Origin of the sequence: Mycolicibacterium cosmeticum (assembly GCF_000613185.1) — a bacterium.
Classification (GTDB): Bacteria; Actinomycetota; Actinomycetes; order Mycobacteriales; family Mycobacteriaceae; genus Mycobacterium; species Mycobacterium cosmeticum.
Window position 1 is genome coordinate 959323 of record NZ_CCBB010000003.1, and the last position, 55107, is coordinate 1014429.

58 protein-coding genes (2 of these 58 cut by a window edge) are annotated in these 55107 nt (G+C 69.9%); 33 read left to right on the top strand and 25 right to left on the bottom strand.

The features are described 5' to 3' along the window. On the top strand, positions 1-646 hold the 3' portion of the coding sequence (locus BN977_RS23765) for a type IV toxin-antitoxin system AbiEi family antitoxin (RefSeq protein ID WP_036401998.1). 239 nt of this gene lie to the left of the window's left edge; 646 of the gene's 885 nt are visible here — the last part of the coding sequence; its start codon lies off the left edge, out of view; its stop codon occupies positions 644-646. A 67-nt stretch (positions 647-713) separates the two neighbouring features. Here the strand turns inward: BN977_RS23765 and BN977_RS23770 are convergent, their stop codons facing one another. Next, entirely contained in the window at positions 714-1193 is a 480-nt protein-coding gene (locus BN977_RS23770) for a gamma-glutamylcyclotransferase family protein (protein WP_024453799.1), read from the bottom strand. Positions 1194-1347: 154 nt separating this feature from the next. On the opposite strand from BN977_RS23770, the gene BN977_RS23775 reads away from it, so the two are divergent. The 3 genes from BN977_RS23775 (at position 1348) to BN977_RS23785 (ending at position 5424) form a co-directional block, all read left to right on the top strand. After that, entirely contained in the window at positions 1348-2763 is a 1416-nt protein-coding gene (locus BN977_RS23775) for an NAD(P)H-quinone dehydrogenase (protein WP_036402001.1), read from the top strand. A gap of 73 nt (positions 2764-2836) precedes the next feature. Next, positions 2837-4576, top strand: coding sequence for a glycerol-3-phosphate dehydrogenase/oxidase (locus BN977_RS23780; protein ID WP_036402003.1), 1740 nt, complete (start codon positions 2837-2839; stop codon positions 4574-4576). 2 nt (positions 4577-4578) lie between these two features. Continuing rightward, the gene (locus tag BN977_RS23785; RefSeq protein WP_234709660.1) at positions 4579-5424 is read left to right on the top strand and encodes a pseudouridine synthase; all 846 of its coding nucleotides are present in this window, start codon (positions 4579-4581) and stop codon (positions 5422-5424) included. 54 nt (positions 5425-5478) lie between these two features. Here the strand turns inward: BN977_RS23785 and BN977_RS23790 are convergent, their stop codons facing one another. Further along, positions 5479-6246 carry an FkbM family methyltransferase gene (locus BN977_RS23790; RefSeq protein ID WP_131590195.1) on the bottom strand — a complete coding sequence of 256 codons (768 nt, stop codon included), beginning with the start codon at positions 6244-6246 and terminating at the stop codon, positions 5479-5481. Between the two features lie 275 nt (positions 6247-6521). Here BN977_RS23790 and BN977_RS23795 point away from each other — a divergent pair, with 275 nt between their 5' ends. After that, a complete protein-coding gene (locus BN977_RS23795) occupies positions 6522-7292 on the top strand; it encodes an SDR family NAD(P)-dependent oxidoreductase (RefSeq protein ID WP_036402007.1) in 771 nt (256 codons plus the stop codon). 10 nt (positions 7293-7302) lie between these two features. Here BN977_RS23795 and BN977_RS23800 read toward each other — a convergent pair whose 3' ends face one another. Then, positions 7303-7986, bottom strand: a complete 684-nt coding sequence (locus BN977_RS23800) for a TetR family transcriptional regulator (RefSeq protein ID WP_036402009.1) — start codon at positions 7984-7986, stop codon at positions 7303-7305. A 156-nt stretch (positions 7987-8142) separates the two neighbouring features. On the opposite strand from BN977_RS23800, the gene BN977_RS23805 reads away from it, so the two are divergent. Together BN977_RS23805 and BN977_RS23810 are read left to right on the top strand one after the other, a co-directional pair. Then, positions 8143-9210: a ferredoxin reductase gene (locus tag BN977_RS23805; protein ID WP_036402011.1), complete on the top strand. Its 1068-nt coding sequence runs from the start codon at positions 8143-8145 to the stop codon at positions 9208-9210. A gap of 34 nt (positions 9211-9244) precedes the next feature. Next, complete coding sequence (locus tag BN977_RS23810; RefSeq protein ID WP_051561856.1) at positions 9245-10354, top strand: fatty acid desaturase family protein; 1110 nt, start codon at positions 9245-9247, stop codon at positions 10352-10354. On the opposite strand, the gene nei2 is transcribed toward BN977_RS23810, so the two are convergent. Genes nei2 through BN977_RS23835 form a run of 5 tightly spaced genes read right to left on the bottom strand, consistent with a single transcriptional unit; the run spans position 10355 to position 17732 of the window. Continuing rightward, a complete protein-coding gene (gene nei2, locus BN977_RS23815) occupies positions 10355-11110 on the bottom strand; it encodes an endonuclease VIII Nei2 (RefSeq protein ID WP_036402012.1) in 756 nt (251 codons plus the stop codon). Between the two features lie 7 nt (positions 11111-11117). Beyond that, positions 11118-11600 carry a DUF2834 domain-containing protein gene (locus tag BN977_RS23820; protein ID WP_036402014.1) on the bottom strand — a complete coding sequence of 161 codons (483 nt, stop codon included), beginning with the start codon at positions 11598-11600 and terminating at the stop codon, positions 11118-11120. Between the two features lie 57 nt (positions 11601-11657). Further along, positions 11658-16181 carry an ATP-dependent helicase gene (locus tag BN977_RS23825; RefSeq protein ID WP_036402017.1) on the bottom strand — a complete coding sequence of 1508 codons (4524 nt, stop codon included), beginning with the start codon at positions 16179-16181 and terminating at the stop codon, positions 11658-11660. Positions 16182-16237: 56 nt separating this feature from the next. After that, complete coding sequence (locus BN977_RS23830) at positions 16238-16888, bottom strand: TetR/AcrR family transcriptional regulator (RefSeq protein ID WP_024453787.1); 651 nt, start codon at positions 16886-16888, stop codon at positions 16238-16240. A 46-nt stretch (positions 16889-16934) separates the two neighbouring features. Continuing rightward, the gene (locus BN977_RS23835; protein ID WP_036402020.1) at positions 16935-17732 is read right to left on the bottom strand and encodes an SDR family oxidoreductase; all 798 of its coding nucleotides are present in this window, start codon (positions 17730-17732) and stop codon (positions 16935-16937) included. Positions 17733-18001: 269 nt separating this feature from the next. On the opposite strand from BN977_RS23835, the gene BN977_RS23840 reads away from it, so the two are divergent. Beyond that, entirely contained in the window at positions 18002-19333 is a 1332-nt protein-coding gene (locus BN977_RS23840) for an HNH endonuclease signature motif containing protein (RefSeq protein WP_036402023.1), read from the top strand. Between the two features lie 65 nt (positions 19334-19398). On the opposite strand, the gene htpG is transcribed toward BN977_RS23840, so the two are convergent. Genes htpG through hglS form a run of 3 tightly spaced genes read right to left on the bottom strand, consistent with a single transcriptional unit; the run spans position 19399 to position 24080 of the window. Further along, positions 19399-21321 (bottom strand): molecular chaperone HtpG, encoded by a 1923-nt coding sequence (gene htpG, locus BN977_RS23845; protein WP_036402026.1) that lies wholly within the window; start codon positions 21319-21321, stop codon positions 19399-19401. A 24-nt stretch (positions 21322-21345) separates the two neighbouring features. After that, complete coding sequence (gene amaB / locus BN977_RS23850) at positions 21346-22875, bottom strand: L-piperidine-6-carboxylate dehydrogenase (protein ID WP_036402029.1); 1530 nt, start codon at positions 22873-22875, stop codon at positions 21346-21348. Then, positions 22872-24080 carry a 2-oxoadipate dioxygenase/decarboxylase gene (hglS, locus tag BN977_RS23855; RefSeq protein WP_036402032.1) on the bottom strand — a complete coding sequence of 403 codons (1209 nt, stop codon included), beginning with the start codon at positions 24078-24080 and terminating at the stop codon, positions 22872-22874. Before hglS ends, amaB begins: the two co-directional genes overlap by 4 nt. Positions 24081-24110: 30 nt before the next feature. Between hglS and BN977_RS23860 the strand changes: the two genes are divergently transcribed. Both BN977_RS23860 and lat read left to right on the top strand, forming a co-directional pair. Beyond that, positions 24111-24569, top strand: coding sequence for an Lrp/AsnC family transcriptional regulator (locus tag BN977_RS23860; protein WP_024454708.1), 459 nt, complete (start codon positions 24111-24113; stop codon positions 24567-24569). A 53-nt stretch (positions 24570-24622) separates the two neighbouring features. Further along, positions 24623-25969, top strand: a complete 1347-nt coding sequence (lat, locus tag BN977_RS23865) for an L-lysine 6-transaminase (RefSeq protein ID WP_036402034.1) — start codon at positions 24623-24625, stop codon at positions 25967-25969. Here the strand turns inward: lat and BN977_RS23870 are convergent. After that, positions 25966-27183, bottom strand: a complete 1218-nt coding sequence (locus BN977_RS23870) for a citrate synthase (protein WP_036402036.1) — start codon at positions 27181-27183, stop codon at positions 25966-25968. The genes lat and BN977_RS23870 overlap by 4 nt on opposite strands. Before the next feature lie 95 nt (positions 27184-27278). Between BN977_RS23870 and BN977_RS23875 the strand changes: the two genes are divergently transcribed. Next, complete coding sequence (locus BN977_RS23875; protein WP_036402038.1) at positions 27279-28427, top strand: citrate/2-methylcitrate synthase; 1149 nt, start codon at positions 27279-27281, stop codon at positions 28425-28427. On the opposite strand, the gene BN977_RS23880 is transcribed toward BN977_RS23875, so the two are convergent. From BN977_RS23880 to BN977_RS23890, 3 genes are read right to left on the bottom strand one after another with little or no spacing between them, the layout of a single operon-like run. Then, the gene (locus tag BN977_RS23880; RefSeq protein WP_036402040.1) at positions 28410-28943 is read right to left on the bottom strand and encodes a restriction endonuclease; all 534 of its coding nucleotides are present in this window, start codon (positions 28941-28943) and stop codon (positions 28410-28412) included. The two genes, BN977_RS23875 and BN977_RS23880, sit on opposite strands and share 18 nt — an antisense overlap. A gap of 9 nt (positions 28944-28952) precedes the next feature. Continuing rightward, the gene (locus BN977_RS23885) at positions 28953-31556 is read right to left on the bottom strand and encodes a molybdopterin-dependent oxidoreductase (protein WP_036402043.1); all 2604 of its coding nucleotides are present in this window, start codon (positions 31554-31556) and stop codon (positions 28953-28955) included. Beyond that, complete coding sequence (locus BN977_RS23890; RefSeq protein ID WP_036402046.1) at positions 31553-32353, bottom strand: FAD binding domain-containing protein; 801 nt, start codon at positions 32351-32353, stop codon at positions 31553-31555. Before BN977_RS23890 ends, BN977_RS23885 begins: the two co-directional genes overlap by 4 nt. 126 nt (positions 32354-32479) lie before the next feature. Between BN977_RS23890 and BN977_RS23895 the strand changes: the two genes are divergently transcribed. The 5 genes from BN977_RS23895 to usfY all read left to right on the top strand — a co-directional run bounded on the left by BN977_RS23895 (position 32480) and on the right by usfY (position 34655). Further along, the gene (locus BN977_RS23895; protein WP_036402048.1) at positions 32480-32908 is read left to right on the top strand and encodes an SRPBCC domain-containing protein; all 429 of its coding nucleotides are present in this window, start codon (positions 32480-32482) and stop codon (positions 32906-32908) included. Next, positions 32905-33225 carry an ArsR/SmtB family transcription factor gene (locus tag BN977_RS23900; protein WP_036402050.1) on the top strand — a complete coding sequence of 107 codons (321 nt, stop codon included), beginning with the start codon at positions 32905-32907 and terminating at the stop codon, positions 33223-33225. Before BN977_RS23895 ends, BN977_RS23900 begins: the two co-directional genes overlap by 4 nt. Before the next feature lie 58 nt (positions 33226-33283). Then, positions 33284-33625 (top strand): hypothetical protein, encoded by a 342-nt coding sequence (locus BN977_RS23905; protein WP_227456357.1) that lies wholly within the window; start codon positions 33284-33286, stop codon positions 33623-33625. After that, positions 33622-34245, top strand: coding sequence for a flavodoxin family protein (locus tag BN977_RS23910; RefSeq protein WP_407661207.1), 624 nt, complete (start codon positions 33622-33624; stop codon positions 34243-34245). Before BN977_RS23905 ends, BN977_RS23910 begins: the two co-directional genes overlap by 4 nt. A gap of 101 nt (positions 34246-34346) precedes the next feature. After that, the gene (usfY, locus tag BN977_RS23915; RefSeq protein WP_024454719.1) at positions 34347-34655 is read left to right on the top strand and encodes a protein UsfY; all 309 of its coding nucleotides are present in this window, start codon (positions 34347-34349) and stop codon (positions 34653-34655) included. A gap of 68 nt (positions 34656-34723) precedes the next feature. Here the strand turns inward: usfY and mbp1 are convergent, their stop codons facing one another. Continuing rightward, a complete protein-coding gene (mbp1, locus tag BN977_RS23920; protein ID WP_024454720.1) occupies positions 34724-34966 on the bottom strand; it encodes a microaggregate-binding protein 1 in 243 nt (80 codons plus the stop codon). A gap of 189 nt (positions 34967-35155) precedes the next feature. Between mbp1 and BN977_RS23925 the strand changes: the two genes are divergently transcribed. From BN977_RS23925 to BN977_RS23945, 6 genes are all read left to right on the top strand, one after another. Continuing rightward, complete coding sequence (locus BN977_RS23925; RefSeq protein ID WP_024454721.1) at positions 35156-35383, top strand: hypothetical protein; 228 nt, start codon at positions 35156-35158, stop codon at positions 35381-35383. 19 nt (positions 35384-35402) lie between these two features. Then, positions 35403-35558 carry a DUF6131 family protein gene (locus BN977_RS32520; protein WP_109790277.1) on the top strand — a complete coding sequence of 52 codons (156 nt, stop codon included), beginning with the start codon at positions 35403-35405 and terminating at the stop codon, positions 35556-35558. A gap of 32 nt (positions 35559-35590) precedes the next feature. Continuing rightward, the gene (locus BN977_RS23930) at positions 35591-36094 is read left to right on the top strand and encodes a DUF6328 family protein (RefSeq protein WP_024454722.1); all 504 of its coding nucleotides are present in this window, start codon (positions 35591-35593) and stop codon (positions 36092-36094) included. Between the two features lie 73 nt (positions 36095-36167). Further along, positions 36168-36407 (top strand): hypothetical protein, encoded by a 240-nt coding sequence (locus tag BN977_RS23935; RefSeq protein ID WP_024454723.1) that lies wholly within the window; start codon positions 36168-36170, stop codon positions 36405-36407. A 47-nt stretch (positions 36408-36454) separates the two neighbouring features. Further along, positions 36455-37438, top strand: coding sequence for a TIGR03557 family F420-dependent LLM class oxidoreductase (locus tag BN977_RS23940; RefSeq protein ID WP_024454724.1), 984 nt, complete (start codon positions 36455-36457; stop codon positions 37436-37438). Further along, a complete protein-coding gene (locus BN977_RS23945) occupies positions 37435-37665 on the top strand; it encodes a CDGSH iron-sulfur domain-containing protein (RefSeq protein WP_024454725.1) in 231 nt (76 codons plus the stop codon). Before BN977_RS23940 ends, BN977_RS23945 begins: the two co-directional genes overlap by 4 nt. Here the strand turns inward: BN977_RS23945 and BN977_RS23950 are convergent. From BN977_RS23950 to BN977_RS23985, 8 genes are read right to left on the bottom strand one after another with little or no spacing between them, the layout of a single operon-like run. Beyond that, complete coding sequence (locus BN977_RS23950) at positions 37642-38640, bottom strand: iron-containing redox enzyme family protein (RefSeq protein WP_036402053.1); 999 nt, start codon at positions 38638-38640, stop codon at positions 37642-37644. The two genes, BN977_RS23945 and BN977_RS23950, sit on opposite strands and share 24 nt — an antisense overlap. A 2-nt stretch (positions 38641-38642) precedes the next feature. Continuing rightward, complete coding sequence (locus BN977_RS23955) at positions 38643-39416, bottom strand: DoxX family membrane protein (protein ID WP_036402054.1); 774 nt, start codon at positions 39414-39416, stop codon at positions 38643-38645. 40 nt (positions 39417-39456) lie between these two features. Then, a complete protein-coding gene (locus BN977_RS23960) occupies positions 39457-39780 on the bottom strand; it encodes a hypothetical protein (protein WP_024454728.1) in 324 nt (107 codons plus the stop codon). Then, complete coding sequence (locus BN977_RS23965; RefSeq protein WP_024454729.1) at positions 39767-40144, bottom strand: PRC-barrel domain-containing protein; 378 nt, start codon at positions 40142-40144, stop codon at positions 39767-39769. The genes BN977_RS23960 and BN977_RS23965 overlap by 14 nt, the downstream gene beginning before the upstream one ends. Then, entirely contained in the window at positions 40141-41370 is a 1230-nt protein-coding gene (locus BN977_RS23970; RefSeq protein WP_024454730.1) for an Nramp family divalent metal transporter, read from the bottom strand. Before BN977_RS23970 ends, BN977_RS23965 begins: the two co-directional genes overlap by 4 nt. Continuing rightward, on the bottom strand, positions 41370-41834 hold the full coding sequence (locus BN977_RS23975) for a hypothetical protein (protein ID WP_024454731.1): 465 nt from the start codon (positions 41832-41834) through the stop codon (positions 41370-41372). Before BN977_RS23975 ends, BN977_RS23970 begins: the two co-directional genes overlap by 1 nt. A 9-nt stretch (positions 41835-41843) precedes the next feature. Then, complete coding sequence (locus BN977_RS23980) at positions 41844-42689, bottom strand: SDR family oxidoreductase (protein WP_036402057.1); 846 nt, start codon at positions 42687-42689, stop codon at positions 41844-41846. Between the two features lie 8 nt (positions 42690-42697). Further along, positions 42698-42898 (bottom strand): Rv3202a family protein, encoded by a 201-nt coding sequence (locus BN977_RS23985; protein WP_036402059.1) that lies wholly within the window; start codon positions 42896-42898, stop codon positions 42698-42700. Positions 42899-42977: 79 nt separating this feature from the next. Between BN977_RS23985 and BN977_RS23990 the strand changes: the two genes are divergently transcribed. Next, entirely contained in the window at positions 42978-43961 is a 984-nt protein-coding gene (locus tag BN977_RS23990; protein WP_036402060.1) for a glycosyltransferase, read from the top strand. A gap of 58 nt (positions 43962-44019) precedes the next feature. Then, on the top strand, positions 44020-45246 hold the full coding sequence (locus BN977_RS23995) for a glycosyltransferase (protein ID WP_036402061.1): 1227 nt from the start codon (positions 44020-44022) through the stop codon (positions 45244-45246). Here BN977_RS23995 and BN977_RS24000 read toward each other — a convergent pair. Further along, positions 45180-46130: a glycosyltransferase family 2 protein gene (locus BN977_RS24000; RefSeq protein ID WP_084172663.1), complete on the bottom strand. Its 951-nt coding sequence runs from the start codon at positions 46128-46130 to the stop codon at positions 45180-45182. The genes BN977_RS23995 and BN977_RS24000 overlap by 67 nt on opposite strands. A gap of 37 nt (positions 46131-46167) precedes the next feature. On the opposite strand from BN977_RS24000, the gene BN977_RS24005 reads away from it, so the two are divergent. The 9 genes in view from BN977_RS24005 to BN977_RS24045 are tightly spaced (at most 18 nt apart) and all read left to right on the top strand, a layout consistent with a single transcriptional unit that may run on beyond the window. Then, positions 46168-47136 (top strand): UDP-glucuronic acid decarboxylase family protein, encoded by a 969-nt coding sequence (locus BN977_RS24005; RefSeq protein WP_024454737.1) that lies wholly within the window; start codon positions 46168-46170, stop codon positions 47134-47136. Positions 47137-47151: 15 nt separating this feature from the next. Continuing rightward, entirely contained in the window at positions 47152-48777 is a 1626-nt protein-coding gene (locus BN977_RS24010) for a carbamoyltransferase family protein (protein ID WP_024454738.1), read from the top strand. Then, positions 48774-50282, top strand: coding sequence for an HAD-IIIA family hydrolase (locus tag BN977_RS24015; RefSeq protein WP_024454739.1), 1509 nt, complete (start codon positions 48774-48776; stop codon positions 50280-50282). Before BN977_RS24010 ends, BN977_RS24015 begins: the two co-directional genes overlap by 4 nt. Next, complete coding sequence (locus tag BN977_RS24020; RefSeq protein ID WP_036402063.1) at positions 50279-51346, top strand: glycosyltransferase family 9 protein; 1068 nt, start codon at positions 50279-50281, stop codon at positions 51344-51346. Before BN977_RS24015 ends, BN977_RS24020 begins: the two co-directional genes overlap by 4 nt. After that, entirely contained in the window at positions 51306-51875 is a 570-nt protein-coding gene (locus BN977_RS24025; RefSeq protein WP_024454741.1) for a D-sedoheptulose-7-phosphate isomerase, read from the top strand. The genes BN977_RS24020 and BN977_RS24025 overlap by 41 nt, the downstream gene beginning before the upstream one ends. Further along, the gene (locus tag BN977_RS24030) at positions 51868-53274 is read left to right on the top strand and encodes a PfkB family carbohydrate kinase (protein WP_234709661.1); all 1407 of its coding nucleotides are present in this window, start codon (positions 51868-51870) and stop codon (positions 53272-53274) included. The genes BN977_RS24025 and BN977_RS24030 overlap by 8 nt, the downstream gene beginning before the upstream one ends. A gap of 18 nt (positions 53275-53292) precedes the next feature. Then, entirely contained in the window at positions 53293-53988 is a 696-nt protein-coding gene (locus BN977_RS24035; RefSeq protein ID WP_024454743.1) for an SDR family oxidoreductase, read from the top strand. Continuing rightward, the gene (locus BN977_RS24040; protein ID WP_227456358.1) at positions 53979-54929 is read left to right on the top strand and encodes a glycosyltransferase family 9 protein; all 951 of its coding nucleotides are present in this window, start codon (positions 53979-53981) and stop codon (positions 54927-54929) included. Before BN977_RS24035 ends, BN977_RS24040 begins: the two co-directional genes overlap by 10 nt. Continuing rightward, positions 54926-55107 carry the 5' end (the start) of a UDP-glucose dehydrogenase family protein gene (locus BN977_RS24045; protein ID WP_036402065.1) on the top strand. The gene runs 1111 nt beyond the window's last position, so only the first 182 of its 1293 coding nucleotides appear in the window; its start codon is at positions 54926-54928; the stop codon falls past the right edge of the window. The genes BN977_RS24040 and BN977_RS24045 overlap by 4 nt, the downstream gene beginning before the upstream one ends.

Here is a 55107-nt window from a genome sequence, read left to right on the forward strand (position 1 = left end):
CGGGTTTGACACCGAGGACCCAGCGGAGCTGCATGTGCTCAGCCCGCCGGGTACCCACCTGCGATCCGCGGACGGCTTGGTGGTGCACCGCCGCGACGATGCCCCGTTGCGCATGGTCGCCGAACGGCTGACCACGGCACCGAATTGGACGGCCGTGGAGGTCGCCCGCGCCCTGCGCCGGCCCCGTGCCCTCGCGACGCTCGACGCTGCCCTGCGCAGCGGCAGTTGCGACCGGGGCGGGTTGCGTCGGGCCGCGCGCGAACAGTGGGGTCGGCGTGGCATCGTCGCTGTTCGTGACCTCATCGAGTTCGCCGACCCGCTGTCCGAGTCCCCGATGGAGAGCGAGGCCCGGTTGGTGATGCGCGACGGTGGACTACCGGCACCAGTGCTGCAGTACGAGGTTGTCGATGGAAATCGGGAGTTGCGCCGGCTGGATTTCGCCTGGCCATTCGCGGGCGTGGCTGCTGAGTACGACGGCGAGGCGGCGCACGGCGGACCCGATGCGATGCGTCGCGACCGGCGCCGGCAGGCGGCGCTGCAGGATATCGGGTGGACCGTCATACCGATGTTGGCAGAGGATGTCCGGCGCCAACCGGCGGCGCTTGTCGCACGGATCGAACGTCAACTGCTGCGACGGGCGGCGTGAGCGTCCGCAGAATGCCAACAATCGCGGCGCGTCGGCGTGCAGACACGGCCGCTCGCCAAGGAAAGCGTTACGTGCCGGGGCCGGGGCCGACGTTGGCGGCGGGGCGGGTGCGCAGGTCGTGGACGTATTCGGGGGGCGCGCCGGCGATCTCGGCGGCGTCGGCCATCACCCCGAGATAACGCGCCGACGGCAGGCCGCCCTCCCAGGCGTCCACCACGTAGAGCCAGGCCAGCACCGGATCGGTGGTGGTGTCCGAGGACAGCCGGTCCACCCGGCAACGGATCTTCTTGTGGAAGCCGAGCTCCGAACCCTCCCACCGGTCGAGGTTCGCCTCGTCCTCCTTGGTCATGTCGTAGAGCACCACGAAGACCTTCTCGTCGGGATCCTCGACCAGGGTCGCCAGCGCGCCCTCCCAGCCGATGTCCTCGCCGCCGAAGGTCAGGCGCCACCCGTGCAGCCAGCCGGTGCCGGCCACCGGAGAATGCGGGGCGCGCTGCAGCATCTGCTCCGGATGCATGTTCGACCCGTAAGCGGCGTAGAGCGGCACGGGCCAACTTTAGGCGGTCCGGCGGGCGGGAGCGAAGCGACCCGGGGGATTGGCACGGCGGGCTGGGGGTACCTCCCGCTTGCGGGGGAGAGCGAAGCGACCCGGGGGATTGGCACATGTGGGCTCGGCCGCACTCACCCACTACGTTAATGGCGTGCCCACCCGCATCGTGATCATCGGCGGCGGACCCGCCGGCTACGAAGCAGCCCTGGTCGCCGCGTCCCGCGGCGCCGACGTCGCGCAGGTCACCGTCGTCGACAGCGACGGTATCGGCGGCGCCTGCGTGCTGTTCGACTGCGTGCCGTCCAAGACGTTCATCGCCTCGACCGGCGTACGCACCGAGTTGCGCCGCGCCAACGGCCTCGGCTTCGACATCGCCATCGAGGACGCCAAGATCTCGCTGGCCCAGATCCACAACCGGGTCAAGACCCTGGCCCGGTCGCAGTCGGCCGATATCGGTGCGACCCTGCTGAACGCCGGCGTCAACGTGGTCAAGGGCCGCGGCGAACTCGTCGACAGCGTGCCCGGCATGGCTCACCACCGCGTCAAGGTGACCACCGGGGACGGCAAGGTCGGCGTGCTCAAAGCCGATGTGGTGCTCATCGCCACCGGAGCCACCCCGCGGGTGCTGCCGGGCGCGGTCCCCGACGGCGAGCGCATCCTGAACTGGCGCCAGCTCTACGACCTGACCGAGCTGCCCGAACATCTGGTGATCGTCGGGTCGGGGGTCACCGGCGCGGAATTCTGCAGCGCGTACACCGAGCTCGGGGTAAAGGTCACCGTGGTGGCCAGCCGCGACCAGATCCTGCCGCACGAGGACTCCGACGCCGCCGCGGTGCTCGAGGAAGCGTTCTCCGAGCGCGGGGTGTCGCTGGTCAAGAACGGCCGCGCCGAGTCGGTGGTCCGCACCGACGCCGGGATCAAGGTCACCCTGGCCGACGGTCGCACCGTCGAGGGCAGCCACGCCCTGATGACCGTCGGTTCGGTGCCCAACACCGGCGGCCTCGGCCTGGAGAACGCCGGTATCGAACTCGGGCCGGGGAACTACCTCACCGTGGATCGGGTGTCGCGCACCAAGGCACCGGGCATCTACGCCGCCGGCGACTGCACCGGCCTGCTGCCGCTGGCCTCGGTGGCCGCCATGCAGGGCCGCATCGCGATGTATCACGCCCTCGGCGAGGGGGTGAACCCCATCCGGTTGCGCACCGTCGCGTCGGCCACCTTCACCCGGCCCGAGATCGCCGCCGTCGGGGTGCCGCAGACCAAGATCGACGACGGCACCGTGCCCGCGCGGACGTTGATGCTGCCGCTGACGACCAACGCCCGCGCCAAGATGTCGTTGCTGCGCCGTGGTTTCGTCAAGATCTTCTGCCGGCCGGCGACCGGCGTGGTCATCGGCGGTGTGGTGGTCGCCCCCATCGCGTCGGAGTTGATCCTGCCGATCGCGCTGGCGGTGCAGAACCGGATCTCGGTGGGCGACCTGGCCCAGACGCTGTCGGTGTACCCGTCGTTGTCCGGGTCCATCGTGGAAGCGGCGCGCCGGCTGATGGCGCACGACGATCTCGACTAGCGACCTGGACTAAAGGCGAGTTCGGCACCGCGGCACGGCGCATCGCCGGGTCCGGCAACGTAGGCTCGGAATCGTGACTGACCCGATCTCAGGCAATGGTCAAGCTCAGCTCGGGCCCGACCAGCGTGCGACGGCCTGGCAGCGGCTGGGCAGTGAACAGTTCGACGTCGTGGTCATCGGTGGCGGTGTGGTCGGCTCCGGTGCGGCACTGGACGCCGCGACGCGCGGACTGAGGGTCGCCCTGGTCGAAGCCCGCGACTTCGCCTCCGGAACCTCGAGCCGCAGTTCCAAGATGTTCCACGGTGGCCTGCGCTACCTCGAGCAGTTGGAGTTCGGCCTGGTTCGCGAGGCGCTGCACGAGCGCGAGCTGTCGCTGACGACGCTGGCCCCGCATCTGGTGAAACCGTTGCCCTTCCTGTTCCCGTTGACCAAACGGTTGTGGGAGCGGCCCTACATCGCCGCAGGCATCTTCCTCTACGACCAGCTGGGCGGCGCGAAATCCGTTCCGGCACAGAAACATCTGCTCAAGGCCGGCGCGTTGCGGCTGGCTCCCGGGCTCAAGCGCAGTTCACTCATCGGCGGTATCCGCTACTACGACACCGTGGTCGACGACGCCCGGCACACCATGACGGTGGCGCGCACGGCCGCCCATTACGGCGCGGTGGTACGGACTTCGACGCAGGTGGTGGCGCTGCTGCGGGAGGGCGACCGGGTCACCGGGGTGAAGGTGCGCGACTCCGAGAACGGCGCGGTGACCGAGGTGCGCGGGCATGTCGTGGTCAACGCCACCGGGGTGTGGACCGACGAGATCCAGGCCCTGGCCAAGGAGCGCGGCCGGTTCCGGGTGCGGGCCTCCAAGGGGGTGCACATCGTGGTGCCGCGGGACCGCATCGTCAGCGAGGTGGCGATCATCCTGCGCACCGAGAAGTCGGTGCTGTTCGTCATCCCGTGGGGCACGCACTGGATCATCGGCACCACCGACACCGACTGGAACCTGGACCTCGCGCACCCGGCCGCCACCAAGGCCGATATCGACTACATCCTGGGGCACGTCAACACGGTGCTGGCCACCCCGCTGACGCACGACGACATCGACGGCGTGTACGCCGGGTTGCGGCCGCTGCTGGCGGGCGAGAGCGAGGAGACCTCGAAACTGTCCCGCGAGCACGCGGTGGCGGTGCCCTCGCCGGGATTGGTGGCCATCGCCGGCGGCAAGTACACCACCTACCGGGTGATGGGCGCCGACGCGATCGACGCCGCAGCCGAATTCGTGCCGACCCGGGTGGCGCCGTCCATCACCGAGAAGGTGCCGCTGGTGGGGGCCGACGGCTACTTCGCGCTGGTGAATCAGACCGAACACGTCGGCAGGCACTACGGCTTGCACCCGTACCGGGTGCGGCATCTGCTGGACCGGTACGGGTCGCTGATCGGCGAGGTGCTGGCCATGGCGGACGGCAAACCCGAACTGCTGGAGCCGATCACCGCCGCCCCGGTGTACCTCAAGGTCGAGGCGGTGTACGCGGCGGCCGCGGAGGGCGCCCTGCATCTGGAGGACATCCTGGCCCGGCGCATGCGCATCTCGATCGAGTATCCGCATCGCGGGGTGGACTGTGCGGCCGAGGTCGCCGAAGTCGTTGCGCCCGTGCTGGGTTGGAGTGCCGCGGAGGTGGACCGGGAGGTGCGCACCTACCTGGCCCGGGTGGAGGCCGAGGTGCAATCCCAGACCCAGCCCGACGACACCTCCGCCGACGCGCTGCGGGCCGCCGCGCCCGAGGCCAGGGCCGAGATTCTGGAACCGGTACCGCTGAATTGAACGTGCCGGGTCGGCCGGGCTACGACGGTATCGGCCCGTCCCGACTGCGGGTGCAGGGCGGCAATCTGCACGACGAGCTCCAGCGGCGGTTCGGTGCCGGCGCCAAGGTGCTTGCCGGTGAGGTGTTCTGCGCCGACGGCACCGTCGCCGACGCGTCCACCGCGCTGCCCGCCGGTGCGCATGTCTTCCTGTATCGGGAGTTGCCCGACGAGGTGCCGGTGCCCTTCGCGATGCCCATCCTGTACCGCGACGACGACATCGTGGTGGTCGACAAGCCGCATTTCCTGGCGACCATGCCGCGCGGCGGGCACGTCGCCCAGACCGCCCTGGTGCGGTTGCGCCGCGAGTTGGGCCTGCCGGAGCTGAGCCCGGCGCACCGGCTGGACCGGCTGACGGCCGGGGTGCTGTTGTTCACGGCGCGCCGTGCGGTTCGCGGCGCGTATCAGACGATGTTCGCCGCGGGGCTGGTGCACAAGACGTATCTGGCCGGGGCGTCCGGCACGCCGACCGTCGAACTGCCCACGGTGCTGCGCAGCCGGATCGTCAAAGAGCGCAGTCGGTTACAGGCTTTCGAGGCGCCGGGGGAGCCCAACGCCGAGACCCGTGTCGAAGCCCTCGGCAACGGCCGCTACCGTCTGTCGCCGCGGACCGGCCGCACGCATCAACTGCGGGTGCATCTGGCCTCGATCGGGATCCCGATCGACAACGATCCGCTCTACCCGGATGTGATCGATATCGCACCGGGGGACTTCTCCCGGCCGTTGCAACTGCTGGCGCAGCGGCTGGCGTTCCTGGACCCGGTCAGCGGCGTGCCCCGCGAATTCGTCAGCCGCCGGACGCTTAATTAACGTAATCGATAAATCATTCGCTGCGTCGACGGGAATTGCGTGCGTGGCGACGATTCAGTTCGTCTTGCGGGTGAATTGCGCAATACCGCCGTAGTGGCGCAGCGTGTGCGTCTCGGCCAAGGGATTCCGGTCGAAGATGTACTCGACATAAAGCTTCTTGATATTGCGCGCCAGCGACGCCGGGATATTGTCGATGACCTGCGCCTCGAGCCCCTCGATATCGATCTTCAGAATGTCGATGTGCCCGTGCTTGCCGATGATTTCCTTCAGCACCGTCTGCGAATTGACGCATGTCACGGTGAGGGTGTGGTCCAGGTGTGCGTTCACCCCGCCGTACCGGCCGCTGTCCTCCCAGCCGAACTCCACCTCGCCGTCGCTCATGCCGACCGCGACCTCACGGAGTTCGTACCGCCCCTCGAAGGGGTGCAGATTGTCCTTGAGCTTGGCCACGTTGGACGGTAGCGGCTCGAAAAGGTACGCGTAGGCCGCGGGGGTGCGGGTGAGGAAGTAGGCGGCCGAGATGCCGATATTGGAGCCGAAGTCGACGATCACCTCGTCGGAGCTGTCGGCGTGGTAGTCGTCGCGGCAGAAGATCTCGTTGACCGTGAGCACGTCGTGCGCCGAATTCAGCCGCAGCGCCAGCCACGACTGCGGGGTGCGAATGCGGACGGTGTACGGATACTCGCCGGTGCCGGCGAGATAACGGGCGAACATCCGGGCCGGGTGGTCATAAAGCCGCACCATGTTGCGGGCGGCGACGTAATGTCGGCGTTGCAACAACGAGCTCGCAATTTTCCCCAACTGGCGTCCAGCAACCTGCATCTTCACCTCCGTCGTCGCGGGGGCGCGCTAATCCGCAAGGCTCGAATGATCCCCTCGTGCGCGCCTAACAATAGCTGTCGGGCTCGTCAAATACTTGCCCGGGCCGTCGTTGGTCGCGAGCGAGCGGTGTGACCGCCTCCATCGTGGCTGTCGATGTTCATTGCTGAGTATGCACGCAAGTACCCGCCTCGCGCTAAACCTAGACATTTGCCGCATCGCCGGATCCGGCTCGGTCCGGCTCCGATGACCTGGTGCGATCTGGTCTACTGACGGCCATGGATCGCGCCCGGTTCGACACGCTGTTCGACATGTCCGGACGCACCGTCGTGGTCACCGGCGGCACCCGGGGGATCGGGCTCGCGCTGGCCGAGGGTTTCGCGCTGGCCGGGGCCCGGGTGGTGGTGGCCAGCCGCAAGCCCGACGCGTGCGCGGCGGCCGCGCAGCGGCTGCGCAGCCTGGGCGCGGCCGCGATCGGGGTGCCGGCGCATCTGGGCAACGTCGACGACCTGGCGGCGCTGGTCGAGCGCACCGTCGCCGAGTTCGGCGGGATCGATGTGGTGGTCAACAACGCCGCCAATGCCCTGGCGCAGCCCATCGGGTCCATGACGGTCGAGGCGTGGGACAAGTCGTATGCGGTCAACCTGCAGGGCCCGGTGTTCCTGGTGCAACACGCGCTGCCGTACCTGAGGCAGAGCCCCGCGGCGGCGGTGCTGAACATGGTGTCGGTGGGCGCGTTCAACTTCGCGCCGTCCCTGTCCATCTACGCCTCCGGCAAGGCCGCCCTGATGTCGGTGACCCGCTCGATGGCGGCGGAGTTCGCGCCGCTGGGCATCCGCGTCAACGCGATCGCGCCCGGTCCGGTCGACACCGACATGGTGCGCAACAACCCGGCGGAGGTGATCGACGCGATGGCGACGAAGACCTTGATGCAGCGGCTGGCGTCGCCGGACGAGATGGTCGGCGCCGCATTGCTGTTGTGCTCGCGGGCCGGTAGTTACATCACCGGTCAGGTGGTGATCGTCGACGGGGGCGGCACACCCCGCTGATCCGCCGGCGTCAGTCCGCGCTGCGCCAGCCCCGCACCCCGACGGCGATCATCCGCATCTGTTTGACGGCGATGCGCTTGATCTCCTCCAGTGCGGCGGGGTCGGCGGCGTCCTCGGTGGTCTCGGCGATCGAGATCATGGCGTTGACGAACAGGTTGGCCAGGATGTTGAGATCCTCGCTGCTCCAGTTCTTCAGGCCGGGGAACCGGGCCAGGTCGATGGCGAGTTCGGAAGTGAGCAGCCGGATTTCGGTGCGAATGGCGTAGCGCAGCACGGCCACGCCGCTGGCCCGTTCGCGGGTGATGAAGCGCCAGTGCTCGCGGCGCTCGCTGATGCTCGCGATGAGGATCTCGGCGGAGGAATCGATGACGTGGTTCGGGTCGAGCTTCCCGGCCCGCGCGCCGCGCAGCATATCGCGCAGCGACCGGAACGATTCGTCGATGAGCACCAGGCCGAGCGATTCCATCGAATCGAAATGCCGGTAGAAGGCGGCCGGCACGATGCCCGCCTTGCGGGTCACCTCGCGCAGGCTCAATCCGGTGAAGCTGCCCTCCTCGAGCAGTTCCAGTGCGGCGGCGACGATCGCCCGGCGCGTGACCTCTTTGCGTTCCTCTCGGGACAGGGTGTCTCGCGACCGCGACCGACTCGAGCGCGCGGACCGCCCAGTGCGGGACTTCGGAGCCTCAGCATCCACAACCACCGAGCGTACAACCGGATACCCCTCCGATTCGGCCGGCGTTCCGATGTCAAGTGTTTGTGAATTCAGAGTACGAGTGTTCACTATGTTATGCCCATCACAACCTGCTAGTTTTGCTTGACCGTGCGCTTCTGATCGACCCACAGTGTACATATGTTCACTGAAACATTGACGCACAAGCTGCGCGACCGGGTGCTCCGGTCGCCGCTGCTGGATCTGCTCACCGGACCACACGGCGTCGACCGCTACACCGAGATCGTCGATCCGGTCTGGATCAAGGGCAGCGCCCGCGCCAAGGTGGTGGCCGTCCGCCGCCAGAGCGCCCGCAGCGTCACCCTGACGCTGGAACCCAACGCCGCCTTCACCGGTTTCCGTGCCGGCCAGCACATCAACCTGTCCGTCGAGATCGACGGCCGCCGGCGCACCCGGCCGTACTCGCCGGCCAGCGCCGAAGGCAGCCGGCTGATCGAGCTGACCGTCGGTCTGCACGACGGCGGCCTCGTCTCGACCTACCTCTACGCGAACGCCAAGCCCGGCATGACCGTGGGTCTGGACTCCGTCGGCGGCGACTTCGTCATGCCCGCCGTGCGGCCCCGGCGCATCCTGTTCGTCTCCGGCGGCAGCGGGATCACCCCGGTGATGTCGATGCAGCGGACGCTGCTCGCCGAAGGATTCACCGGGGAGATCGCGTTCGTGCACTACGCCCGGTCGGCCGCGGAGGCCTGCTACCGCGACGAACTCGACACGCTGCCCGGGGTGAAGGTGCTGCACGGCTACACCCGCGACGATCGCGGTGCCGACCTGGACGGGTACTTCGCCCCGCATCATCTGTCGGCCGCCATGGCCGACCCCGATGCCGTGTTCGTGTGCGGCCCGCCCGCGCTTGTCGACGCGGTGCAGACGCTGCGCCCGGACGCGCGGTCGGAGAGCTTCGTTCCGCCCGTCTTCGCCGCCCCGGATGCCGCCGGCGGCGGCACGGTCACCTTCACCGGCAGTGGTGTCGAGGTGGTCGACAGCGGGAAGACGCTGCTGGAACAGGCCGAGGCGGCCGGGCTGAATCCCGAGAGCGGCTGCCGGATGGGCATCTGCTTCAGCTGCACCAGAACCAAAACTCAAGGCGCGGTGCGCAATCTGCTCAACGGTGCGGTGTCCACCGACGCCTGCGAAGACATCCGGATCTGCATCACCGCACCCGTCGGTGATGTCGCGATCGACCTGTAGAGAACCTGTTGACCCCGGACCCGAAAGGCAAGTCATGACCACACTCGAATTGCCCCGTACCTCCACCACGCCGGCCCCGGCGCCCACCGCCGCGACCTCGGCGAAATACACCCTCACCCCCGAACAGTTCGAGGCGTTCGGCGCCGAACTGGACGCCATCCGCGAGCGCCAGCTCGCCGATCTCGGCGAACGCGACGCCGCCTACATCCGCACGATCATCAAATGGCAGCGCAGCCTGGAGGTCGGTGGGCGCGCCCTGCTCTTCCTGCCGCCGGCCTGGCCGATCGGAACCGTGCTGCTGGGCCTGTCGAAGATCCTGGACAACATGGAGATCGGGCACAACGTCATGCACGGCCAGTATGACTGGATGGGCGATCCGGCGTTGCGCGGCCAGAACTTCGAGTGGGACTCGGCCTGCCCGTCCAATCAGTGGCGGCACTCGCACAACTACATGCACCACACCTACACCAACATCGTCGACCTGGACCGCGACATCGGCTACGGCGTGCTGCGGATGAGCAAAGACCAGCGGTGGCATCCGTATTACCTGGGCAACCCGCTCTACGCGTTCCTGCTGATGGTGTTCTTCCAGTACGGTGTCGCGCTGCACGAGCTGGAGACCGAGCGCATCCGCGCCGGCGAGATCAAGCTGCGGGACAAGAAGGACATGCTCACCGAGATGTGGGCCAAGGTCAAGAAGCAGACCATCAAGGACTACGTCGCCTTCCCGCTGCTGGCCGGCCCGTTCGCGCCGTTTGTGTTCGCGGGCAACATGACCGCCAACCTGATGCGCAACGTGTGGTCCTACACCATCATCTTCTGCGGGCACTTCCCCGAGGGCACCCACGAGTTCACCGTGGAAGAGACCCGCGACGAGAGCCGCGGCCAGTGGTACTACCGCCAGCTGCTGGGCTCGGCGAACCTGAGTGGTGGCAAGTGGTTCCACATCTTCAGCGGCAACCTGTCGTTCCAGATCGAACACCACCTGTTCCCGGACATCCCCGCGCACCGGTACGCCGAGATCTCCGGCGAGGTCAAGGAGATCTGTGGGCGCTACGGCCTGCCGTACAACAGCGGACCGCTGCACACCCAGTTCTTCTCGGTGGTCAAGAAGATCTGCCGGCTGGCCCTGCCCTGGACGTGATTACGCAACTTGGCAATTCGGGCACCAGTAGCTGATCCGGTCGCCGCTGTCGTCCACCTCGATGGTGGTACCGCAGCGGCGACACGGTTCGCCGGCCCGGCCGTACACCCACAGCTGCCGGCCGCGTCGGGTGTCGCCGGTGGTGCAGCGGTTCCAGCGGGACCGGTTGAGCCACAACATGTCCCGGGCGCGCTGCACCAACCGCAGGGGGTCTTCGACGCTGTCCACCCGGGCGGTGGGCCTGCGGCCGAAGACGAAGCACAGCTCGTTGGCGTACACATTGCCCACCCCGGCCATCACCCGCTGGTCCAGCAGGGCCGGTGCCAGCGGCCGGCCGGGATCGGCGGCCAGGTTGGCCGCGGCCAGCCGCGGATCCCAGTCCGGGCCGAGCAGGTCCGGGCCGAGGTGGGCGACCACCTCCTGATCGTGGGCACGCTCCAGGACCGCCAGGATGCCCAGATCGATCCCGCTGGCCCGAGTGTCTGCGGTGCCGAGGATGGCGCGGATGCGGTGCGGTGCCACCCCGGCGGGGCCGATGCGCCAGCTGCCCTCCATCTTCAGGTGCGAGTGGATGCTGGCATCACCGACCCGGATGAACAGGTGCTTGCCGCGGCTGAGCACCTCGTCGACCACCCGGCCGGACAGGTCCACCGTGGCGTACCTTGGCACCCGGATATCGCAGCGCGTCAACGTCTTTCCCGCGAGTGCCTGCCTCAGCAGGGCAGCGGTGTGAAAGACGGTGTCACCTTCGGGCATACCCCCATTACACCGCAACCTCGGTGCGGGCCTTCTGATGGCGGTGTTGACGGTCCAGCACGGCGAAGTAGAACGCGTAGGCGAACGCGCAACTGGTGAACAGGCTGGAGACGAAGAACAGCCAGGGCCGCCTGATCCCGCGCCGGTATCCGTCGACGATGGTGAACAGCGGCAGCAGGATGACGTTGATGATGGTGTAGTCCTGGCTGGCCGAGCTCGCCGCGGGGTTGGTGTAGCCGAGCGCGATGAACTGTTGCCAGCTGCCCGGGCCCCAGATCGGGTTGCTCGACGGGGTGGCGTACTCGGCGACGAAGCGGGCGTTGAAGTAGTAACCCAGGACGGTGGCGGCGATGCCGACGACGTAGAACGTCGCCTCCAGCACCGATACCTGCGGCCCAACGGCCGGGCGCGCGAAGATGTCGCGGTTGGCGCTGACGATCCACGCGATGACGGCGAATCCGAGGATCAGGTGAACGGCGAGCGAGACCATGCCGTCAGTATGCCGCGCGCGGCGCCAAGTTTTGTCAAATTTGACATTGCGGGCGAGTCAGCGCAACCGCAGGCCGCGCGGCGTCCTGGCGAAACCGGCCTCGGTCAGCGCCTCCTGCGCAGCCTCGCGAGCCTCGTCGGCCGCCGGGTCGAGCACCGACACCCCGTTGATCCGCTCCACCACCAACGACGGCACGCGGTGTTCGTGCACCAGCCCGGCCAGCGCACCGGCCGCCGCCTGCTGCGCGCCCGGTTCGGCGCCGAAGTTCAGCAGCGAGCGCCCGCCGCGCTCCAGGAACCACACCAGCCGGCCGTCCACCAGCACCACCAGCGCACCGGCCTTGCGGCCCGGGCGGAAATCGCCGCACGCCGGCCACGGCAGCGCGGCGCCGTAGGGGTTGGCCGGGTCCGTCGCCGCCAGCACGACGGGGTGCCACTCGGGCCGCTCCGGGTCCACCTCGTCCAGATAACTGCGCAGCCGGTCCACGGTCGAGGCGGCGGCGAACTGCGCGCCACCCAGCGACTCGATGAAATAGCCGCGCTGGCACCGCCCCGCGTCCTCGAAGGCGGTGAGCACCTTGTACAGCATGGCGAATCCGCCGGGGAAGCCCTCGGTGGCGCCGCGGGTCAGCACGCCGTGCCGGTTGAGCAGCAACTCGGCCTGGAAGTGGCTGCGCACGGTGGAATCCAGCTCCGGTGCCGGCAGGGCCGACCAGCGGCCGGACACCTTCGGATCGGCGCGGGGCGTGGGGTGCGCGACGCGGTAGCGGCTCAGCCGGGGCGGGCTCCTGCGTTGCCGGTGCGCGGGAGCCCGCCGTGACCCGTGCAGTACCGCACGCACCGGGGCGAAGGTGTCGCCGGTGACCCAGCCGGCCCAGATCAGCTCCCACAGCGCGTCGGTGAAGGTGCCGTCCTTGCCGGGCTCGGCCAACTGCCGGAAGAAGTAGGCGCCGCCTGCCGACAGGGTGTCCAGGATGCCGCGATGCACATCGGTGAACTCGATCTCGGCCGGTGCGGCCAGCGTCAGCGGCGCCGACTCGGCGAGGTGGAATGCCACCCACCCGTCCGCGGCGCCGATCTGCCCGGCGCCGGACCAGGTGACCTCACCGGAGGCCAGCAATTCGTCGAGCATGGCGGGCTGGTAGTCGGCCACCCGCTGGGGCAGAACCAGCGATTCGACCGCCGAGGCGGGCAGCGCCACCCCGGCCAGCTGGTCGATGACCGCGGCCAGCCCGTCGACGCCGCGGTTGTGTGCGCCCCCGCGCCGATTCCCGTCGCTTCGCTCGCCCCCGACATGCTGCCAGGCGGGCAGGAAACGGCCGTAGGCCGCCGGGCTGACCGGTTCCACCGCGGCCCGCAGCGCGGCCAGCGAGCGACGCCGCAGGATCTTCAGAACCGTTGCGTCACACCACTGTTCCCGCGTAGCGGAGACCGCCGCCGACGGGGCATCGCTGAACTCGCCGCGCACCAGCTTGCCGTCGGCGGCCAACCGGCCCAGCACGTCGGCGGTGACCCGCAACCCCAGACCGAACCGGGCCGCCGCCTCGTCGGTGCTGAACGGCCCGCGGGTGCGGGCGTAGCGGCCGAGCAGCTCACCCAGCGGGTCGTCCGCGCTCTCCAGGAACGTCAACGGGATCCCGACCGGCACCGCCACCCCGACCCCGTCGCGCAACAACCCGATGTCCTCGATGGACGCCCACCAGGTCTTCCCGGCGAACGACACCGTCAGCGCCCGGCGTGCGGTGCGCAGCCCCTCCAGCCAGCCACCGATGTCGTCGGCCGCGCACCGGGCGTTGAGCTCCTCCTCGGTCAGCGGGCCGAGCAGGCGCAACAGGTCGGCGATGCCCTCGGCATCGCGGGCGTGCCGGTCGGGGTCGAGGTGCTGCAGCTGCCGGGTGGTGGCCGCGGTCACCTCGGGGTCGAGCAGGTCGCGCAGTTCCACCCGGCCCAGCAGTTCGGCCAGCAGCACGCTGTCCAGGGACAGGGCCGCGGCCCGGCGCTCGGCCAGCGGGCTGTCGCCTTCGTACATGAAGGCACCCACGTAACCGAACAGCACCGACGCGGCGAACGGTGAGGGTGTGGTGGTTTCCACGTCCACCAACCGCACCCGGCGTTGGGCGATCCGATTCATCAGATCGGTCAACGCCGGCACGTCATAGACGTCCTGCAGGCATTCCCGCACCGTCTCCAGCACGATGGGGAAGTCCGGGTACTTGCGCGCGATATCGAGCAGTTGCGCGGCGCGTTGGCGTTGATGCCACAGCGGTGAACGCTTGCCGGGATGGCGCCGCGGCAGCAGCAGCGCCCGCGCCGCGCACTCGCGGAAGCGGGACGCGAACAGCGCCGACCCGCCCACCTCGGCGGTGACGATCGGCTCGATCTCGTCGGCGTCGAACACGAAAATGTCCGGCCCCGGCGGCTTTTCGTCGGTGTCGGGCAGTCGCACGATGATGCCGTCGTCGGAGGCGGTGGGTTTCTCGTCGATCCCGTACCGCTCGTGCAGCCGGCGCGACACCGCCAGCGCCAGGGGGCCGTGTACCCGCAGCCCGTACGGGGAGTGCAGGATGATCCGCCAGTCACCCAGTTCGTCGTGGAAGCGCTCCACCACCAGGGTGGCATCGGTGGGCACCACGCCGGTGGCCTGGCGCTGCTCGTCGAGCAGCTGCCACAGGTTGTCGGTGGCGAAGTCGTCGAAACCCGTTTCCCGGCAGCGCACCTCGAAGTCGTCGCGGCCCAGGGCGGCCAGCTCGCCGGTGAACCTGCCCACCGCAGCACCCAGTTCGGCGGGGCGGCCCACGCTGTCACCGCGCCAGAACGGCAGCCGGGCGGGTTGCCCGGGCGCGGGCAGCACCATCACCCGGTCATGGGTGATCTCGGTGATCCGCCAGCTGGTCGCGCCCAGCGAGATCACATCACCGGGACGGGACTCGTAGACCATTTCCTCGTCGAGTTCGCCCACCCGAGAGGGCTTTTCGGTGGCCAGGTAAACGGTGAACATGCCGCGGTCGGGTATCGACCCACCGGAGGTGACGGCCAGTCGCTGCGCACCGGGCCGCGCGGCGAGGCTGCCGTGATCCCGGTCGTACACCAGGCGGGGGCGCAGCTCGGCGAATTCGGTGGACGGGTACTTGCCGGACAGCAGGTCCAGCGTGGCCTCGAACGCGCTGCGCGGCAGCGTCGCGAACGGCGCGCTGCGCCGGACGGTGTCGAACCAGGCGTCGGCGTCCAGCGGCTCCAGCGCGGCCGCGGCCACCGTGTGTTGGGCCAGGATGTCGAGCGGATTGGCCGGCACCGCCATGGTTTCGATCTCGCCGGCCTGCATGCGGCGCACCGTGACCGCGCAGTCGATCAGGTCGGTGCGATGGTTGGGGAACAGCACGCCCTGCGAGATCTCGCCGACCTGGTGGCCGGCCCGTCCGATGCGCTGCAGCCCGCTGGCCACCGACGGCGGCGCCGACACCTGGATCACCAGGTCGACCGCGCCCATGTCGATACCCAACTCCAGGCTGGAGGTGGCCACGACGGCCCGCAGGCGCCCGCTCTTGAGGTCGTCCTCCACCGCGGCCCGCTGTTCCTTGCTCACCGAGCCGTGGTGCGCGCGGGCGAGCAGGTTGGGCGCGCCGTGGCTCTGGCCGCTGGCCATCAGCTGGGCGGGCGCCCCACCGCCCACCCTCGGATTGTGGGCCTCGGGTAGCTCGATGCCGTTGCGCTCGGCGTGAATCTCGTTGAGCCGTGAGGTCAGTCGCTCGGCCAGCCGCCGGGAGTTGGCGAACACGATCGAGGATCGATGCGCCTCGATCAGGTCGACGATGCGTTCCTCGACATCCGGCCAGATCGAGTTGTCGGCCAGATTGGCCATATCAGGCACCGGTACCTGGACCTTGAGGTCGAAGGTCTTGTCGGCGGGCGGCGCGACGATGGTGGCCGGGGCGCACCCGGCCAAGAACCGCGCCACCTCCTCTGGTGGGCGTACCGTCGCCGAGAGTCCGATGCGCTGTGCGGGCGTGTCCAGCAGGGCGTCCAGCCGTTCCAGCGAAAGTGCCAGGTGCGCGCCGCGTTTGGTGCCGGCGACGGCGTGCACCTCGTCGACGATCACGGTGTGCACGGTGGCCAGCGTGTCGCGGGCCGACGATGTCAGCATCAAGAACAGCGACTCGGGGGTGGTGATCAGCACGTCGGGGGGTTTGGTGATCAGCGCGCGGCGCTGCTGGGGCGTGGTGTCCCCGGACCGCACGCCGACGGTGATGTCGGGGGCCGGCTGACCGAGGCGTTCGGCCACCCGCGCGATCCCGGTGAGCGGGGTGCGCAGGTTGCGCTCGACGTCGACGGCCAGCGCCTTGAGCGGTGACACGTAGAGCACCTTGGTGCCGTGACCGGGCACACCGCGGGCCAGCCCGTCGATGGCCCACAGGAACGCCGCCAGCGTCTTACCCGATCCGGTGGGCGCGATGACCAGGGTGTGCTTGCCGTCGGCGATGGCCGACCAGGCCTGCGCCTGCGCGGCGGTGGGCGCGGGGAAGGTGCCCGTGAACCACTGCCGGGTGAGCTCGCTGAACCGGCCGAGTGGATCGGGTGTGGCCATTCGTCCATAGTGCCGGGTGGGTCCGACAAGTCGGCGATTCGCATCGAATGCGCTCGTCAGCGGGCGTCGGGTGCCACGGCGACGGCCAGCGCGGCGGGGATGCCGGGCACCCGGCCGATGGCGTCGAGCAGGGCGTGCGCGCAGGTGTCGGCGACGAACTCGCCGTCCAGCGTCGGGTCGAGCACCCGCTGGCGGCAGAACTCGAAGGTGAATGCCAGCCAGCCGTACACCGTGACCCGCAGATCGCGGGCCAGTTCGGGGGTGGGCGCATCGCCGCCCGCGTCGGTGACGGCGGCGATGATGCGGTCGGCCTGACGGTCGTTGTCCAGTTCGTCGATGCCGCGCAGCACCGGGTCGGCCCGGCCCATCCCCATATAGGCCGCCCAGGCGCCGTGCGGATGCTCCTCGTCGTAACGCAGGTAGGCCAGCACCCCGGCGCGCAGCTGGTCGAACAGGCTCTGCCCGGGTTCGGGCGCCTTGTTGGTGGCCTCGAACAGGCGCTCACCTTCATTGCGGACCACCGCGGCGAAGAAGGCACGTTTGTCCGGGAAATAGTGGTACATCAGCGCGCGGGAGATCCCGGCCCGTTCGGCGATCTCGTCGATGCGGACCTCGTCGTAGGGCCGCTGCCCGAACACCTCGGCGCCGAGGGCCAGCAGCTCGGTCCGCCGGTCGTCGGGGGACAGGCGTCGCCGGGAGGCACCCATGCGGGAATCGTAATGGGCATGTGTCCAACAGTGACGCGCGCCCGCGTCACCCACCCAGCGTGCGCTGATACCGGCGCATCCCGGCGATCCAGCGCTCGTAGTCGGCGCCCTTGCCGCGGTACATGTCCAGCACCGCCGGGTGCGGCAGCACCAGGAACCGGTCGTCGCGCACCCCGGACAGCGTTGCGGCGGCCACCTGCTCGGCGGTCAGCACCTCACCTGCGGTGGTGACCGCGGCACCGGCGACCCGGGTGGCCGCATCGGCGGAGTCGGTGATGCCCTCGAGCAGCGGCGTGGCGACGCCCATCGGGCACACACAGGTGACACCGATCCCGTTGTCGCCGTAGGTGATCGCCAACCACTCGGCGAAGCCGACGGCGGCGTGTTTGGTCACGGCGTATCCGGCCGCACCGACCTGGGTGAGCAGGCCGGCGGCCGAGGCGATGCTGACGAAATGGCCGCTGCCGCGCTGCACCCACTCGGGGACGAGGGCGTCGGCGGCGCGGATGTGCGCGCGCAGGTTCACCGCCAGGATGCGGTCCCAGTCGCTTTCGCTGCCCAGGCCGGGCGCGCCGATGACACCGGCGTTGGCGACGTAGATGTCGACGGGCCCGAAGGACGCGCGCGCGGTGTCGATCAGCGTGGCGACACCCTCGACCGACGCGGCGTCGCCGCGCACGCCCACGGCCCGGTCGCCGATCCCGTCGGCGGTCGCCGCGGCGGCGTCACCGTCGAGGTCGCCGGCCACCACCGATGCCCCGGCCCCGGCGAACGCCTGGGCCAGCGCCCGCCCGATACCCGATCCCGCCCCGGTGATGACGGCCACGCTGCCCTCGATCCGCATGGGATCTGTCTACCGTACGAACGGGTGTTCAGGTGCACCCGGTTCTGAGCCGGACAGGCGTGCGGCAGCGCCCTTGCGCCCGATCCCCGATAGGCGTACGGTAGAACATACGTTCGAAACATGGTCTCCCGTGATCGCCACTCACGGGCTTTGCCGCGACTGACGGTCGCCGAGGGTACGACGGTCCTTTTCGAGGATTGTTCGAACCAATGTGCCTAGCTGATACCTGAAATGTCCCCTTGTCTATAGGTATTCGAAAGGTTCCCGGCATGGACGCTGCCGATGTCGACGCTTTTGTGGATGCGTTGATCAACGATCTCGCGATGACCCCCACCCCGGACGACGAGGCTGAGCGCACGTTGTTCCATCTATTGCACCGTCCCCGGCGGGTGGTTGATGACAAGTCACTACTGACGGTGTTGGCGGCAGCGGTCGCCGCCCGGAACCTGCTCGACCATGTCATCTCGTCCGCCACCGCAGCGGCCGAGCGGCTCCGAATCCCGGCGCGACGGCACCTGCATTCGGCGACTGATCTGCTGACCGCCCTCGGCGTGGCCCCCGCCGCGGCAGCTCGGGCGGTCCGAGTGGGGCGCGCGGCGCACACCCTGCCCGCACTCACCGCCGCCCAGCGCCTCGGCGGGATCGGTATCGAGTTCGCCGACGCCGTGGGGCGCGGGATCGTCCACATCGACAAGCGGACCCCGCTGTCGGAGGAGGATCGTGCGGGGGTTGTGCGGAAGCTGATGGTTCAGGCCACCCCCGCAGACGTGGCGAAGAAGGCCCGTGCCATCGCCATCGATCGGGCCGCGGCACTTCCCGCCGAGCAGTGCACGGTACCGGTCGCTGAGAACGCCGACCTCAACGAGATGACGTTGGCGCACAACGACGACGGCCGGTTGAGCGCCACACTCGACCTCGACATCCTCACGGGCGAGGAACTGCGCGCCGCGCTGGATCCGCTGTGCCGGCCGGTGCCGCTGCCGGACGGATCCCCGGATCCCCGCCCGGTGGATAGGCGGCGCGCCGACGCATTCGGGCAGCTGCTGCGCACCTACCTGTCGCACTCGGCGCGCCCGATGTCCGGTGGCGTACTGCCGCACGTCACCCTGATCCGTTCCGCCCCCTCGCAGCCGGCGACATCGCGGGGTGACCGGGTGGACGACCTCGGATTCGGTGGCCCGGTCAGCCCCGTGACCGCGGAGCTGATTTCCTGCGACTGCACCCGGACGTCGGTGACCGTCGACGGCGCCGGTGTGCCGCTGGACGTGGGGCGCAGTGAGCGGCTGTTCACTCCCGCGCTTCGCAAAGGGCTGGCCGTCCGCGATGGTGGTTGCGCGTTCCCCGGCTGCGGACGACCGGTGTCGTGGTGCGACGCCCACCACATCACGCCGTGGGCGCTCGGCGGGATCACCAGCCTCGACAACGGCGTGCTGTTCTGTCGTCGGCACCACACCGTGATCCACCACAGCGACTGGCAGGTGTACCTGGGCTCGGACCGTCACCCCTGGTTCATCCCACCCCGTGAAGCGGCCGGTCCCGAACCGGCGCATCTGCGCTCACACGCACGGCGGACCATGACCGACCTGCCGGCCGCCGCATAACCGTCGGACGCACCTTGACAACTCCACAGTGACCCCGCGTCGGCGGCGAGTGACGAGATGGTCGGCTAGAGAGTCTTGGCCAACCGGTCGGCGAGGATGCTCGCAAAGCGTGCCGGATCGTCGAGTGAACCACCCTCGGCGAGAAGTGCGGTGCCGTAGAGCAACTCGGCGGCATCGGTGAGCCCTTCGGCGGAATCCGCGAGCGCCTGGCGCATTCCCGTGACCAGTGGATGGTCGGGGTTGAGCTCCAGGATGCGCTTGCCGACGGGCACGTCCTGTCCCGACGCGCGGTACATGCGTGCCAACTGCGGGGTGATGCCGAAGGTGTCGGTGATCAGGCAGGCCGGCGATGATGTCAGCCGCGTCGACAGCCGCACCTCCTTGACGTGCTCGTCGAGCGTCTGTTGTAGCCACGCCAGCAGATCGGCGAAGTCCGGCCGGTCGGAGTCCGAAGCCGAGTCGTCCTTGGCGCCCAGGTCGACTTCACCCTTGGCCACCGACTGCAGCTTCTTGCCTTCGAACTCGGGGACCGTCTCGACCCACACCTCGTCGACCGGGTCGGTGAGCAACAGCACCTCGTAGCCCTTGGCCTTGAACGCCTCCAGATGCGGTGAGCGCTCCAGCAATTGGCGGGATTCACCGGTCGCGTAGAAGATCTGCTCCTGGTCTTCCTTCATCCGCCCGACGTAGCCGGCCAGGGTGGTCGGAACGTCCTCGGAGAACGTCGAGGCGAACGACGACAACGCCAGCACGGTGTCGCGGTTGTCGGCGTCGGAGAGCAGGCCCTCCTTGAAGGCGCGGCCGAACTGCGTCCAGAAGGTCGCGTAGTCGTCGGGACGGTTGATCTGCAGGTCCTTGATCGCCGCCAGCACCTTCTTGGTGAGGCTGCGCCGGATCACCTTGATCTGGCGGTCTTGCTGCAGGATCTCGCGGGACACGTTGAGCGACATGTCCTGCGCGTCCACGACACCCTTGACGAACCTCAGGTATTCGGGCATCAGTTCGTCACAGTCGCCCATGATGAACACGCGCTTGACGTAGAGCTGTACACCGGTACGCCCGTCACGGTTGAACAGATCGAACGGCGCTTGCGAGGGGATGAACAGCAGCGCCTGGTATTCGAAGGTGCCCTCGGCCTTCATCGTGATGACATCGAGCGGCTCATCCCAGGCGTGTGCGATGTGCCGGTAGAACTCCTGGTACTCCTCGTCGGAAACCTCGCTCTTGGGCCTGGCCCACAGCGCGGTGCGGGAGTTGATGGTCTCGGTCTCGACCGTGACGGTCGGTTCGGCGGCGTCCTCGGCGGCGTCCTCTGCGGCGGGGACCGTCTTCTCGACCTCCATCCGGATCGGCCAGGAGATGAAGTCGGAGTACTTCTTGACCAGCTGCCGGATCTTCCACGGTGCGGTGTAGTCGTGCAACTCGTCGTCGGCGTCCTCCGGCTTGAGATGCAAGGTCACCGACGTGCCCTGCGGGGCGTCGTCGACGGTGGCGATGGTGTAGGTGCCGTCGCCGCTGGACTCCCAACGGGTGGCGGTGGTTTCGCCGGCTTTCCTGGTCAGCAGCACCACGGAGTCGGCCACCATGAATGTCGAGTAGAACCCGATGCCGAACTGGCCGATGAGGTCGGTCGCCTCACCGGCCTGCTGGGCCTCGCTCAGCTTGCGGCGCAGCTCGCCGGTGCCGGACTTGGCCAGCGTGCCGATCAGGTCGACCACCTCGTCCCGGGACATGCCGATACCGTTGTCGCGGATGGTCAGCGTCCGGGTCGAGGCATCGGGATCGATATCGATGTGCAGATCCGACGTGTCGACGTCCAGATCCTTGTCCTGGTAGGCCGCCAGTCGCAGCTTGTCCAGCGCGTCGGAGGCGTTGGAGATCAGCTCCCGCAGGAACGAGTCCTTGTTGGAGTAGATGGAGTGCACCATCAACTGCAGCAGCTGACGTGCCTCGGCCTGGAATTCTCTGTGTTCGACCTGCTCGCTCACATCGCGGATTTTACAAACCGCAACTCAGCCGAATTGGACACCCTGAGCGAGCGGCAGCTCGGATGAGTAGTTGACGGTGTTGGTGGCCCGGCGCATATAGGCCTTCCACGAATCCGAACCCGACTCGCGGCCACCCCCGGTCTGCTTCTCGCCGCCGAACGCACCGCCGATCTCGGCGCCCGAGGTGCCGATGTTGACGTTGGCGATCCCGCAGTCCGAGCCGTCGGCCGCCATGAACCGTTCCGCCTCGCGGATGTCGGTGGTGAAGATCGCCGAAGAAAGACCTTGCGGCACGGCGTTGTTGAGTTCGATCGCCTCGTCGAGGGTGTCGTAGGTCAACACGTAGAGGATGGGGGCGAAGGTCTCGTCGTGCACCACCGCGGTCTGGGCGGGCATCCGCACCACCGCGGGCCGCACGTAGTACGAACTCTCCCCGAGATCGACGCGCTCCCCGCCGACCACCTCGCCACCGTCGGCGCGCGCCTGCTCCAGCGCACCCACCATGTCGCGGTAGGCGCGCTCGTGCACCAGCGGGCCGACCAGGGTGCCGTCGGCGGCCGGGTTGCCCACCGGCAGGCTGCGGTACGCCGCGGTGATCCGGTCGACCAACTCGTCGGCGATCGACCGGTGCGCGATGACCCGGCGCAGGGTGGTGCAGCGCTGCCCGGCGGTGCCCGCAGCGGAGAACACGATGCCGCGCAACGCCAGGTCCAGATCGGCGGACGGGGTGACGATCGCGGCGTTGTTGCCGCCGAGTTCCAGCAGCACCTTGCCGAACCGCTGTGCGACCCGGGGGCCGACCTCGCGACCCATCCGCACGGACCCGGTGGCGCTCACCAGCGCGACCCGCGGATCGTCGACCAGGAGCTCGCCGATCTCCCTGCCGCCCTGGATCAGTCGGCAGATTTGCCGCGGCGCGCCGACCTCGGCCGCGGCCCGCTCGACCAGCGCCTGACACGCCAGCGCCGTCAGCGGGGTGAGCTCGGACGGTTTCCACACCACGGTGTCGCCGCACACCAGGCCGACGGCGGTGTTCCACGCCCACACCGCCACCGGGAAGTTGAAGGCGGTGATCACGCCGACCACCCCGAGCGGATGCCAGGTCTCCATCAGCCGGTGCCCGGGACGTTCGGAGGCGATGGTCTTGCCGTACAGCTGCCGGGACAACCCGACGGCGAACTGGCAGATGTCGATCATCTCCTGCACCTCGCCGAGGGCTTCGGAGGTGATCTTGCCGGCCTCGACGGTGACCAGCGTGGCCAGATCGGCCTTGTGCTCGACGAGCAGTTCGCCGAGCCGCGCCACCACCTGGCCGCGCACCGGGGCCGGGGTGGTGCGCCAGGCGGTGAAGGCCTGCGCGGCTTCGGCGATGGCGGCTTCGGCGTCGGCGGCCGAGGTCTCGGCGACGGTGAACAACACGTCCCCGGTGATCGGGGTGCTGGCAGGCAGGCCGGCGTGTGCCTCGGTGAGGTCGGCGCCGATCGCCTGCAGTGCCAGGCGCACCCGGTCACGCAGCTCCCCGGCGGTGGGCAGGGTGGATTGCATGGTGGTCATGATGCCGCCTTCTGGTAGAGATCGTAAGGATCGTGGATGTGGTGGCCGATCGCGCCGGCCAGCCAGTCGAGGCTGTAGTGGGACGTGTCGGACGCATCGGCGACGCTGGCGTCGCGATCCAGGTTGGACCGGAAGATGCCGGCCGCCGATGCGGGGAGGAAATCTTCGTAGACAACGGGTCTGGTCGGGTCTCCGCCGACGTAGTAGGCCAGGCCGGCGGCAGCCATCTCGGCGTCGGTGCCGGGGAAGTGGTCGCTCCAGCGCGCCGGGTCGGCCATCGCGGCGTCGTAGCGCTGCCGGCCGAGCGGGGTGAGCGCCACCCCGCGGGCCTCGACCTCGCCGAAGCGGACCCGCAGCGCGCCGTCGAACTCGGCACCGTCGGCGCCGCGGAACCGGCGCGGCTCGGCCAGCGCCCGAAAAGACGTCTGCCGCAGCAACACCGCGGGACCGTCGGTGCGCGGCGGTCCCTGGATGGCGTCGATCATCGTGATCCCGCGTGCCGTCATCCGCCGGTAGAGCTCGTCGATGTCCAGCACTCGCGGTGTCAGGTGATTGATGTGGGTGGTGTCGACACCGGCGATGTCGGCGGCCACCGCCGACACCGCGCTCAACTCGTCGTACCAGGCCTTGTCGATGGGCGTCCGGGACAGTGCGAAGGCGGCGGTGGCGCGGGCCACGAAATCGTCCGCCTCGTCCGCGCGCGCCCCACCGGCGTCGGCGATGCGGCGGGCGTCGGCGATCAGCGCGGGGTCGAACAGCTGCCGCTGCGCGACGAACCGGTCCACCCTGGCCCGCAGATCGGCGTCGAAGAACCGGGCGTCCGCGGTGGCCAGCATCGAGGTGAACACCCGGAACGGGTTGAGCTCCAACTCTTGTGCCTCGATGGGCCGGAACGCGGTGGAGACCACCGGCACCGGGGAGGCGGCGTCGCGCAGATCGTAGAAGCCGACCGGGTACATCCCGAAGGCGGCGAAAAGGTCCGCGACATCGGCCATCTCGGCGGCATTGCCGACCCGGATGGCGCCGTGCCGCTCGGCGGTGACGCGCTGCAGCGAACCGAGCCGGTTGCTGCCGGCATCGCCGGCGCAGTCCCGGTTCACTTCGGTGCTGACCTGCACAAGGGTGGTGTAGGCGGGCACCTCGGTGCCGTACATGGCCGACAGTGCCGCGGCAAAAGCGGCGCGCAGCTGGGCAGGACGGATCATCGGCGTGTGCCCCTGCGATACAGTCCGGCCATGTCCGATGCCGACCATCTCGACGATATCGACCGGGCGCTGGTGCGCGAACTCCTCGTCGACGGCCGGGCCACCCTGGCGCACCTGGCGGCGACGGCGGGCTTGTCGGTGTCCGCGGTGCAGGCCCGGGTGCGACGGCTGGAATCGCGCGGTGTGGTCACCGGGTACGCGGCGCGCATCGACCCCGAAGCGGTCGGCAACATGCTGTCGGCGTTCGTCGCCATCACCCCTCTCGATCCGTCTCAACCCGATGATGCGCCCGCCCGCCTGGAGCACATACCCGAGGTGGTGTCGTGCCACTCGGTCGCGGGCGAGGAGAGCTACATCCTGCTCGTGCGGGTGGGATCGCCGCGGGGTCTGGAGGACCTGCTGCAACAGATCCGGACAGCCGCCAACGTACGCACACGCAGCACGGTCATCTTACAGACTTTTTACGAAGGCCGCGAATATTTACCGTAGATATTCCTGTTGTCGATACGTCAAACCGTAAATATTGCGTTAGTATCGCGGTCATGACTGCTGTCCTGCCCGACCGTGACGTGACCGTGCCTGCCGCCGAGGTACCCGCCGTGCTGAGTCGCAGCATCTTGGCCGACGGTTTCGACTTCGTCCTCGACACCGAGCGGTCCCGTGGTTCCTACCTGGTCGACGCCCGCAGCGGTGCGCGATACCTGGACATGTTCACGTTCTTCGCGTCGTCCGCGCTCGGCATGAACCATCCCGCGCTGACCAGCCCGGAGGCCCGCGCCGAACTGGGCACCGTCGCGGTGAACAAGCCGAGCAACTCCGACATCTACAGCGTGCCCATGGCCCGGTTCGTCGACACCTTCGCGCGGGTGCTCGGTGACCCCGCGCTGCCGCACCTGTTCTTCATCGACGGGGGAGCGCTGGCGGTGGAGAACGCGCTGAAGGTGGCGTTCGACTGGAAGAGCCGGCACAACGAGGCGCTGGGGCGAAGCGCGCCGGGCACCCGCGTGCTGCACCTGCGCGGCGCCTTCCACGGCCGCAGCGGATACACCATGTCGCTGACCAATACGGATCCCAACAAGGTGGCCCGGTTCCCGAAGTTCGACTGGCCGCGGATCGATGCACCGTATGTGCGCCCGGGCGCCGATCCGGTTGCGCTGGAAGCGGAATCGCTGCGGCAGGCGCGCGCCGCGTTCGAGCGCTACCCGCACGACATCGCCTGTTTCATCGCCGAGCCGATCCAGGGTGAGGGCGGCGACCGGCACATGCGTCCCGAGTTCTTCGCGGCGATGCGGGATCTGTGCGACGAGTTCGACGCGTTGCTGATCTTCGACGAGGTGCAGACCGGCTGCGGGATGACCGGGACCGCGTGGGCTTACCAGCAGTTGGGGGTGCGTCCCGACGTGGTGGCGTTCGGCAAGAAGACCCAGGTGTGCGGCGTGATGGCCGGCGGCCGGGTGGCCGAGGTGCCGGACAACGTGTTCGCCGTCAGCTCGCGGATCAACTCCACCTGGGGCGGCAACCTCACCGACATGGTGCGGGCCCGGCGCATCCTCGAGGTGATCGAGGCCGACGGCCTGATCGACAACGCCCGCGTGCTCGGGGAGTACCTGCTGGACCGATTGCGGGCATTGGCAACCGAATTCCCGGATGTGGTGCTCGATCCGCGGGGCCGGGGCCTGATGTGTGCGTTCAGCATGCCCACGACGGCGCTGCGTGACGACGTGGTCCGCACGCTGTGGGACCGGGGTGTCATCATGCTGCCCAGTGGGGTGGATTCGGTGCGGTTCCGGCCGGCGCTGACGGTGGCGCCGGCCGAGCTGGACGCCGCCATCGACGAGGTACGGGCCGCGGTGCGGGACGCAGTGCGCGACGTGCCGGGCGCGCTCTAGTTCGAGCGTTTACCCACGTACACCCCCTCGGGGCGGAAACGCAGCATCGATTCGTTGTACTCTTCCAGCGCGTGCGCCACCCAACCGACGATCCTGGCGATGCCGAAGACGGCTTCCGGCGCGTCGGCGGGCATCCGGAACTGGAGCGCCATCGCGGCCAGTGCCAGATCGGAGTTGACGAAATCGCTTGCCGAAGCGATGGTTTCCACGGCGGCGCGAACGCGGGTGCCGCCACCGGCGCGCGCCAGCAGGTCCAGCAGCGCCAGTGCGCGCGGATCGTGTTCGCGGTAGATGCGGTGTCCGGTACCCGGAATGCGCTCCCCGGCGCGCAGGCTCGCGGCCACCGCGGCCACCGGATCGGCGAGGGCGGCATGCAGATAACGGTAGGCGGCGGTGGCCGCACCGCCGTGCATGGGACCGTCGAGCGCGGCCAGCCCCGCGGCGACAACCGAATACACGCCCGCCCTTGCGCTGGCGGCGACCCGCGCGGCGACGGTACTGGCCGCCAGGTCGTGGTCGGCAAGCAGCACCAGGGCGGCGTTGAGCACGCCCACCCGGGCGGGGGTGGGAGACAGCGGTGAGAGTTTGGGCCACAGTCGTTTTGCGTACGACCCGGTGGTGACGTCGCCGCGCACGGTGGGCAGTGCCGACGATACGGCTTCCAGGATCTGCAGCCCTTTGGTGGCGACCACCGTTCCGGTGCGCTGATAGCGCAGCGGGTCCGACGCGCCGGCGAGGTCCACCGCGATGCGCACCACGTCCAGCAGGCCGGCGGTGTGCGGCAGGGCCGACCGCAGGTGGGTGGTCGCGGCGTCGTCCAGTGGTGAAGGTTGCGCGGGTACGTCGTGATCCCACAACAACCGCGCCACATCGAGGAAATCCCGGCTCACCAGTTCGCGGGCCGGGACGCCGCGGTAGCACAGCTCGTCGCCGGAGAGCGAGGTGAGCTGGGTGCGTATCCGCTCCACCACCCCGGCCGGTGGGCGGGCCCGCACGCCGGCACCGGCCAGCGCTTCGACCTCGTCGACGGCGAACACGCTGCCGCGCACCCCGGCGATGCGCACGCTGTGCAGGCGGCCGCGGCTGACGTAGGCATACACCGACTCGCGCTTGATCCCGAGCACCTTGGCCACCTGTGCGGTGCTCAGGTAATCGTGCCCGTCGTGGTCGATCGCGGCAGGCCAGCGCCGCGTATGTCGCCGGTGTGCTGCCATGGCGGCGTTCCTTCGTATTGATCGAGTCAACATTGACTGACGTCAACATTAACCCGAATGTGGTTGTACCGCTTGAGCAGAAGGAGGACTGCGCGATGGCCGACACCCTCATCGAGGCCGCACCCGGGCTGGCCAACATCGTGGCCGCGGACACCGCGATCGGCGACGTCCGCGGCGACGAGGGCTTCTATCACTACGGGCCGTATTCGGCCGTCGAGCTCGCCGCCACCCGCACCTTCGAGGAGGTGTGGTTCCTGTTCGTGCACGGCCGGTTGCCGTCACCCGACGAGGCGGCCGCGTTCGCCGCTCACACCGCGACGCTGCGCACCATCCCGGCCGACGTCGCCCCGATCCTGCGGATGGTCGCACTCGGCGGCGCCGCGGAACACCCGCTGGCCGCGCTGCGCACGGTGCTCTCGGCGGTGGCCACGGCACTCGATCTGCGACCGGTGTGGGACCTCGACGACGACGCCCGCCGCCGCGACGCGCTGTTGTTGGCGGCGATCACCCCGACGGTGCTGGCCGCCCTGCACCGGATCGGGCAGGGCCTGGATCCGGTGCCCCCGGACCCGACCCTGCCGGTCGCGGCACACTGGCTCTACCTGCTGACCGGGCGGCGGCCGACCGCCGAGCACGCCCGCGCCATCGAGCAGTACCTGATCGCCACCGTCGACCACGGCTTCAACGCCTCGACGTTCACCGCGCGGGTGGTGGCCTCGACCGGCGCCGATGTCGGGTCCGCGATCTGTGCCGCGTTGGGTGCTTTCTCCGGCCCGTTGCACGGCGGTGCACCGGACCGTGCGCTGGACGCCCTCGACGCGATCGGTGACCCCGCCAACGCCGCGGCCTGGACACATGCGGCCCTCGATCGCGGCGAACGCATCATGGGGTTCGGGCACGCGGTGTACCGCACCGCCGATCCGCGCGCCGAGCTGTTGAAGTCGATCGCCACCGGCCTGGGCGGTGAGCTCGCCGATCGCGCCGTGCGGGTGGAGCGCGACGTCACCGAGGTGCTCGCGCAGCGACGGCACGGCCGGGAGCTGCGGGCCAATGTGGAGTTCTATGCCGGCGTGGTGATGGAACAGTGCGGGGTGCCGCGCGCGATGTTCACCCCCACGTTCGCGGTGAGCCGGGTGGTGGGCTGGTCGGCGCACATCCTGGAACAGGCCCGGTCCCGCAAGATCATCCGGCCGCGGGCTCGCTATGTCGGGCCGGAGCCGGTGCGGTCAGCCCTGCGCGAGTAGCGCCCGGATGGTGGAGCGGAGCCTGGGCAGCTCGGCGCCGCCGACCAGGGTGCACCCGTGCAATTCGGCGAGTTTGCGTGCGGCCGGGGTGAACTCGTGGTTGGTCACCACCATGGTGCGGGTGCAGTCCTGCATGGGTGCGCCGGCCACCACCTCCTGGACGGCGCCGGTGCCCACCGGCCGGGCTTGGCGTTTGCATTGGATGGCAAGCCGATTCGGCCGGCGACCGACGATCAGGTCGACGCCCCAGTCCCCGGTCAGCGAGGTCATGATCACCGGGACGCCGCACGACCGCGCGATGCGGGCGACGTGATCCTCGAACTCGGTGCCCGACATCGCGCCGACAGTGTCCTCCCGGGGCGAGGGCGTGCGCAGCCCGGCGACGAAGTGCGGGCCGATGCGCAGGACCGCCGGTGCGGCGACCGCGCACGCCAGGGCGGTCTGCCACTGCTGCCCGTAGGCGTAGGCCGCCGAACCGGCGGCAATCCCGGTCACCAGCAGTGGTCGGATACGCACGGGCGCATATTAGGACGCGGGGCCGACATCCCCGTGCAGCGCCCGCCAGACCCGGGCCGGGGTCATCGGCAGCCGATACATCCGCGCCCCGCACGCCCGCGCGATCGCATTGGCCAGCGCCGGGGCCACCGGGTTGTACGGGGATTCGCTCATCGACTTGGCGCCCAGCGGCCCGAGCTTGTCGTAGGTGTCGGCGAAATACACCTCGGTGACGGGCAGGTCGGCAAGTTGCGGAATGTGGTAGTTGCGCAGGGTTGTGGTGGTGACCTCGCCGCGCCCGTCGACCCGGATCTCCTCGAACAGGGCGGTGCCGATGGCCTGGGCCACCCCGCCCTCCACCTGGCCGCGGCACTGCTCGGGATTCATCACCACCCCGGCGTCGGCGGCCTGCACCGATTGCAGGATGCGCACCTCACCGGTCTCGACGTTCACCGCCACCCGGAACCCGTGCACGTTGAAGGCCACCGACCGGGGCGTGCCCTCGTGGCGGCCGTGACCGGTCAGCGGACGGTGCGTGACACCGGAGTTCAGCAACTGGCGTAGTTCGCGGCAGGCGGACTGCACCGCCAGCCCGGCGACCACGGTGCCCGCCGACCCGAACGCCCCGGTGTCGTAGGCGGTGACGTCGGTGTCGGACTGGCGCAACCGCAACCGGCTCATCGGAACGCCCAGCGCCTCGGCCGCCAGCCGCAGGTGCACCGTCGAGGTGCCGTTGCCGAACTCGGTGGTGCCGACCGACAGCGTGTACATGCCGTCGGCGTCGAGTGTGACCGACGCGTCCGAATAGTGGCCGCGCGGCGGAATCGTCGCGATCATCGCCACCGCCATCCCCTCGCCGACGCGCCACTGCGATCCCTCCGGCGGTTCGGCGGCGTTGCCCCGGGTCAGCGCCGCCTGGACCAGGTCCAGACATTGATCGAGACCGTAACTGCCGAAGGTGAGGTCGTCGTCGGCCACGTGCGAATCGACGAACGCATCGCCGGGCACCACCACGTTGCGCCGGCGCAGCTCGAAGGGGTCGATGCCCAGCCGGTCCGCCAACTCGTCGAGCGCGGATTCGACGGCAAAGATCACCTGCCCCAAGCCGTAGCCCCGGAATGCGCCGGACGGAAGATTGTTGGTGTACACCGCCTGGGCGTCCACCCGTTTGTTCGGGCACCGGTAGACGGCCATCGATTCACCGCAGCCGTGGAACATCACGCCGGGGCTGTGATTGCCGTAGGCGCCGGCGTCGGCCAGCACGTCGATGGCCAACGCGGTGAGCACGCCGTCCGCGCCGGCGGCGACGGTGGCGGCCACCCGGAAGGGATGCCGGCACGGGGCGGCGACGAACTCGTCGGTGCGGCTGAACTCGTAACGCACCGGGCGGCCCAGACGCAGCACCGCCAACGCCACCAGGTCCTCGGTGAGCAGCTCCTGCTTGCCGCCGAAACCACCACCGACGCGGGCGGTGAACACCCGGACCCGGGACTGGTCCAGCCCGAAGAGGTGACACAGCTCGTCGCGGACCAGGAACGGCACCTGGGAACTGGTGCGGATCACCACACGGCCGTCCGCGTCGATCCAGCCGGTGCTGCCGTGGGTTTCCAGGTGGCTGTGCTGGACGCGCTGGGTAGACCACCGCCCGCGCACCACCGCACCGCCGGCGTCTTCGGCCGCGGCGATACCGGCGGCGATATCGCCCACGCCGCCGTGCAGTTCGGCCACGATGTTGCGTTGCGCGTCGGCGATGCGGGCCGAGGCGTCCTTGTCGCCGTGTATCGCCGGGGCACCGGGGCGGCGGGCCTGCTCCGGGTCGAACACCGCGGGCAGTTCGGCGTATTCGACGGCGATGGCCCGGCAGGCCTTCTCGGCGGCGGCCAGGCTGTCGGCGACCACGGCGGCCACCCGCTGCCCGATGAACCGGACCGTCCGGTCGAGCACGTAGGTGTCGTCGGGATCGTCGGTGCGGTCCTCGTGCCGGGCGGTGGAGAACGGCACGGCCGGGCTGTCGAGGTGGGTGAGGACCAGCCGCACCCCCGCGACCCGCTGCGCCGCCGACGTGTCGATGGACACGATGCGGGCATGGGCGACGGGACTGCGCAGCACCGCGAGGTGGAGCAGCCCGTGCGGCGCATGGTCCATGGTGTACTGCTCGGTGCCGGTCACCACCCGGCGCGCGGCGGGCGCGCCGGGGGACGCGTCGCCGGTGTTGACGGTCCCGGCCAGCGCGTCGGTGATGGCGCGGTAACCGGTGCAGCGGCACAGGTTTCCCTTGAGGTGCTCGGGCAGATTCGCGCGTTGATCGGCGGTCAGCGCCGACGCGGTGGTGACCATTCCGGCCGTGCAGAAGCCGCACTGGAAGCCCGCCGCGTCGGCGAAGGCGCGCTGCACCGGATGCAGGTCGTCGGGGGTGCCCAGCCCGGCGACCGTGGTCACCGACCGTCCGGCGGCGCGGAACGCCGGGTACACGCACGAGTGCACCGCGGCGCCGTCGACCAGCACCGAGCAGGCGCCGCAGTCACCCGCGTCGCAGCCCTTCTTGACCTCGAAGTGACCGTGCTCGCGCAGGTAGGTGCGCAGGCATTGGCCGGGCCGCGGATTGTCCTGAGCCGGTTCGCCATTGATGATCATGAAAGCTCCGCCGCCACCTGCCGGGCGAGTACCAGCGTCATCGCCCGCCGCCAGTCTGGGTCGCCGTGGGCGTCGTCGGTCCAGGCGGTGTCGGGGATCTGCGCGTGGGCGGCGGCCAACTCGTCCGGGCCGGGTACCGCGGCGAAGGTGAACGTGTAGGGCCGCACCGTCGCGGCCGTCACGGACAACGCGAACCGGCCGTCGGGGTCGAGCCGCCCGATGACCACCACCGCGGAGCGGCCCAGCGGCGAGGGGGCCAGCTTGCGAAAGGCGGTGCGGGCGCTGAGGGTGTGCGCCGGGAGGAACACCGAGCGCACGACGTCACCGGCGGCCAGCATGGTGGTCGACTCGCCGGTGACGAATCCGTCTATCGGGCAGCGGTATTCGGTGCCGTCGGGACGCCACACCGTCACCGTGCCGGCGAGTGCGGACACCATCGAGATCATCGCGCCGGCCGGGAAGGCCAGGCAGAGGTTGCCGCCGACGGTGGCGGTGTGCCAGATCTTGAACGAGGCCAGCAGGGCCGTGCAGCACTGGTGCAGCAGCGGGACGCCGAGCTCGCCGGACAACCGGGACACCTCGGCGACGGTGCAGGTGGCGGCCAGCTCGACGCCGTCGGCGGTGCGGGTGACCGACGGCCACCGCAGGCCGGCCAGGTCCACCAATCGGGTCAGCTGGGGCTGCGGTTCGGAGAACAGCCAGGTGCCGCCGGCCAGCACGGCGTCGCCGGGGCCCAGGGGCCACAGCTCGTCGCGGTGCCGCGGGGTGTCGATCACCTCGACGTCGTTGAGATCCACCTGTCGACGGTAATCAAGCCGCGCCGGAACCGCATGCCCAATGACTGCAACCTGGGGGTTGCAGTTGTCACCGCGATATGCAACTGTGGAGTTGCACATCAATCCCGCAGACACTCAGGAGACCTCATGGAAGCCCTGGCGATCACGCGCAGCATCGACATCGACGCCCCCATCGACCGGGTATGGTCGGCGATCACCCAGGCCGACCTGATCGCCCAATGGTTCGGCGACACCTGCGAATTCGACGCGGTCCCCGGCGGCACCGGCTTTTTCGGCTGGGAACAGCACGGCAAGCACCGGGTGGTGGTCGAACACATCGAAGCGCCAAGGGTTTTGGTGTATCGCTGGGCGCACGCCGCCGACGTCGAACCGGTGCCGGGCAATTCCACCGTGGTCCGGTTCGAGCTCACCGAGATCGACGGCGGCACCCGGCTGGACCTGCTGGAGACCGGTTTCGAGGAACTGCAGGATCCGCAGGCCGCACACGCCGACAACACGGGTGGCTGGACCGCCGAACTCGGCGAGCTCGTCGAATTCGTGCAGCGCCGGCCGTGACGGCGGTCCCGGGGGTGCTGGCCGTGCTGGCCGACGAAACCCGCTGGCAGATCCTCACCGAACTGGGCGCCCAGGACCTGTCGGCCAGTGCGCTGGCGGCCCGCATGCCCGTCAGCAGGCAGGCGATAGCCAAGCACCTTGCGGTGCTTGCCGACGCCGGGCTGGTGGAACCGGTGCGGGCCGGCCGCGAGATCCGCTACCGGGCACTGGGCGCCCGGCTCAGCGCGCTGGGCGCGGAGCTGGACCGCATCGGCCGGCGGTGGGACGAGCGGTTGGCGGCCATCAAGCGGATCGCCGAGGGCGCCGGCCCGGCGTAGCGTGGACGGTGCGTTTACCGGTCGGGTTCCCGGGAACCCGGCGGTGATGAGGGCAACCATGCACGACAACAGCGGTATCGGTTCGGCGGTGCGGTTCGGCCTGTTCACCGCGGTCGCCGGCGTGACCTTCCTGGTGGTGGCGGCGCTGCTGGTGAGCTCCTGCCACGGCGCGGTCGCGGACTCGGCCGCGTGCGGGCCGCCACAGCGCCTGGCGCTGGCCCTGGGCGCGCCGGTCATCCTGCTCGTCGGTGGGTTGCACGCCTTCGTGCGCACCTACCGCGCGTGGAAGCAGCGGCAGACCTGGTGGGCGTGGCAGGGGGCCGGCTGGTTCCTGATGATGCTGATGTTGCTCACCCTGACCATGGGTCTGCCTGCCATGGCCGGCCCGGTGCTCGGATGATGACCGCCGTGTCGCCACCGTGCGCGCTGGCCCTGGTGTGCAGCCTCAAGCCCAGCCCGGCGCGCTCCAGCAGTGAACTGATGGCCGACCACGTCTGCTCGGCGCTGCGCACGATGGGCGTCAACACCGAGACGCTGCGGTGTGCCGACCATGCCATCGCTCCCGGCGTGCAGGCCGATATGGGCGACGGCGACGAGTGGCCACGGATCCGGGAGAAGGTGCTGGCCGCGGACATCCTGGTGCTCTCGACGCCGGTGTGGCTGGGCCACCCGTCGAGCGTCGCCCAGCGGGTGCTGGAGCGGCTGGACGCCGACCTGTCCACCACCGACGAACTGGGCAGGCCCGTCATGGTGGACAAGGTGGCCGTCGTCGCCGTGGTCGGCAACGAGGACGGCGCGCACAAGACCGTCGCCGATCTGTTCCAGGCGCTCAACGACATCGGCTTCTCCATCCCGGCGCAGGGGTGCACCTATTGGAACGGTGAGGCGATGGGCAGCACCGACTACCAGGACCTCGACCGGGTACCGGACGCGGTGTCCTCGGCGACGGTGGCCGCGGCCCGCAATGCGGCGCACCTGGCCGAGACGCTGCGCACCGGCGGCTACCCGCGGTACGCCTGAAAGCCGATTGCCTTCCGTCGCGCACGTCGGCGATCTACCCTTGATGACAGCCTTTCCATCGGCTCGTAGCGGCCGGGAGGTGAGGGAGAAGGAGGGTTGCCATGAAGGGCCCGAAAGACCCGGTCGATCACACCCGCACGACGCGCCCACATGCCGGTGAGTCCATGAAGGACAACCTGATCATGCCGGCGCTCATCCTCATCGGAGTCGCCTTGGTGCTGTTCGTCGCGAGCCTCGCGGCGTTCGCGACAAAGCATTTCGATGTCGGCTTGACGGTGGCCACCCTGTCCGGTGCCGGGCTGCTGGTGGGTGCGCTCTGGCTGGCGCTGGAGCACGTGCGGGTACGCAGGATCGAAGATCGTTGGTACGCAGCACATCCCGAGGCGCCGCGGCAGCACCCCAACAGCTGAGCGCACCCAGCCCGGCAGCCCCCCGAAGGGGGATCTGCCGGGCTGGGTGGTTCCCCTCGAGTCGGGGGTCAGCGGTGCTGCTCGGCCCGCTGGCGCTCTTCGGCGGCCTGCGCCCCACCGCGGGCGGCGTCGGCCTCCGCTTCCTTCTTGGCGGCGTCGCGCTGCGCATCGGCCTTGTCCTGCTGCGCCTTGCCTTCGTCGGTGAGGTCCTGGCGGCCGGTCACCGTGCCGACGGCTTCCTTGATCTTGCCCTTGGCGTCCTCGACGACGCCGCTGACGGCCTCTTCGGGTCCGGTCTTCTTGTCGGTCATGATTACCTTTCCGCTACCGGAGTGGATTGGTGTCTGACGCGGCGGCACTGCCGCGCACCCTCGGTGGTTTCCCGTCCCGGCGCGGCCGCAAACACCCGGCCCGTTGCGGTATCCCGCGCTCGGGCGTGGTTTCGCCGACGACCCGATCGGGTATCCGGCTGCCACTGGATACGACCGATGGAGGCTTCCATGTTCCGGGGATTAGCCGGCACGATCGTGTTGGTCTGGCTGTTGATCGGGGTGTTGGCGGCCTGGCAACGCGACTATTTCCACACCGGCCAAACGAACTGCGCCACAGCGGGTCAGATCGCGCTCACCGTCCTGGCCGGCCCATTGAACTACGCCGGTGTCAATCCCAAGGTGGTCGACTGCCGGCTGCCCGAGCCCAGCGCCATGCCGTCCTTCGTTCCGGCCTGATCGGTGAAATGAGGTAATCATGGTGGTTCTCGGAGCGATCCTGCTGATCCTCGGACTCATCCTCAACGTCTACGTGTTGTGGGTGGTCGGGGTCATCCTGCTGGTGGTCGGCGCCGTCTTCTGGCTGCTCGGATCGGTCGGACGGCCGGTCGGCGGTCGCCGCTACTGGTACTAGCCCGCGACCGGTCATCGGCATGGACCATGGGCATCGACGTCGACCATCCCGAGCGTGACCAACAGTGGAACAACGCGGCCCGCGGGGAGACGGCAGCCCAACGGCTCGACCGGAATTGGTCCAGCCTGCTCCAGGAGCTACGGGTGGTCGAGACGGGTGTGCAACTGCTCACCGGCCTGCTGCTGACGCTGCCGTTCCAGAACCGGTTCGACCGGCTGGATGCCGGGATGCGGGTGGTCTACCTGATCACCGTCGGCTGTTCGCTGGGGGCCACCATGCTGCTGGTGGCGCCGATCGGCATGCACCGGATGATGTTCCGCCAGCATCGCCTGGACGTGATCGTCGCCGGCGCGCACCGGCTGGCCTATTACGGGCTGATCCTGCTGGCGCTGGCGTTGGCGGGCGTGTCGGTGCTCATCTTCGACGTGGTGGTCGGTTCCCGTGCCGGCATCCTGGCAGGCGGCGTGACCGCGCTGGCACTGATCGGGCTGTGGCTGGTGCTGCCGCTGGTGCTGCGCAATCGGCCACCCCCCTGACAGGTTTCGCCGCGCGTCCGCCGGGAACCCGACGGGCGCACGAGCAGACGATCTGAACAGAGGTGCATATCCGATGTCCCATCTAGAGTCCGGCCATGTCACCGGAACCAAGGACAAGAACTACGACCTGATCTGGTTCGTCGAGGCGTCGCTGAACAACGCGTTGCGGATGGCCTCCTTCATCGAGGACGCCGAGCGCGAGGGCGACACCGAGTTGGCCGAATTCTTCCGCAAGGCACACAGCGAGAGCCGCAAGGGCGGCGAGCTGGGCAAAGCGCTTCTGGCGCAGCGGCTGTCACCGACCACCGCGTGAGGTAGCCGGCACGTTTGTCGCCGGACACCGTGGGGTACCTGGGGAGCATGACCAGCTTCGGCTACACCTTGATGACCGAACAGAGCGGCCCCAAGGATTTGGTCCGCAACGCCGCGGCCGCCGAGGCGGCCGGTTTCGACTTCGAGGTCTGCAGCGACCACTTCTCGCCATGGCTGGCCGCCCAGGGCCACGCCCCGCACGCGTGGACGGTGCTGGGCGCGGTGGCCCACGTGACCGAACGGGTGGAGCTGTACTCCTATGTCACCTGTCCTACCATCCGGTACCACCCCGCCGTCGTCGCGCAACAAGCCGCGACACTGCAGATACTGGCCGACGGCCGGTTCACCCTGGGCCTTGGCACCGGCGAGAACCTGAACGAGCATGTCGTGGGGAAGGACTGGCCCACCGTCGGCCGGCGCATCGACATGCTTGCCGAGGCCATCAAGATCATCCGGGAACTGTTCAGCGGCGAGCTGGTCGACTTTCGCGGCGAGTTCTTCGAAGTCGACTCGGCCCGGCTGTGGGACATCCCGGATGTGCCGGTGGCCCTGGCGGTGTCGATGACCGGGGCGAAATCGGTCGAGAAGCTGGCCGATTTCGCCGACCATCTCGTCGACACCGCACCCGACGGCGACGTCGTCGAGACGTGGCGACGTCGCCGCCGGGCGGTCGGCCTGCCCGACGGCCGCGTGATCGGCCAACTGCCGGTGTGCTGGGATCCCGACCGGGACAAGGCAATACAGCGCGCACACGAGCAGTTCCGCTGGTTCGGCGGTGGCTGGTCGGTGAACGCCGACCTGCCGACGACGGCGGGTTTCGCCGCCGCCAGCAAGTTCGTCCGGCCCGAGGACGTCGCCGAGAGCATCCCGTGCGGACCCGACCTGGACGCCATCGTGGAGGCCGTGCGGCCCTACCGGGACGCCGGATTCACCGATATCGCGCTGGTCCAGGTCGGCGGCCAGGCCCAGGACCAGTTCCTGGCCGAGGCCGCCGAGCCGCTGCTGGCCGCCCTGCGGGCGGAACTGGGATGACCGACCGCCGGGTGGTGCAGGTGGTCGCCGGTGGTCCGGTGATCGTGGAGGGGCCGGTGTCCATCGAGATGCCCGACGGCCGGGTGGTGGAATCGGACCGGTTCAAGGTCGCCATCTGCGCGTGCCGCCGGTCCCGGGCCTATCCGCTGTGCGATACCAGCCACCGGAAGAAGCTCAGGAAGAGCCCGAAATCAGACCCGAAATCAGCCCAGCGGCAGCAGGAGTGAGCTGCGCTGGTCGCGCCAGCATTTCATCAGATGATCGGCCAACCGGTCCTCGACCAATTCGAAGGCCCGGATGCCGAACACCACGTCGGCCTCCAACTCGGGCTCGCGGGCCAGCAGGTCACCCACCACGTCGGTGCGCACCACCTGCTCGTGGACGGCGTCGGCCTCCACGTGCTCGGCGTAGAACCGCGTGCACGGCTCCGGCGCGCCCATCCGGTCCAGCGCATCGACCAGCCGCTGCGACCCCGGTGAGGAGGTGATCTCGGTGGCCGCGAAATGCCCCACCGTCGCGCCGCGCCACCGCCGGTGCAGGCCGAAGAACGACATCAGGTTCACCACCGCCAGCGACTCGGCCGGGACGGTCTCCAGGTACGCCAGATAGCCGTCATCCAGCCCGGCCGCCGCCATCAGGTCGGCGAACAGCCGCTGATGCACCTGGGCGCCCCGACCGCCGCCGAATTCGTCGAATTCGACCGCCACGAAGGACGCCTTGGCCTGGCCGACCAAGCGGGGGATGACCCAGGCGTGTGGATCGGCCTCCTTGAGGTGGTAGATCGACCGGTGCACGAAGTATTCGCGCATCTGCTCCCAGTTGCCCTCGGCCAGCAGAAAATGGGACGGGCCGCTTCCGTCGACGGGTTCGGTGGACAGCCGGTCCATCTCACCGGCCGCGTCCAGCCCGCCCAGCTCTCCGACGCCACGCCGGATGTCGGCCAGGAACGCCTCCTCGAGCCGGCCGCGGAACTCGATCAGCGCCGGATCCCACTCCAGCCGGGGATCCACCCCGGCGAAACCGCGATAGAACAACTCGTAGCACAGCTGCAGGGCCAGCTGGAGGTCAAGTCCATAGGGATCCGTTCCGGCCAGCTCGGTGTCCAACGAACCGTCGAGGTCCGCACCGGTGGTCAGCCGGTCGATCACCGCGCCGGAGAGGGGGCCTGCCGGTGCGGGGAGGCCACGTGTGATCTGGCCCATGGTCAGACCTGCTGGCGCAGCCGGTGCCAGCCGGTCGTGAGCTGATCGCTGCCCTGTTCGATGGCGGTCTCGGCGAGTTCGGCGCCCTTGCGGCGGGCCTTCTCGGCGATCGGCGCGCCGCGCTCGATGGCGGTTTCGGCCAGTTCGGTGCCGCGGCGGCGGGCCTTCTCGGCGATCGGGGCGCCCCGCTCGATCGCGGTGGCGGCCAGTTCGCGTCCGCGTTCGGCACCGACCTGCAGGCCGTGGCCGATCTTCTCGGCGATCTCGGCGATCTCGGTGTCGGGACCGCCGTCACCGATCGGGAGGGCGGCCGAGACGGCGCCCGCGGCCAGCCGCGCGGCACGGCGGCCGCGCCAGCCCAGGGAGGGCTTGCCCGCGGTGTCGGCCGACGCCAGCACGAGCCCGCCGATCAGGCTCAGATCGGTGAGGAAACCCCGCCGTTTGGCGGCCTTGCGCTCCGGATCGGATTCGTTCCAGAACATGTGATCGCCCAGATTGCCGGGGATCACCGTCGCGGCCAGCAGCGCCGAGGCGACCCGCGGAATGCGGCCGGTGGCCAGCAGCAGACCGGCGCCGATCTGAACGCCGGCATTGACCCGCGCGACGGTCACCGCATCCGACGGCACCTTCGTGCCGACGGGGTCGGGCAGCGTCTGCAGGCCTTCCAGCGTCGGTCGCACGACATCGGAAGCGGACTTGGTGTCAAGGAGGGTCTCGACGCCCTGCCCGATGAACGCGACGGACAGCAACGGACGGGCGACTCTGCGCAGCAACATGTGGTGCGGGATTCCCGGCATCAGCCGCGCCGAAACATCCTCAGGGCAGCGCCGCGGGCGCCCGGGTGTAACCGGGCCGCAAGGTGATCCGCTCCGAGCCGATCCGCGCGATATCGGACCAAGCGGCCACGAAGGTGCCGCGGTGGCGCCACCGGGCCAGCGCGGCGATGAGGACCGGGGCGTTCGTGCCGGTGCGGTCATAGCCGAGAAAGGACGAGCCGGTGCGCGGGCTCACCACCAGGCCGAGCACCTCGGGCCTGCCGTGGCGGTCACCGGGCACCGAGAGCCGGATGTCGACCACCGTGCCCACCGGATGGTGGCCGGCGTCGACGACGGCGATGCCGAGAAGCCTACTCAGCTGCATGCCGGCCTCCGGGAAGATGGCAGATGATGTGGTCGCGCAACCACTGTTCCACCCAGTGCACGTCGGTGACGATGTCCGTGGGTGCCACCTGCACGGTGACACCGACCCGGATCACCTTGTCCCACGGGATCTCCCGCAGCCGGGACCGGGGCGGGGCGCCGCCGAAGATCCTGGTGCCGAGCACCTGACCGGACAGGATGCCGGTGACCGTCGGGGCCGGTGCGCCGGCGGGGATCTCGCGGTCCAGGTCCACGCCGTCCAGTTCCAGATCGTCGACGATGCCCACCGGATCGCCGTCGTCGTCGACGAGTTGGCGGTCCAGCAGATGGAGCCGGGCATCCAGGATCCGCTGCGAGGCCTTCACTGCCCGGCTCCCGTCACGATCATCAGCGGGATCGCGGCCAGCGATGCGACCACGATGATCACCAGGTACACCGAGCCCAGCACGTTGGTCGCCTTTCCGTTGACGTGGTCGCCCATGTACTCGCGGTCGTTGGCCACGATGAGGATGGGCAGATAGGTCAGGGGGAGTGCGATCGCGGAGAACACCACCGAGTACTCCGTCACCAGCACCGGATCCACACCGGTGTAGAGGACCGCGACGCCGAGCACGATGGAGACCAGCATCACCGTGTGGAAGCGCGCCGCGTCGGCGGGCTTGCGGAATTTGCCCCAGCGCCAGCCCAGGAACTGCGCCAGGATGTAGCCGCTGGACAACGTGGTTTCCAGCGCCGCACCGAACGTCGCCGCCACGATGCCGATGATGGCGAAGGCCAGTGCGAGTTTCCCGCCCGCCGCGGCCACCGGCATGACGACCTGGGACAGCGAGGTCACCTCGATCCCGCCGGGCAGCAACACGATGGTGGCGCACGCCGCGATCGCCACCGACAGCACGCCGCCGAGCGGGAACCCGACCATCACGTTGAGCCGGGAGACACCGAGATCCTTCGTCTTCCAATGCTCCTCGACCGCGCCGGAGGAGAAGAAGAACACCTCGTACGGTGTCATCGCCGCGCCGAAGAGGGCGATGGCGTAATACCAGTAGGTGGCCGCCGATTCGGATTCGGGAATGACCGGATGGGTGACGGCATGCCCCAGCGCCGACCAGTCGGGCATCAGGGCGAACACGGCGACGGCGAAGACGATGAGGCACAGCCCGGTGACCCCGGTGACGTTCTCCATGATGCTGAACTTCACCCGCCACACCACGATCCATATCGCAAAGGCGGCCAACGGAATCCACACCATGCGGCCGACGTCGCTGGCCAACTGCAAGGCCAGCGCGACACCGCCGATCTCTGCCGTCAGGGTCATCAGGTTGATCAGGAAGGACGCGCTCAGGTTGGCCGCCGCGGTGCGCGGGCCGAGGCGCTCCCGGATGAGCTCGAAGGTTGCTCGACCGCTGACCGCGGCCACCCGCCCGGCCATCTGGGCAAACAGGCAGATGCCCACCACGCCGACCACCACCACCCAGGCCAGCGCCAGCCCGAACCGTGACCCGACAACGGCGTTGGTCACCAGATCGCCGATGTCGAGGAAACCCCCGATGGCGGTCAGGATGCCCAGTGCTACCGCGAAGAACTTCTTCATCAGCGGTAACCACCCTCCAGGGTCGCCGCCGCCGTGAGCAGTCGGTCCTGCAGTGTCGGCAGCGGCGGTTGCCCGGCCACACCACGCACCGCGACGGATGCGGTGTTGAGTTCGGTGATGATGCCGGTGACGGCTTCGGCCAGCATGCTCTGGCGGCGCACGTCGACCGGATCCTGCACCCGCAGTTCGGCAATGCCCTGATAAGCCTTGACCGCCTCGTCGCGGGCATCGGAGATCTGCACGGCGGCCAGCTGCGCGGTGGACCGGCCGCGGTGGAACAGATCGAGCGCCAGCGCGCCGCTGCGCGCGGCCGCGGTGCTCTCCTGCATGGCCTGCGCCAATTGGCCCGGCGCGCCGTCGCGGTTGGCCGGGCACTGCGTCAGCAGCAGCCCGAGCGCCACCGCGCACGCCACCGCGAGGAGTGATTTCCGGATGGCCCGCGGTCGTTTTCCCTTGCGCTGCATGACCGGTCCTCAGCCCGGCAGGGTCTCGCCGCCCAGCGGCGAGAGGACTTCGCCGCTGTAGTACGACGACAACAGATCGGCCGCGAAGAAGACGTACGACGGCGCGATCTCGTCGGGTTGCGCCGGGCGGCCCAGCGGGGTGTGACCGCCGAACGATTCCACTTTGTCCTGCGGCATGGTGGCGGGGATCAGCGGTGTCCACACCGGTCCGGGCGCCACGCAGTTGACCCGGATCCGGCGGTCGGCCAGGGACTGCGCCAGCGCGTAGGTGAAGGCCAGGATGGCGCCCTTGGTGGCCGAATAGTCGATCAGCGTCTTGTTGCCGCGCAACCCGTTCACCGATGCGGTGTTGATGATGGCCGCGCCGTCCGGGAGGTGCTCCAGCGCCGCCTTGGTGACCCGGAAGAAGCTGTCTATGTTGACGGCGAAGGTGCGTCGCCACTGTTCGTCGGAGATCTCCGACAACGATTGCCGCGGCGCCTGGTAGGCGGCGTTGTTCACCAGGAGGTCCAGCCCACCCAGTTCTCCGACGGTGCGGCTGACCACCGTCGCGCAGTGCCCCGCGTCGGCGAGGTCACCGGGCAGCAGCACGCACCGGCGCCCGGCGGCGCTCACCAGCGACGCGGTGTGCGCGGCGTCTTCGTCCTCCTGGAGGTAGGCGATGGCGACATCGGCGCCCTCCTTGGCGAATGCCACGGCCACCGCCCTGCCGATACCGGAATCCCCACCGGTGATCAGGGCGCGCCGCCCCGCCAGCAGGTCGCGGCCCACGTAGTGGCGCATCTCGTCGCGGGGCGGGTCCGCCATGTCCGCGGTGTGCCCGGGGTAGGGGATCACGTTGTCGGACGGCTCCATCGCGGGCCTCAGCCTTCCCGGCCGAAATCGTCGTCATCGGTGTCGACGATCTCGTTCTGCTCCTGCCAATCTGCTCCGGAGGCCTCCAGCGGCGGCGCGGCCGGGTCGGTCACCGGGTTCTCGTCATCGGGCACCGGTTCGGTGACATCGCGGAGCTGCTCGACCGCATCCGCCTCCGGCACCGCATCAGGGAACTGTTCGCGGTCCATTCGAGCGGGGTACCCGGGCGGTCAAGATCGAAAACACTTCGCACGTTTAAGAGAGAAGTGCCAGGGTACTTCGGCGTCCATGCAGACGGACCACCAGCGCACAGTGCTCGTATGGCACGTGCACGGTTCCTGGACCGAATCGTTCGTCGCGGGCCCGCACCGCTACCTCGTTCCGGTCGCGACTGCCGGTGAGGAAGACGACGCACGTGGCCTCATGGGCCGCAATTGGCCACGCGCGCAGGAGGTCCCGCTCCATTCGTTGCGTGAGCACGATATCGACCTGGTGGTGTTGCAGCGGCCGGAGGACCTGGCCGCCACGTACCTGTGGCTGGGCCTGCGGCCCGGGGTGGACATCCCGGCCGTCTATGTCGAGCACAATGCCCCACGGCCCCATCCGGTGGACAGCGTGCATCCCGTCGCGGGCCGCCGTGACATCCCCATCGTGCACGTCACCGATTACAACCGGCTGATGTGGGACAACGGGATCGCGCCCACCTTCGTGATCGACCACGGTGTGGCCGACCCCGGCCACCTGTACACCGGCGACGTGGCCGCCGCGGCCACGATGATCAACGAGCCGTTGCGCCGGTGGCGCACCGTGGGCGCCGATCTGCTGGCCGAGCTGTCCAGGTCGGTTCCCGTCGATGCGTGGGGCATGGGCACCGAGGAGCTCAACCACGACAGGGCCGGCCTGACCGGAAAGGTGCGCGGCAAAGGTGACGTGGCCGCCCCGCAGTTGTGGCGGCACGTCGCGCGGCGGCGGGTGTATCTGCACACCGCCCGCTGGACATCGTTGGGGCTGTCGCTGATCGAGGCGATGTATCTCGGTATGCCGGTGGTGGCGGTCGCCTCGACGATGGCGCCGCTGGTGGTACCGGCGCAGGCCGGCGTGGTGAGCGCCGACGTCCGGGCACTGGCCCGCGCGGTGGAGGGCTACGTGCGGGATCCGGCCGCGGCCGCGGCGGCAGGCAAAGCCGCCAGGGACTACGCCGTCGAGCATTTCGCGCTCGGCCGGTTCCTCGCGGAGTGGAACGACGTCATCGACGACCACTGCCGGAAATGAGCCCGGGGACGGGCGCTGCCGTCGGCGTCGAGGCAGTTTGTTGGAGAAGGAAGGCGCAATGAGGATAGCGATGGTGTCCGAGCACGCCAGTCCGCTTGCGGCGCTGGGCGGAGTGGACGCCGGCGGACAGAACGTCCACGTGGCGGCGCTGTCGGCGGCGATGGCCCGGCGCGGGCACGAGGTGGCCGTGTACACCCGCCGCGACGACGCCGGCATCGACGAATGCGTGCGAACCCCGGACGGTTACACGGTGGTGCACGTACCGGCCGGACCAGCCGAACCCATTCCCAAGGACGAGATGTTGCCCTACATGGGGCAGTTCGCGCGGTTCCTGTACCAGCGCTGGTCGTCCAACCGGCCCGATATCGCGCACGCCCATTTCTGGATGTCCGGTGTCGCCACGCAGCTGGCCGCGCAACCGCTGAATATCCCTGCGGTGCAGACCTTTCACGCGCTCGGGGTGGTCAAACGCCGGCACCAGGGCGGCCAGGACACCAGCCCCCTCGAGCGGCTCAAGCTGGAGGCGCTGGTCGCACGCAACGCCACGTGGGTGGCGGCCACCTGCACCGACGAGGTGTTCGAGCTGATCCGGTTGGGCCGGTCCAGGGCCCGCACCTCGGTGGTGCCGTGTGGGGTGGACATCGACCGGTTCACGCCCGACGGGCCGGTGGCGCAGCGCGGGGACATGCGGCGCATCATCAGTGTCGGCCGATTCGTGCCGCGCAAGGGATTCGACGTGGTGCTGCGGGCGCTGCCGGCGATCCCGGACACCGAATTCGTCATCGTCGGTGGGCCGGACGCCGCCCACCTGAACGACGATGCCGAGGCACGGCGGCTGATGACCCTCGCCGAGGATCTCGGCGTGGCCGACCGCGTGCGGCTGTGCGGCGCGGTGGCCCGCGCCGACATGCCCGCGATGCTGCGTTCGGCCGATGTGGTGGCGTGCACGCCGTGGTACGAACCGTTCGGCATCGTCCCGCTGGAGGCCATGGCGTGTGGGGTGCCGGTGGTCGCCGCCGCGGTGGGCGGGATGCTGGACACCGTCGTCGACGATGTGACCGGGCGGCTGGTGCCGCCGAAACGGCCGGACGTGTTCGCCGAAGTGGTCAATGGACTGCTGCGCAACGACTTTGCCCGCCGTGGTCTCGGCGCCGCGGGCCGGGACCGGGCCCGGGCCCGGTACTCCTGGGACCGGGTCGCCGCCGATACCCTGCGGCTCTACGACCGGCTCTGCCCGGTCGGGTTCGGCCACCCCCCGTCACGGACGAAGGTGTCGTCGGGATGAGCACCTTCCAGCATCGCGAGGTGGCGTTCGACGGCGGCGGGCAGGCGCCGGCGCGCGCGCAGCACCGACGGCAGCGACCGCACCGCCTGCCCGGTCGCCCGCAGGTGCGCGGTATCGCGCGCCGCGGACCCGAACAGGCTTGCCGCACTGCGCAGTCCGTGCCGCAGGGGCCTGCGCAGCCAGGAGGTGAGCGCGGTGTTGCGCAACACCCTGGCCTGCTGGGCGGCCGTCGGTTCGCGCAGCGGCGAGGGCTGGTGGAAGGCGGTCAGCTCCGGGCAGTAGCACAGCTGCCAGCCGGCCGCCGCCAGATCCATTGCCAACAACTGCTCCTCACCGCGGAAATGCAGGATCGGGCTGAATCCGCCCACCGCCTCGAAGGCGCTCTTGCGCACCATGGCGGCGCACGCCATGAAGCCCAGGACGGCCGGGCCCGGCAGATCCGCCCGGCTCGGCAGCGGGCTGCCGGCCAGATGCGCCACCATCGGGTCCTCGCCGCCGCCCGGCCACACCACGGTGCGGGCGGCCAGCAGGGCCAGGTCGGCATGGCTGTCGAAGAGCTCGACCCCACGACCGGGGGAGTCGGGCGCCCACCACGAGTCGTCGTCGCAGAACGCGATGTACGGGGTGCGGCTGTTCGCGACGCCGATGTTGCGGGCCACGGCCCCCAGGTTATCGCCCAGCGCCAGCACCTGTACCCGCGGTTCGCCGGTGGCGACCCGGCGGATCCGCGCCACCGAGTCGTCGTGGGAGTGGTTGTCCACCACCACGATCGGGCACCCGGTGGTGTCCAGCAACCGCTGAACCACGGCCGCGAGTTCGTCACCGCGGTCCCTGGTGGCGATCACGAAGGTCATCCGTTCATCGAGCGCTGCTGGACGAGTCATAACCGGCACGGCTACCCACGGCAACGATTGGCAAACCATGACTGAACGCAGACGGGCCCTCGTCACCGGCGGCGGTGGCTTCCTGGGCAGCCACCTGTGCCGCCGGCTGCTGGACGACGGCATGCAGGTGCTGAGCCTGGACAATCTGTCCACCAGTGCACCGCGGGCCGATACCGCGCTGGCCGGTCGCCCCGGCTACCGGTTCATCCGGCGCGATATCGCCGACCCGCTCGACCCGGGCGAGGTGCCCGAGGTCGACGTCATCTTCCACCTGGCGTCGCCGGCCTCACCGGTGGACTACCTGCGGCTGCCGGTGCAGACGCTGCGCACCGGGGCGCTGGGCACGGCCAATGTCATCGCGCTCGCCGAACGGTTCGGGGCGCGGCTGGTGCTGGCCTCCACCAGTGAGGTGTACGGTGACCCGCTGCAGCATCCGCAGCGCGAAACCTATTGGGGCAATGTCAATCCCATCGGCCCGCGCAGCGTCTACGACGAGGCCAAGCGCTTCGCCGAGGCCTTGACCTTCGCGCACCGGCGGGCCAATGCGGTCGACACCGGCGTGGCACGCATCTTCAACACCTACGGCCCCGGTATGCGTGCCGACGACGGGCGGGTGGTGCCGACGTTCTGCGCCCAGGCGCTGTCCGGGCGGCCGTTGACGGTGCACGGATCCGGTGAGCAGACCCGCTCGCTGTGTTACGTCGACGACACCGTGGACGCGCTCGTCGCGCTGGCGGCCTCGGATTGTCCGGGCCCGGTCAACATCGGCAACCCGGACGAGCTCACCGTGCTGCAGATCGCCGAGATCATCAGGGACCTGGCGGGCAGCACCTCGCCGATCGAGTTCGTGCCGGCCCAGGGGGACGACCCGAAACGGCGTTGCCCCGACATCAGCGCGGCGGCCGAACTGTTGGGCTGGTATCCGCAGGTGACCTACAAGCAGGGACTGGCCGAGACGGTCGAATGGTTCGCGGGTACGGCAGCCGCGGCACGAGACAGCGAGTAAGAGGATTGGGGAAACGTGCGGATCTTGGGAATCAACGGGGTGTTTCACGATCCCGCCGCCGCCCTGGTGGTGGACGGCCGGATCGTCGCGGCGGCCGAGGAGGAACGGTTCAGCCGGCGCAAACACGGCAAGCAGGCGGTGCCCTTCTCCACCTGGGAGCTGCCGGTGCAGTCGGCACGCTGGTGCCTGCAACAGGCCGGCCTGGAGCCGGCCGACCTGGACGCGATCGGCTACTCCTACGATCCGCGGCTGATGGAATCCTCCAGCCAGGTCCCGGCGGATGTGGCGGGCCTGGACCGCGACTGGGAATACCTGCGCACGATGTACGCCCAGCGCGCACCGCAGTTCCTGAAAACGGCACTGCCCGGCCTGGATCCGGGCAAGGTGCGCTTCGTCCGCCATCACGTGGCGCATGCCGCGTCCAGCGCACTGGCCGCCCCCGACCGGGACTGCGCGGTGCTCGTGGTGGACGGCCGCGGTGAACGGACGTCGATGCTGGCCGGTGTGTACACCGATGACAAGCTCGACGTGCTGGCCACCCAGGAGTTGCCGCATTCGCTGGGCCTGTTGTACGAGGATCTCACCGAACACCTCGGATTCCAGCGGTCCAGCGACGAATACAAGGTCATGGCGATGGCCTCCTACGGCCAACCGCGTTTCGCCGACCGGTTCCGGGAGTTGGTTCATCTGACCGACGACGGCGGGTTCCGCACCCATCGGCCGGATTGGTCGTCGTTCGGGTCGGAGTGGGACGACCGGGTGGACCTGGCGTGCAGTGTGCAGCGGGTGGTCGAGGAGGTGCTGCTGGGGCTGGTGCAGTGGCTACGCGCCCGCACCGAGCACGAAACCCTCTGCCTGGCAGGGGGAGTGGCGCTCAACTGTGTGGCCAACTCGGTGCTGCACCGCGAAGGCGGATTCGACCGGGTGTGGGTACAGCCCGCGGCCGGTGACTCGGGCACCGCCCTGGGCGCGGCGTTGGCCCTGGCCGCCGAGGCGGGGGAGGCGATCACGCCCATGGGGTCGGCCGCGCTCGGCCGCGGATGGTCGGACGACGAGATCGTGCGGGCACTGGAGGAGGCCGCGGTGCCCTACGAACGCCCCGGGGATCTGGCCGCCGCGGTCGGTGCGGCGTTGGCCGCCAATCAGCTGATCGGTTGGTTCCAGGGCCGTTCCGAATTCGGCCCGCGGGCGCTGGGCCAGCGTTCGCTGTTGGCCGACCCCCGGCACGTCGACAATCTGGAGCGACTCAACAACGTCAAGGGGCGCGAACAGTTCCGGCCGGTCGCCCCGATGGTGTTGGCCGAGCGGGCTGGTGAGATCTTCTCCGGCGGCCCGATCCCCAGCCCGTACATGCTGTTCGTGCACGACGTGGCCCCGCAGTGGCGCGACCGCATCCCGGCGGTCACCCACGTCGACGGGACGGCCCGCATCCAGACCGTGGCAGCCGACGATCACCCGTTGCTGCACCGGACGATTCGGGTGTTCGCCGAGGCCACCGGGGTGCCGGTCGTCGTCAACACCAGCTTCAACACCGCGGGCCGGCCGATGGTGGACAGCCCGCGCGACGCGCTGGAGTGCTTCGGCAGCGCCCCCATCGACGTGCTGGCGATCGGACCCTGCCTGGTGCGGAGGCCGCGATGACGGCCGCCCCCGACTTCGCCATCGTGGTCCCCACCATCGGGCGCGAGTCGCTGTACCGGCTGCTCGCGGTGCTGGACCGCGCACCCGGCCCGGCCCCGGCCGCGGTGCTCGTGGTCGACGACCGGCGCGCGGCGGCGCCACCGCTGCTGGCCGTGACCGACCGGTTGCCGATCACCGTGCTGCGCAGCGGCGGACGTGGGCCCGCCGCCGCGCGTAACACCGGGTGGCGCAGTGCCGGCCCGTCGGTGCGCTGGATCTGCTTCCTGGACGACGACGTGATCCCCGACGACGACTGGCTGATGCGGCTGGGCTGCGACCTCGAGGCGGCCGAGCGGGCCGGCTGGGCCGCGACGCAAGGCCGGCTCACCGTCCCGGCCGAGCCGGGCCGGCGCGCCACCGACGACGAGCGGCGCACCCAGCGACTGGCCCAGGCACAGTGGATCACCGCCGATATGGCCTACCGGCGTTCGGCGTTGGTCGCCGTCGGCGGCTTCGACGAGCGGTTCCCGCGCGCGTACCGGGAGGACTCGGACCTGGCGCTGCGCGTCACCCAGGCGGGCGGGCAGATCGGCCGCGGGCAGCGGCACTGCACACACCCGGTCGCCCCGGCCGGCTGGCGCAGCGCCGTGCGCGCGCAGATCGGCAACCACGACGACGCCCTGATGCGGCGCAAGCACGGCAGGCGCTGGCGCCGCGCCATCGGGGAGGGACGCGGCCGGCTACCCGGCCATATCGCCACCTCGGTCGCGGGCCTGGCCGCAGTGGTGGCGCTGGCCCTCGGGCGTCGGCGCGCGGCCGGCGTGGCCGCGGCGGGCTGGCTGGCCCTGACCACCGAATTCGGTGTGCGCCGGTTCGCCGCCGGTCCGCGCACGGCGGCCCAGGCGCTCCGGCTGGCCGTCAGCACCGTGGCCATCCCACCGGTGGCTGTCGCGCACCGGTTGCGAGGATGGTGGGATTACCGTGGCGCGCTGCGCAATCCACCGTTGGCGGTGCTGTTCGACCGGGACGACACCATCATCGAGGACGGTCCGTACCTCAACGACCCCGCCGGTGTGCGTCCGGTGCCGGGCGCCGCCGCGGCGCTGGATCTGTTGCGCCGCCGCGGCTTGCGGCTGGGGGTGGTGACCAACCAGTCAGGCGTGGCCAAGGGACTGATCACACCGCACCAGCTGGCGTCGGTGAACGCCCGGGTCGACGAGGTGCTCGGACCGTTCGATGCATGGCAGGTGTGTGTGCACGACGCCGGGGACAATTGTGCCTGCCGCAAGCCGTCCCCCGGGATGGTGCAGGCCGCCGCGGACGAGCTGGGGGTGCAGCCGTCGCGGTGTGTGATGATCGGCGACACCGGCGGCGACGTGGACGCCGCGCTGGCCGCCCATGCCGATGCGGTGCTGGTCCCGACGGAACGCACACTGGCGCATGAGATCTCGGCGGCCCGCAGCCGCGCCCGGGTGGCGCCCACGTTGCGGGCGGCCGTCGACATGGTGCTCAGGGACTGCCGATGAGCGGGGCACTGGTGGCCAGGCTGGACAGCGCGGGCGATGTGTTGATCGCCGGGCCCGCCGTGCGGGCGGTGGCCGCCACCCACGGCCCGGTCACGCTGCTGGTGGGACCGCGCGGCCGCGCGGCCGCGCAGCTGTTGCCCGGTGTGCGCGCGGTCGTCGAATGGCAGGCGCCCTGGGTGGATTTCGACTCGCCCCCGGTGACCGCCGCCCACGTCGACCGGCTGCTGGCCGCGCTCGGCGAGGCCGCCCCCGACCGGGTCTACATCGCCACCTCGTTCCACCAGTCGCCGCTGCCGCTGGCCCTGCTGTGCCGGATGGCGGGGGTGCCGTGGATCGGCGCGATCAGCGAAGACTATCCCGGCACGCTGCTCGATCTGCGCCATCAGGTGCCGGCCGGTATCCCCGAACCGGAACGGGCGCTGTCACTGGTGCGCGCGGGGGGCTGCGAGTTACCGCCCGATGACGCCGGGGAGCTGCGGGTGACACCGCAGGAGTTGAGCGCAGACCTGCGCCGCGTCATCGGCCCCGGCGATTTCGTCGTGTTCCATCCCGGCGCGGCCGTCCCGGCGCGCCAGCCGTCGGTCCGGCGCAGCGAACGCATGGTGGCGGCGCTGGTGGCGGCCGGTCATCGGGTGGTGGTCACCGGTGATGCCGCCGAGCGTGGCCAAACCGCCTTCGTCGCAGGCGATGTCGCCGTCGACCTCGGTGGCCGGACCAGCTTCGCCGAGCTGGCCGCCGTGTTCGCCGCCGCGCGGGTGGTGGTCGCACCCAACACCGGGCCGGCGCATCTGGCGGCGGCCGTCGGGACGCCGGTGGTTTCGCTGTTCGCACCCGTGGTACCCGCATCGCAATGGATGCCCTACGCACGCAGAGTCATCCGGCTCGGCGATCAGCACGCGCCGTGCCGTGACAGCAGGGCCCGCACCTGCCCCGTACCCGGCCACCCGTGCCTGGACGGTATCACCGACGCCGAAGTGCTCAGCGCCGTCGAACAACTAGGAGACAGACATGACCGAGACGACGATGATCGCCACGCATCTGTCCGCGCTGCGGCAGGCCGCTGACCACATCGCCGGTCAGGAACACCGCATCGGCCGGTGGGGCCGGCAGCTGGCCGCGGTCCTGGGCACCGGTGGCCGGTTGCTGGCGTGCGGTAACGGTGGCAGCGCGGCCGAGGCCCAGCACCTGACCGCGGAACTGGTCGGCCGGTTCCGCGACGAGCGACAACCGTTGTCGGCCATCTCCTTACATGCCGACACCTCGGCGCTCACCGCGATCGCCAACGACTACGGCGTCGACGAGATGTTCGCCAGGGGAGTGCGCGCCCACGGGCGTCCCGGTGACGTGCTGGTCGCCTTGTCGACGAGCGGCACCAGCCCCAACGTGCTCGCCGCGGTCAAGGCCGCGCACGAGGTGGGTATGACCACCTGGGCGCTGACCGGCCCGGCGCCCAATCCGCTGGCCGCCATGTGCGATGACGCCCTGTGTGTGGAGGCCACCAGCACGGCCACCGTGCAGGAGATGCACCTGTTCCTGGTACACGCGCTGTGCATCGAACTCGACGAGCAGCTGCTGGGCGGTCACCGTGGCTAGCCCCCGCGCAGCGCGCATCGTGGTTGTCGGCGACTCGATGCTCGACATCGACGTGGACGGCACCGCCGACCGCCTCAGCCCGGAAGCGCCTGTGCCGGTGGTGGATACCCGGCGCGTCTGGCACCGCCCGGGTGGGGCGGGACTGGCCGCGTTGCTCGCCGCGCGCAGCGCCGACGAGGTCGTCCTGGTCACCGCAGTCGGGGCCGACGCCGACGCGCAGACCCTCACCGGGTTGTTGGCGGCGGCCGGGGTGCGGGTGGTGGCGCTGCCCATGGCGGGCGCCACCGTGTGCAAGACTCGGATCCGCGCCCATGGGCAGCCGATGCTGCGGATCGACAAGGGCGACGGTACCGCGGCCGGTGCCGACCTGCCCGGCGAGGTGGCCGACGTGCTGGACCGCGCCACCGCGGTGTGTGTCGCCGACTACGGGCGCGGTGTCACCGCGCACCCGCAGTTGCGCGGTCTGCTTTCCGCAGCGGCGCAACGTATTCCGGTGGTGTGGGATCCGCACCCGCGCGGTGCCGACCCGGTCGGTGGCAGCGCCCTGGTGACCCCGAACCACAAGGAGGCCGGAGCCGCGACGGCGGCGGCACTGCGCAGGCGCTGGAACGCCCGGGCGGTCTGCGTGACCCGGGGTGCCCGCGGGGCCGTCCTCGACGCCGGTGACAGCGGCCCCGTGCACATCCCGGTACCCGACGGTCACGCCGCGGCCCCGCACCAGGATTCGTGCGGGGCGGGCGACCGGTTCGCGGTGGCCGCGACCGTCGAACTGGCCCGCACCGGCGACGTGCGGTTCGCGGTCACCGAAGCGGTGGCGGCCGCCAGCCGGTTTGTCACCGCCGGCGGGGCTGGCAGTGTTTCCAGCGCCGGCGGGGCCGGCAGTGTTTCCAGCGCCGCCTCGGATCACACCCCCGCCGTTTCGCTCGCCCCGGACTTCGGCGCCATCACCGGCGATGTCGACTCGGTCCGCGACCGCCTGCGCGCCGGTGGGGTGCGCACCCTGGTCGCCACCGGCGGCTGTTTCGATCTGCTGCACACCGGCCACGTCCGGCTGCTGCGGCAGGCCCGCCAACTCGGTGATGCGTTGGTGGTGCTGGTCAACTCCGATGCCTCGGTCCGTGCGCTGAAGGGGCCGGGCCGACCGGTGGTGGCCGACGTGGACCGGGTCCGGGTGCTCTCCGCGCTGGCATGCGTGGACGCCGTCGTGGTGTTCGAGGAAACCTCACCGGAGGCCGTGCTGGAGCGGCTGCGGCCCCAGATCTGGGTCAAGGGCGGCGATTACGCCGACACCCGCCTGCCGGAGGCCGAGGTGGTCGCCCGGCACGGCGGTGAGGTGGTGTTGCTGCCCACCGTCGCCGGTTACTCGTCGACGAAACTGATCGCCGCCGCGCGGTCATGACAACGCAAGGAGCAGAACATGCCGGCTGGTCATGTCGGGAACGTCATCATCACGGGTGGATCGTCGGGGCTCGGCGCCGCGACCGCCGAAGCGGTTGCCGCACAGGGCGGTACACCGCTGATCCTGGACCGTAGCAGCCCCACGGGGAAGTACCCGTACCTGTGCGTGGACGTCGCCGACAGTGACGCGGTCGACGTCGCGGTGCGGGCCATGGCCGACGAGGTGGACGGCCGGATCGACGGGCTGTTCACCGCCGCCGGCGTGGATGCCTGCGGCAAACTGGCCGATATCGCGACCAAGGACTGGGAGCGGGTCATCCACGTCAACCTGTTGGGCACCGCGGCCGCCGTGCGCGCGGCGCTGCCGTTCCTGCGATCCACCCACGGCCGGATCGTCACCTGCGCATCGACGTTGGGCATCAAGGCGGTCAGCGATGCCACCGCCTACTGCGCGTCGAAGTTCGGTGTCGTCGGGTTCAGCCGAGCCCTGGCCGCGGAACTGGCCGGCGAGGTCGGGGTCACCATGCTGATCCCGGGCGGCATGCAGACGGCGTTCTTCGACGGCCGCGACGAGCAGTACAAGCCGCCGCCGGACGCCAAGCTCAACGATCCTGCGCATGTCGCCCAGGCCATCCTGTTCGCCCTGTCCCAGCCCGCCGGCTGTGAGGTCCGGGAGCTGGTGGTGTGTGCGTCGACGGAGCCGTCGTGGCCGTGACCGCCGCCGACCCCGTCGAGATCCTGGTGTTGCGCGCCCTCGGGTTGGGTGACCTGCTGACCGGGTTCCCGGCGCTACGCGCGCTGCGCAAGGCGCACCCGGGGGCCCGGATCGTGTTGGCCACCCCGGAACACCTGGGCCCGTTGGCGAGGTTGTCCCGCGCGATCGACGACATCGAACCGACCCCCGGCCTGGGTCGGTTGCGTCCGCGGCGCCGGCGGCCGGATCTGGCGGTGAACCTGCACGGTTGCGGCCCGCAGAGCATCGCCGACCTGCTCGGGGTGCAGCCCCGGTCCATCCTCACCCATCGGCACCCGGATTTTCCCGACCTGCCCGGACCGCCCTGGCGCACCGATGTGCACGAGGTGCAGCGCTGGTGCGCCCTGTTGGAATGGGCCGGGATGCCCGGCGACCCCGATGATCTCGGTATCGAGCGTCCCGAAGGATTCCCGGACCGGTCCGGGGTGGTGGTGGTCCACCCCGGTGCCGGCGCGGCGGCCCGGCGGTGGCCCGAACCGCGGTTCGCCGAAGTCGCCGCCGCATTGCACGACGAGGGCCACACCGTGGTGATCACCGGCTCCGCCGACGAACGCGAACTGGCCGACGGCATCGCCAGGCACGCCGGGCTGCCGCCAGAGTCGGTGCTGGCCGGCGGCCTGGAGCTGCTCGACCTGGTGGCGCTGATCAGTGACAGCCGGCTGGTCATCTGCGGTGACACCGGTGTCGGGCATATCGCCTCGGCCACCGGCACACCGTCGGTGCTGTTGTTCGGCCCCACCCCGCCGCAGCACTGGGGACCACCGGGAACGGGCAGGCACATCGTGCTCTGGGCGGGCGACCGCGGGGATCCGCACGCCGAGGTGCCGCATTCCGGTTTGCTGCTGATCACCGTGCAGCGGGTGCTCGACGCCGGCCGAACCCTGTTGCGGGAGTGCGCATGACGGCCGGTGTGGTGGGCGCCGGTTATGTCGGCCTGGCAACCGCCGTGTGCCTGGCCCGGCGAGGTCACCACACGGTGTGCGTCGACACCGACACCGCCAAGGTGGACGGTCTGCGCACCGGCGCCTGCACACTGGACGAGCCGGGCCTGCCCGAGCTGCTGACCGCGGGACTGGTGGC

What these genes read in the sequence shown, in the direction of transcription:
- BN977_RS24005 (WP_024454737.1), top strand. Translation starts at nt 46,168, where the DNA reads ATGACTGAACGCAGACGGGCCCTCGTCACCGGCGGCGGTGGCTTCCTG.
- BN977_RS23980 (WP_036402057.1), bottom strand. Translation starts at nt 42,689, where the DNA reads ATGGAGCCGTCCGACAACGTGATCCCCTACCCCGGGCACACCGCGGAC.
- BN977_RS23805 (WP_036402011.1), top strand. Translation starts at nt 8,143, where the DNA reads ATGTTCACTGAAACATTGACGCACAAGCTGCGCGACCGGGTGCTCCGG.
- BN977_RS24020 (WP_036402063.1), top strand. Translation starts at nt 50,279, where the DNA reads ATGAGCGGGGCACTGGTGGCCAGGCTGGACAGCGCGGGCGATGTGTTG.
- BN977_RS23985 (WP_036402059.1), bottom strand. Translation starts at nt 42,898, where the DNA reads ATGGACCGCGAACAGTTCCCTGATGCGGTGCCGGAGGCGGATGCGGTC.
- BN977_RS23885 (WP_036402043.1), bottom strand. Translation starts at nt 31,556, where the DNA reads ATGATCATCAATGGCGAACCGGCTCAGGACAATCCGCGGCCCGGCCAA.
- usfY (WP_024454719.1), top strand. Translation starts at nt 34,347, where the DNA reads ATGAAGGGCCCGAAAGACCCGGTCGATCACACCCGCACGACGCGCCCA.
- BN977_RS32520 (WP_109790277.1), top strand. Translation starts at nt 35,403, where the DNA reads ATGGTGGTTCTCGGAGCGATCCTGCTGATCCTCGGACTCATCCTCAAC.
- amaB (WP_036402029.1), bottom strand. Translation starts at nt 22,875, where the DNA reads ATGACCACCATGCAATCCACCCTGCCCACCGCCGGGGAGCTGCGTGAC.
- BN977_RS23830 (WP_024453787.1), bottom strand. Translation starts at nt 16,888, where the DNA reads ATGGGTGCCTCCCGGCGACGCCTGTCCCCCGACGACCGGCGGACCGAG.
- BN977_RS23955 (WP_036402054.1), bottom strand. Translation starts at nt 39,416, where the DNA reads ATGTTGCTGCGCAGAGTCGCCCGTCCGTTGCTGTCCGTCGCGTTCATC.
- BN977_RS23910 (WP_407661207.1), top strand. Translation starts at nt 33,622, where the DNA reads ATGATGACCGCCGTGTCGCCACCGTGCGCGCTGGCCCTGGTGTGCAGC.
- BN977_RS24035 (WP_024454743.1), top strand. Translation starts at nt 53,293, where the DNA reads ATGCCGGCTGGTCATGTCGGGAACGTCATCATCACGGGTGGATCGTCG.
- BN977_RS24000 (WP_084172663.1), bottom strand. Translation starts at nt 46,130, where the DNA reads ATGACTCGTCCAGCAGCGCTCGATGAACGGATGACCTTCGTGATCGCC.
- nei2 (WP_036402012.1), bottom strand. Translation starts at nt 11,110, where the DNA reads ATGCCCGAAGGTGACACCGTCTTTCACACCGCTGCCCTGCTGAGGCAG.
- BN977_RS23995 (WP_036402061.1), top strand. Translation starts at nt 44,020, where the DNA reads ATGAGGATAGCGATGGTGTCCGAGCACGCCAGTCCGCTTGCGGCGCTG.
- BN977_RS23970 (WP_024454730.1), bottom strand. Translation starts at nt 41,370, where the DNA reads ATGAAGAAGTTCTTCGCGGTAGCACTGGGCATCCTGACCGCCATCGGG.
- BN977_RS23940 (WP_024454724.1), top strand. Translation starts at nt 36,455, where the DNA reads ATGACCAGCTTCGGCTACACCTTGATGACCGAACAGAGCGGCCCCAAG.
- BN977_RS23990 (WP_036402060.1), top strand. Translation starts at nt 42,978, where the DNA reads ATGCAGACGGACCACCAGCGCACAGTGCTCGTATGGCACGTGCACGGT.
- BN977_RS23875 (WP_036402038.1), top strand. Translation starts at nt 27,279, where the DNA reads ATGGCCGACACCCTCATCGAGGCCGCACCCGGGCTGGCCAACATCGTG.
- BN977_RS23835 (WP_036402020.1), bottom strand. Translation starts at nt 17,732, where the DNA reads ATGCGGATCGAGGGCAGCGTGGCCGTCATCACCGGGGCGGGATCGGGT.
- BN977_RS23795 (WP_036402007.1), top strand. Translation starts at nt 6,522, where the DNA reads ATGGATCGCGCCCGGTTCGACACGCTGTTCGACATGTCCGGACGCACC.
- BN977_RS23810 (WP_051561856.1), top strand. Translation starts at nt 9,245, where the DNA reads ATGACCACACTCGAATTGCCCCGTACCTCCACCACGCCGGCCCCGGCG.
- lat (WP_036402034.1), top strand. Translation starts at nt 24,623, where the DNA reads ATGACTGCTGTCCTGCCCGACCGTGACGTGACCGTGCCTGCCGCCGAG.
- BN977_RS23935 (WP_024454723.1), top strand. Translation starts at nt 36,168, where the DNA reads ATGTCCCATCTAGAGTCCGGCCATGTCACCGGAACCAAGGACAAGAAC.
- BN977_RS23870 (WP_036402036.1), bottom strand. Translation starts at nt 27,183, where the DNA reads ATGGCAGCACACCGGCGACATACGCGGCGCTGGCCTGCCGCGATCGAC.
- BN977_RS23960 (WP_024454728.1), bottom strand. Translation starts at nt 39,780, where the DNA reads ATGCAGCTGAGTAGGCTTCTCGGCATCGCCGTCGTCGACGCCGGCCAC.
- BN977_RS24015 (WP_024454739.1), top strand. Translation starts at nt 48,774, where the DNA reads ATGACGGCCGCCCCCGACTTCGCCATCGTGGTCCCCACCATCGGGCGC.
- mbp1 (WP_024454720.1), bottom strand. Translation starts at nt 34,966, where the DNA reads ATGACCGACAAGAAGACCGGACCCGAAGAGGCCGTCAGCGGCGTCGTC.
- BN977_RS23820 (WP_036402014.1), bottom strand. Translation starts at nt 11,600, where the DNA reads ATGGTCTCGCTCGCCGTTCACCTGATCCTCGGATTCGCCGTCATCGCG.
- BN977_RS23895 (WP_036402048.1), top strand. Translation starts at nt 32,480, where the DNA reads ATGGAAGCCCTGGCGATCACGCGCAGCATCGACATCGACGCCCCCATC.
- BN977_RS24025 (WP_024454741.1), top strand. Translation starts at nt 51,306, where the DNA reads ATGATCGCCACGCATCTGTCCGCGCTGCGGCAGGCCGCTGACCACATC.
- BN977_RS23905 (WP_227456357.1), top strand. Translation starts at nt 33,284, where the DNA reads ATGCACGACAACAGCGGTATCGGTTCGGCGGTGCGGTTCGGCCTGTTC.
- BN977_RS23790 (WP_131590195.1), bottom strand. Translation starts at nt 6,246, where the DNA reads ATGCAGGTTGCTGGACGCCAGTTGGGGAAAATTGCGAGCTCGTTGTTG.
- BN977_RS23925 (WP_024454721.1), top strand. Translation starts at nt 35,156, where the DNA reads ATGTTCCGGGGATTAGCCGGCACGATCGTGTTGGTCTGGCTGTTGATC.
- BN977_RS23975 (WP_024454731.1), bottom strand. Translation starts at nt 41,834, where the DNA reads ATGCAGCGCAAGGGAAAACGACCGCGGGCCATCCGGAAATCACTCCTC.
- BN977_RS23950 (WP_036402053.1), bottom strand. Translation starts at nt 38,640, where the DNA reads ATGGGCCAGATCACACGTGGCCTCCCCGCACCGGCAGGCCCCCTCTCC.
- hglS (WP_036402032.1), bottom strand. Translation starts at nt 24,080, where the DNA reads ATGATCCGTCCTGCCCAGCTGCGCGCCGCTTTTGCCGCGGCACTGTCG.
- BN977_RS23860 (WP_024454708.1), top strand. Translation starts at nt 24,111, where the DNA reads ATGTCCGATGCCGACCATCTCGACGATATCGACCGGGCGCTGGTGCGC.
- BN977_RS23840 (WP_036402023.1), top strand. Translation starts at nt 18,002, where the DNA reads ATGGACGCTGCCGATGTCGACGCTTTTGTGGATGCGTTGATCAACGAT.
- BN977_RS23825 (WP_036402017.1), bottom strand. Translation starts at nt 16,181, where the DNA reads ATGGCCACACCCGATCCACTCGGCCGGTTCAGCGAGCTCACCCGGCAG.
- BN977_RS23945 (WP_024454725.1), top strand. Translation starts at nt 37,435, where the DNA reads ATGACCGACCGCCGGGTGGTGCAGGTGGTCGCCGGTGGTCCGGTGATC.